47 protein-coding genes (1 of these 47 cut by a window edge) are annotated in these 57,671 nt (G+C 62.3%); 38 read left to right on the top strand and 9 right to left on the bottom strand.

What is annotated here, in order from left to right:
* Window positions 1-55, bottom strand: the start of a protein-coding gene (locus tag HX821_RS15465) for an AraC family transcriptional regulator (RefSeq protein WP_177035994.1). The gene continues 896 nt to the left of window position 1, outside the view; the window shows 55 of its 951 coding nt (coding positions 1-55); the start codon lies at window positions 53-55; its stop codon lies beyond the left edge, outside the window.
* A 214-nt stretch (window positions 56-269) separates the two neighbouring features.
* Here HX821_RS15465 and HX821_RS15460 point away from each other — a divergent pair, with 214 nt between their 5' ends.
* Window positions 270-1,580, top strand: coding sequence for a sugar ABC transporter substrate-binding protein (locus HX821_RS15460; protein WP_177035993.1), 1,311 nt, complete (start codon window positions 270-272; stop codon window positions 1,578-1,580).
* 22 nt (window positions 1,581-1,602) lie between these two features.
* The gene (locus HX821_RS15455) at window positions 1,603-2,376 is read left to right on the top strand and encodes an L-iditol 2-dehydrogenase (RefSeq protein ID WP_177035992.1); all 774 of its coding nucleotides are present in this window, start codon (window positions 1,603-1,605) and stop codon (window positions 2,374-2,376) included.
* Between the two features lie 163 nt (window positions 2,377-2,539).
* On the opposite strand, the gene HX821_RS15450 is transcribed toward HX821_RS15455, so the two are convergent.
* A complete protein-coding gene (locus tag HX821_RS15450; RefSeq protein WP_008437074.1) occupies window positions 2,540-3,247 on the bottom strand; it encodes an NUDIX hydrolase in 708 nt (235 codons plus the stop codon).
* A gap of 147 nt (window positions 3,248-3,394) precedes the next feature.
* Here HX821_RS15450 and HX821_RS15445 point away from each other — a divergent pair, with 147 nt between their 5' ends.
* Genes HX821_RS15445 through nadE form a run of 3 tightly spaced genes read left to right on the top strand, consistent with a single transcriptional unit; the run spans window position 3,395 to window position 6,096 of the window.
* Complete coding sequence (locus HX821_RS15445) at window positions 3,395-4,042, top strand: nicotinamidase (RefSeq protein ID WP_177008239.1); 648 nt, start codon at window positions 3,395-3,397, stop codon at window positions 4,040-4,042.
* Between the two features lie 10 nt (window positions 4,043-4,052).
* Window positions 4,053-5,279, top strand: coding sequence for a nicotinate phosphoribosyltransferase (pncB, locus tag HX821_RS15440; RefSeq protein WP_003208126.1), 1,227 nt, complete (start codon window positions 4,053-4,055; stop codon window positions 5,277-5,279).
* Window position 5,280: 1 nt separating this feature from the next.
* Window positions 5,281-6,096, top strand: a complete 816-nt coding sequence (gene nadE, locus HX821_RS15435; RefSeq protein ID WP_177035991.1) for an ammonia-dependent NAD(+) synthetase — start codon at window positions 5,281-5,283, stop codon at window positions 6,094-6,096.
* Here nadE and HX821_RS15430 read toward each other — a convergent pair.
* Together HX821_RS15430 and HX821_RS15425 are read right to left on the bottom strand one after the other, a co-directional pair.
* A complete protein-coding gene (locus tag HX821_RS15430) occupies window positions 6,076-7,506 on the bottom strand; it encodes a serine hydrolase (RefSeq protein ID WP_177035990.1) in 1,431 nt (476 codons plus the stop codon). The genes nadE and HX821_RS15430 overlap by 21 nt on opposite strands.
* A 25-nt stretch (window positions 7,507-7,531) precedes the next feature.
* Entirely contained in the window at window positions 7,532-8,446 is a 915-nt protein-coding gene (locus tag HX821_RS15425) for a LysR substrate-binding domain-containing protein (protein WP_003208132.1), read from the bottom strand.
* A 389-nt stretch (window positions 8,447-8,835) separates the two neighbouring features.
* Here HX821_RS15425 and HX821_RS15420 point away from each other — a divergent pair, with 389 nt between their 5' ends.
* From HX821_RS15420 to HX821_RS15380, 9 genes are all read left to right on the top strand, one after another.
* Window positions 8,836-10,395 carry an ABC transporter substrate-binding protein gene (locus HX821_RS15420; protein WP_008437103.1) on the top strand — a complete coding sequence of 520 codons (1,560 nt, stop codon included), beginning with the start codon at window positions 8,836-8,838 and terminating at the stop codon, window positions 10,393-10,395.
* Window positions 10,396-10,397: 2 nt separating this feature from the next.
* Window positions 10,398-11,339 (top strand): ABC transporter permease, encoded by a 942-nt coding sequence (locus tag HX821_RS15415; protein WP_003208135.1) that lies wholly within the window; start codon window positions 10,398-10,400, stop codon window positions 11,337-11,339.
* Window positions 11,336-12,214, top strand: coding sequence for an ABC transporter permease (locus HX821_RS15410; protein ID WP_003208137.1), 879 nt, complete (start codon window positions 11,336-11,338; stop codon window positions 12,212-12,214). Before HX821_RS15415 ends, HX821_RS15410 begins: the two co-directional genes overlap by 4 nt.
* Entirely contained in the window at window positions 12,211-13,854 is a 1,644-nt protein-coding gene (locus HX821_RS15405; protein ID WP_177035989.1) for an ABC transporter ATP-binding protein, read from the top strand. The genes HX821_RS15410 and HX821_RS15405 overlap by 4 nt, the downstream gene beginning before the upstream one ends.
* 112 nt (window positions 13,855-13,966) lie before the next feature.
* Entirely contained in the window at window positions 13,967-15,220 is a 1,254-nt protein-coding gene (locus tag HX821_RS15400; RefSeq protein WP_008437109.1) for an OprD family porin, read from the top strand.
* Window positions 15,221-15,427: 207 nt separating this feature from the next.
* A complete protein-coding gene (locus HX821_RS15395) occupies window positions 15,428-16,546 on the top strand; it encodes a succinylglutamate desuccinylase/aspartoacylase family protein (protein ID WP_087694149.1) in 1,119 nt (372 codons plus the stop codon).
* Between the two features lie 166 nt (window positions 16,547-16,712).
* On the top strand, window positions 16,713-17,906 hold the full coding sequence (gene rocD, locus HX821_RS15390) for an ornithine--oxo-acid transaminase (protein ID WP_177035988.1): 1,194 nt from the start codon (window positions 16,713-16,715) through the stop codon (window positions 17,904-17,906).
* Window positions 17,903-20,554: an aconitate hydratase AcnA gene (gene acnA / locus HX821_RS15385; protein WP_177035987.1), complete on the top strand. Its 2,652-nt coding sequence runs from the start codon at window positions 17,903-17,905 to the stop codon at window positions 20,552-20,554. The genes rocD and acnA overlap by 4 nt, the downstream gene beginning before the upstream one ends.
* Window positions 20,547-21,260, top strand: coding sequence for a transporter substrate-binding domain-containing protein (locus HX821_RS15380; RefSeq protein ID WP_177035986.1), 714 nt, complete (start codon window positions 20,547-20,549; stop codon window positions 21,258-21,260). Before acnA ends, HX821_RS15380 begins: the two co-directional genes overlap by 8 nt.
* On the opposite strand, the gene HX821_RS15375 is transcribed toward HX821_RS15380, so the two are convergent.
* Window positions 21,257-21,619, bottom strand: a complete 363-nt coding sequence (locus tag HX821_RS15375) for an NUDIX hydrolase (protein ID WP_177035985.1) — start codon at window positions 21,617-21,619, stop codon at window positions 21,257-21,259. The two genes, HX821_RS15380 and HX821_RS15375, sit on opposite strands and share 4 nt — an antisense overlap.
* Before the next feature lie 141 nt (window positions 21,620-21,760).
* Here HX821_RS15375 and HX821_RS15370 point away from each other — a divergent pair, with 141 nt between their 5' ends.
* Window positions 21,761-22,741: a Gfo/Idh/MocA family protein gene (locus HX821_RS15370; protein ID WP_087694134.1), complete on the top strand. Its 981-nt coding sequence runs from the start codon at window positions 21,761-21,763 to the stop codon at window positions 22,739-22,741.
* 36 nt (window positions 22,742-22,777) lie between these two features.
* A complete protein-coding gene (locus tag HX821_RS15365) occupies window positions 22,778-23,416 on the top strand; it encodes a ribonuclease T2 (RefSeq protein WP_003214647.1) in 639 nt (212 codons plus the stop codon).
* A 6-nt stretch (window positions 23,417-23,422) separates the two neighbouring features.
* On the opposite strand, the gene HX821_RS15360 is transcribed toward HX821_RS15365, so the two are convergent.
* From HX821_RS15360 to HX821_RS15350, 3 genes are read right to left on the bottom strand one after another with little or no spacing between them, the layout of a single operon-like run.
* On the bottom strand, window positions 23,423-24,265 hold the full coding sequence (locus tag HX821_RS15360; RefSeq protein WP_003214649.1) for a metal-dependent hydrolase: 843 nt from the start codon (window positions 24,263-24,265) through the stop codon (window positions 23,423-23,425).
* A 15-nt stretch (window positions 24,266-24,280) separates the two neighbouring features.
* Window positions 24,281-25,180, bottom strand: coding sequence for an SDR family oxidoreductase (locus HX821_RS15355; RefSeq protein ID WP_003214652.1), 900 nt, complete (start codon window positions 25,178-25,180; stop codon window positions 24,281-24,283).
* Complete coding sequence (locus tag HX821_RS15350) at window positions 25,177-26,712, bottom strand: NAD(P)/FAD-dependent oxidoreductase (RefSeq protein ID WP_003214655.1); 1,536 nt, start codon at window positions 26,710-26,712, stop codon at window positions 25,177-25,179. The genes HX821_RS15355 and HX821_RS15350 overlap by 4 nt, the downstream gene beginning before the upstream one ends.
* Window positions 26,713-27,015: 303 nt before the next feature.
* On the opposite strand from HX821_RS15350, the gene HX821_RS15345 reads away from it, so the two are divergent.
* The 10 genes from HX821_RS15345 (at window position 27,016) to HX821_RS15300 (ending at window position 41,025) form a co-directional block, all read left to right on the top strand.
* Window positions 27,016-28,014 carry an alpha/beta fold hydrolase gene (locus HX821_RS15345; protein ID WP_177035984.1) on the top strand — a complete coding sequence of 333 codons (999 nt, stop codon included), beginning with the start codon at window positions 27,016-27,018 and terminating at the stop codon, window positions 28,012-28,014.
* Between the two features lie 318 nt (window positions 28,015-28,332).
* Entirely contained in the window at window positions 28,333-29,613 is a 1,281-nt protein-coding gene (locus HX821_RS15340) for an alkane 1-monooxygenase (protein ID WP_177035983.1), read from the top strand.
* 147 nt (window positions 29,614-29,760) lie between these two features.
* Window positions 29,761-30,255, top strand: coding sequence for an alkane oxidation protein activator PraA (gene praA, locus HX821_RS15335; protein ID WP_177019417.1), 495 nt, complete (start codon window positions 29,761-29,763; stop codon window positions 30,253-30,255).
* A gap of 131 nt (window positions 30,256-30,386) precedes the next feature.
* Window positions 30,387-30,872: an alkane oxidation protein activator PraB gene (gene praB, locus HX821_RS15330; RefSeq protein WP_177022784.1), complete on the top strand. Its 486-nt coding sequence runs from the start codon at window positions 30,387-30,389 to the stop codon at window positions 30,870-30,872.
* A gap of 458 nt (window positions 30,873-31,330) precedes the next feature.
* Complete coding sequence (locus tag HX821_RS15325) at window positions 31,331-32,776, top strand: outer membrane protein transport protein (protein ID WP_177022785.1); 1,446 nt, start codon at window positions 31,331-31,333, stop codon at window positions 32,774-32,776.
* Between the two features lie 284 nt (window positions 32,777-33,060).
* Window positions 33,061-35,598 (top strand): acyl-CoA dehydrogenase, encoded by a 2,538-nt coding sequence (locus HX821_RS15320; protein WP_177035982.1) that lies wholly within the window; start codon window positions 33,061-33,063, stop codon window positions 35,596-35,598.
* Window positions 35,599-35,758: 160 nt separating this feature from the next.
* Window positions 35,759-37,102, top strand: a complete 1,344-nt coding sequence (locus tag HX821_RS15315) for a 3-oxoacyl-ACP reductase (RefSeq protein ID WP_177035981.1) — start codon at window positions 35,759-35,761, stop codon at window positions 37,100-37,102.
* Window positions 37,103-37,104: 2 nt separating this feature from the next.
* Window positions 37,105-37,995 carry a MaoC/PaaZ C-terminal domain-containing protein gene (locus tag HX821_RS15310; protein ID WP_177022787.1) on the top strand — a complete coding sequence of 297 codons (891 nt, stop codon included), beginning with the start codon at window positions 37,105-37,107 and terminating at the stop codon, window positions 37,993-37,995.
* Complete coding sequence (locus HX821_RS15305) at window positions 37,992-39,290, top strand: acetyl-CoA C-acetyltransferase (protein ID WP_102369297.1); 1,299 nt, start codon at window positions 37,992-37,994, stop codon at window positions 39,288-39,290. The genes HX821_RS15310 and HX821_RS15305 overlap by 4 nt, the downstream gene beginning before the upstream one ends.
* A gap of 31 nt (window positions 39,291-39,321) precedes the next feature.
* Window positions 39,322-41,025, top strand: a complete 1,704-nt coding sequence (locus HX821_RS15300; RefSeq protein WP_003214676.1) for an AMP-binding protein — start codon at window positions 39,322-39,324, stop codon at window positions 41,023-41,025.
* Window positions 41,026-41,139: 114 nt separating this feature from the next.
* Here HX821_RS15300 and HX821_RS15295 read toward each other — a convergent pair whose 3' ends face one another.
* Complete coding sequence (locus tag HX821_RS15295; protein ID WP_003214679.1) at window positions 41,140-42,036, bottom strand: MurR/RpiR family transcriptional regulator; 897 nt, start codon at window positions 42,034-42,036, stop codon at window positions 41,140-41,142.
* Between the two features lie 303 nt (window positions 42,037-42,339).
* On the opposite strand from HX821_RS15295, the gene iolC reads away from it, so the two are divergent.
* The 12 genes from iolC to HX821_RS15235 all read left to right on the top strand — a co-directional run bounded on the left by iolC (window position 42,340) and on the right by HX821_RS15235 (window position 57,658).
* Window positions 42,340-44,277, top strand: coding sequence for a 5-dehydro-2-deoxygluconokinase (gene iolC / locus HX821_RS15290; RefSeq protein ID WP_102605499.1), 1,938 nt, complete (start codon window positions 42,340-42,342; stop codon window positions 44,275-44,277).
* Between the two features lie 148 nt (window positions 44,278-44,425).
* Window positions 44,426-45,319: a myo-inosose-2 dehydratase gene (gene iolE, locus HX821_RS15285; protein ID WP_087694126.1), complete on the top strand. Its 894-nt coding sequence runs from the start codon at window positions 44,426-44,428 to the stop codon at window positions 45,317-45,319.
* Complete coding sequence (gene iolB, locus HX821_RS15280) at window positions 45,316-46,110, top strand: 5-deoxy-glucuronate isomerase (protein WP_003214687.1); 795 nt, start codon at window positions 45,316-45,318, stop codon at window positions 46,108-46,110. The genes iolE and iolB overlap by 4 nt, the downstream gene beginning before the upstream one ends.
* A gap of 22 nt (window positions 46,111-46,132) precedes the next feature.
* The gene (locus HX821_RS15275; RefSeq protein WP_003214689.1) at window positions 46,133-47,635 is read left to right on the top strand and encodes a CoA-acylating methylmalonate-semialdehyde dehydrogenase; all 1,503 of its coding nucleotides are present in this window, start codon (window positions 46,133-46,135) and stop codon (window positions 47,633-47,635) included.
* A 27-nt stretch (window positions 47,636-47,662) separates the two neighbouring features.
* Window positions 47,663-48,478, top strand: coding sequence for a TIM barrel protein (locus tag HX821_RS15270; RefSeq protein WP_177035980.1), 816 nt, complete (start codon window positions 47,663-47,665; stop codon window positions 48,476-48,478).
* Between the two features lie 10 nt (window positions 48,479-48,488).
* The gene (iolD, locus tag HX821_RS15265; RefSeq protein ID WP_087694124.1) at window positions 48,489-50,420 is read left to right on the top strand and encodes a 3D-(3,5/4)-trihydroxycyclohexane-1,2-dione acylhydrolase (decyclizing); all 1,932 of its coding nucleotides are present in this window, start codon (window positions 48,489-48,491) and stop codon (window positions 50,418-50,420) included.
* A gap of 19 nt (window positions 50,421-50,439) precedes the next feature.
* On the top strand, window positions 50,440-51,450 hold the full coding sequence (locus HX821_RS15260) for a Gfo/Idh/MocA family protein (protein ID WP_008437157.1): 1,011 nt from the start codon (window positions 50,440-50,442) through the stop codon (window positions 51,448-51,450).
* A gap of 160 nt (window positions 51,451-51,610) precedes the next feature.
* On the top strand, window positions 51,611-52,471 hold the full coding sequence (locus HX821_RS15255) for a sugar phosphate isomerase/epimerase family protein (protein WP_003214697.1): 861 nt from the start codon (window positions 51,611-51,613) through the stop codon (window positions 52,469-52,471).
* 131 nt (window positions 52,472-52,602) lie between these two features.
* Window positions 52,603-53,643: a Gfo/Idh/MocA family oxidoreductase gene (locus HX821_RS15250; RefSeq protein ID WP_177035979.1), complete on the top strand. Its 1,041-nt coding sequence runs from the start codon at window positions 52,603-52,605 to the stop codon at window positions 53,641-53,643.
* A 365-nt stretch (window positions 53,644-54,008) separates the two neighbouring features.
* The gene (locus HX821_RS15245) at window positions 54,009-54,944 is read left to right on the top strand and encodes a sugar ABC transporter substrate-binding protein (protein WP_003214701.1); all 936 of its coding nucleotides are present in this window, start codon (window positions 54,009-54,011) and stop codon (window positions 54,942-54,944) included.
* Between the two features lie 63 nt (window positions 54,945-55,007).
* Window positions 55,008-56,561, top strand: a complete 1,554-nt coding sequence (locus tag HX821_RS15240; protein WP_008437161.1) for a sugar ABC transporter ATP-binding protein — start codon at window positions 55,008-55,010, stop codon at window positions 56,559-56,561.
* 59 nt (window positions 56,562-56,620) lie between these two features.
* Window positions 56,621-57,658: an ABC transporter permease gene (locus HX821_RS15235; protein ID WP_003214704.1), complete on the top strand. Its 1,038-nt coding sequence runs from the start codon at window positions 56,621-56,623 to the stop codon at window positions 57,656-57,658.
* Window positions 57,659-57,671 lie beyond the last annotated feature (13 nt).

Below are 57,671 nucleotides of genomic sequence, written 5' to 3'. Positions count from 1 at the left end.
TCACTTCCAGCTCGGCGGGGCGCTGCTCGAAAAGGGCGGATCGGCTTGCAGGCATGGGCTTGGCCCTTCTGGGCTTTTTGGAATGGCACCAAAATACGCCCTTTGTCCAAGTAGCCGCTACCCCGGGTTTTGCCCGCCACTGATACTTTTTTGATCTTGGCGATGCGGTTAAAAAAGTATCAGCCGGGCATCCGTCAGTCGTTTGTCCGGCCTTGGGCAAGCTGCTGTAATCGGGCCGTCAACAACAAAAACAATAAGTGGAAACCGCCATGCTCAAGATTCCGAAAGCGCTGTTCCTGCTCTCCGGCCTCACGCTCGCGATGGCCGCACATGCTGCCGAAACCGTGACCATCGCCACGGTCAACAACAGTGACATGATCCGCATGCAGCGCCTGTCCAAGGTGTTCGAACAGCAGCACCCCGAGGTGAAACTCAATTGGGTGGTGCTCGAAGAAAACGTCCTGCGCCAACGCCTCACCACCGACATCGCGACCCAGGGCGGCCAATTCGACGTACTGACCATCGGCACCTATGAAACCCCGCTGTGGGGTGCCAAACACTGGCTGGAGCCGATCACGCCGCTGCCCGCCGACTACGACGTGGAAGACATCTTCCCCGCGGTACGCCAGGGCCTGTCGGTGAACAACACCCTCTACGCGTTGCCGTTCTATGGCGAAAGCACCGTCACCTATTACCGCACCGACCTGTTCAAGCAGGCCGGCCTGGCGATGCCCGAGCATCCGACCTGGACCCAGCTGGGGGCGTTCGCCGCCAAGCTCAACCAGCCCGCCAAGGACCAATACGGCATGTGCCTGCGGGGCAAGGCCGGCTGGGGTGAAAACATCGCGTTGCTGAGCACCATGGCCAACGCCTTTGGTGCGCGCTGGTTCGACGAACAATGGAAACCCGAGCTGACCAGTCCCGAGTGGACGGCGGCGGCGAACTTCTACGTCAACACCCTGAAAAACTATGGCCCGCCGGGCGTCTCCAGCAACGGTTTCAACGAAACCCTGGCGCTGTTCAACAGCGGCAAATGCGCGATCTGGGTCGACGCCAGCGTTGCCGGCTCGTTCACCACCGATAAAACCCAAAGCAAAGTCGCCGACAGCGTGGGTTTTGCCGCCGCACCGACCGAGGTCACCGACAAGGGTTCGTCGTGGCTGTACGCCTGGTCCCTGGCGATCCCGGCCACCTCCAAACACAAGGACGCCGCCAAGGCCTTCATCACCTGGGCCACCTCCAAGGAATACATCCAGCTGGTAGCGGATAAGGACGGCATCACCAACGTACCGCCGGGCACGCGCCAGTCCACCTACAACGCGGCGTACCTGGCCGCGGCGCCGTTCGCCAAGGTGACCTTGCAGATGATGCAACACGCCGACCCCGCGCACCCGTCGGCCAAACCCGTGCCGTACGTGGGCATCCAATACGTGACGATCCCCGAGTTCCAGGCCATCGGCACCTCGGTGGGCAAGCTGTTTTCGGCAGCGCTCACCGGCGGCATGACGGTCGACAAGGCACTGGCCGAGGCGCAGTCCACCACCGAGCGTGAAATGAAACGCGCCGGCTACCCGAAATAATCACCTCAGGGACACTGCATTGATGAAACGACTGGAAGGTAAAAGTGCGCTGGTCACCGGCAGCGCGCGGGGCATTGGCCGGTCGTTTGCCCAGGCCTACATCAACGAAGGCGCGACCGTCGCCATCGCCGACATCAACCTGGAGCGGGCGCGGGCCACCGCCACGGAGCTGGGCCCGAAAGCCTACGCGGTGGCGATGGATGTCACCGACCAGGCGTCCATCGATGCCGCGATTGCCGCCGTGGTGGCGCAGGCCGGCAAGCTCGACATCCTGATCAACAACGCCGCCTTGTTCGACCTGGCGCCCATCACCGACATCACCCGCGAGAGCTTCGACCGGCTGTTCTCGATCAACGTCGCCGGTACGTTGTTCACCTTGCAGGCGGCGGCCCGGCAGATGATCAAGCAGGGGCATGGCGGCAAGATCATCAACATGGCCAGCCAGGCCGGGCGCCGGGGTGAGCCTCTGGTGGCGGTGTACTGCGCGACCAAGGCGGCGGTGATCAGCCTCACGCAATCGGCGGGGCTGAATCTGATCAAGCAGGGCATCAACGTGAACGCCATCGCGCCGGGAGTGGTGGACGGCGAGCATTGGGACGGGGTGGACGCGATGTTTGCCAAGCACGAAGGGCTGCCGCTGGGCGAGAAGAAAAAGCGCGTAGGAGCAGAGGTACCGTTTGGGCGGATGGGGACTGCCGAGGATTTGACCGGAATGGCGGTTTTCCTCGCGTCCAAAGAGGCCGACTACGTGGTTGCCCAGACCTACAACGTCGACGGCGGCAACTGGATGAATTGAGCGGGACGCAGCTCCTCGAACCATCGCAGATCAAAAACTGTGGGAGCGGGCTTGCTCGCGAAAGCGTTGTATCAGTCAATCTAGCCGGCGACTGACACTCCGCATTCGCGAGCAAGCCCGCTCCCACAGTTGATCTTCATTGTCCTGGGAAGGGGGCTTGGTCTTATTCGGCAAAGCTGCGATCAAAGAAGTACACCGCCCCAGGCTTCAGATTCTCCACTGTCGCCTGCGGCCGTCCGCCCTCGCCATGCTTCTTGCGCCCCGTCTCCCGCAAAAAACCGGCCTCGGTCAACTTCAGCAACCGCTGGCGAATACTGGTCTTCAGCACCGGCCGCGCCAATACCAGCGAAAAGATCGTAGTCGCCTCCGGCGCACTGAACTCATTGCCCAAAAACATCAATGGCAAGCTGCTGTACAGCGACTTGGAAAACAGCCTTTCCTGTACCGCTGCCACAATCGCGTTGTGATCGAAGGGCAGCTTGACCCCGCCAGTCGCCACGGCATCAACAGAGCACCACTTTTGATGCCCCCCCAGCTCCACCTCATCAGCCACGATCGCCAGGTAATAGGTCGACGACGACCAGCAGCGCGGATCGCGAAACGCATCGCCCACCGTCCCCACTTGCTCATACCAGGCCAGCGGCAACCCAACCTTGTCACTGGCCCGCAACCGCTCCACGGCATCCTGCAGGCTCAGATCTTGCACGCCGCCATTCACCACTACACCGGGCAAGGCCCAGTGCCCGGCGAATGGCTCGGCGTCGCGCTGGTTGAGCAATATCTTCAGTTCCCCGGATGCACGGCAATAGAACAGCACGCACAAGTCCACGGTGTGCAGGTAGGCGCTAAGGGTTGGGGCGTGGTCTGGCATGTCGGGTCCTGTGGGCAGCGGTGGGGCACAGTCTAACGGATCAAACGGGTGTGTCGTGTACTTGATCCAGCATAGATAACAAAATGTTTCTTGCTATGAAAGTACATGACGTGTACTTTTATGTCCAGGCCACAGGAGAACACGACCATGACCGTCTCTAAGAACGCTATCGCCTCATTCGACGTTGACGCCCAGAAGAGCTTCACACCGCTGTGCCCCAACGAATTGCCGGTCGCTGGCGGTGACCAGATCGGCGCCGAGCTCAATTACATGGCCAGCCTCGCCGCGCGCCGTGTCGGCAGCAAGGACGCCCATACCCCGCACGCGCCCTGGGTGGTGCAACAGCACAGCGAGATGCTGCAACCCACCGGGCTGGTACATGCCGATGTCACCTGGGTCGCCCACTGTGTGCCCGGCACCGAAGGTTTCACCCTGTTGGACGAATTGCCCACGCCCTATGACTACGACTACTTCATCTGGAAGGGCGTCGAACCCGACCTGCATCCCTACGGCGCCTGCTATCACGACCTCCACGACAAACTCTCCACCGGCGTCATCGAATACCTCAATGCCCAAGGCATCCAGCGTGTGATTGTCGGCGGCCTGGCCCTGGACTACTGCGTCAAGACCACCGCCTTGCAACTGCTCAAGGCCGGTTTCGAGGTGATCCTGCACCTGCCGGCATGCCGTGGCATCAGCGAGGAGGGCGGTGTGCAGGCGGTCAGCCATCTGCAACAAGCGGGCATTGTAATTACCCGCAATCGGGAAGAACTGGCCGCGATGGCCGCGCGTTAAGGAGTACCTCATGGAAAGTGCATACGACTACGAAAACGCTGTGATCCAGGGCCTGCTGGACACCGACTACTACACCTTCACCATGATGCAGGCCGTGTTGCACCAGCACCCGAATGTCGATGTGGAATACCAGTTCATCGTCCGCTCCAGAGAGAAACTGGGGCACCTGATTCCCGAGCTGCGGGTGGAGCTGGAAAAACTCGCCGGCCTCAGCATGCGCGAAGGCGAGCTGCGCTTTCTGTTCAACCAGCGCCGTGAGTACTTGACCCCGGATTTCGAGCGCTTCCTGGGGCTGTTTCGCTTCAACCTGCGCTATATCCACGTCAGTGAAATCGACGGCCAACTGAACGTCCGCGTGGTCGGCCCGATGCTGCACTGCATCATGTTCGAACAGCCGGTATTGGCCCTGGTCAGCGAGCTGCGCAACCGCGACAAATACCCCGACGTCAGTCTCGAAGACGTCACCCGCAAGCTCTACCAGAAATTCGACTGGCTGGAGAAAAACCTCACCCGCGACGAACTGGCCGACCTGCGTGTCTCGGACTTCTCCACCCGCCGGCGGTTGTCGTTCAAGGCCCAGCGTGAAGTGGTCGACATCATGCGCCGCGACTTTCCCGGCCAGTTCATCGGCACCAGCAATGCGCACCTGGCCTACGAATTCGACCTGCCGCTGATCGGCACCATGGCCCACCAGTGGCTGATGGTGCACCAGCAACTGGGGCGGCTGCGGGAAAGCCAGAATGCGGCGCTGGAAAACTGGGTGCGCGAATACCGTGGGCGCTTGGGTATCGCCCTGACCGACTGCATCAGCACCGACTTTTTCCTCAAGGATTTCGACCTGTACTTTGCCAAGCTGTACGACGGTTTGCGCCAGGACTCCGGTGACCCGATCGTCTGGGCCGACAAGGTGTTGGCCCGCTACAAGGAGCTGGGCATCGACCCGATGACCAAGGACCTGATGTTCTCCGATGGCCTGAATTTCGAGAAATGCCTGCCGATCCTGCGGCACGTGCGGGGCAAGGCCAAGTTCGGCTTTGGCATGGGCACCAGCCTGGCCTGTGATGTCGACGGAGTGGAGCCGCTGAGCATCGTGATGAAACTGGTGCGGGTGCACGGTGAGCCGGTGGTGAAATTCTCCGATGACCCGATCAAGAACGTCTGCGAAGACGCCTCGTTCCTGCAGTATGCGGCGCAGGTGTTCAACGTCGGCAACGTCAATCCGCAACTGGGGGTGTGACATGGACACTCAGGCACGTATCGCACAAGAACTGAAGATCAACCGGCTGCTCGGCAAGGGAGGCGAGGGCGCTGAGCTGCAACGGCGCATCGACTTCATCAAGGGCACCTTGCGCCAGTCCGGCTGCCATGCGCTGGTGCTGGGCATCAGTGGCGGTGTCGACTCACTGACCGCCGGGCGGCTGTGCCAACTGGCAGTGGAACAACTGCGCAACGAAGACTACGAGGCGCGGTTTATTGCCATGCGCCTGCCCTATAAAACCCAGGCGGACGAGCGCGACGCCCAGGCTTCCCTGGACTTTATCGCACCGGACCGGATCGAGACGCTGAACATCGCCGCCTGCGTCGACGGGCTGATGGGCAGCCTGTCTGCCGCGCAAGCCAGAGCCGAACGCATCGACTTTATCAAGGGCAACGTCAAGGCCCGGGCGCGGATGATGGCGCAGTACGCCGTGGCGAACCTGCACAACGGCCTGGTGGTGGGCACCGACCATGGCGCGGAGGCGCTGATGGGGTTTTTCACCAAGTTCGGTGACGGCGCCTGCGACCTGGCGCCGCTCTCAGGGCTGACCAAGACCCAGGTGCGCCTGCTGGCCAGCGCCCTTGGCGGGCCACGGCAGTTGGTGGCCAAGGCACCGACCGCCGACCTGGAAGAGCTGGCACCGGGCAAGCCGGATGAGTTGGCGTATGGCTGCAGCTATGACGAGATCGACCGCTACCTGATGGGCGAGGCAGTGAGTGAGCGGGTGAGGGCGATTGTCGAGAGCGCCTACCTCAAGACCGCCCACAAGCGAGCATTACCGGCTGTTCCCGACTAGGGTTTCCTGCTCCTTCCCGGCACTGTTGACGTTGACCGTACGCGCCACGCTCACGCGGTCACCGTCAAACCCGCATACCACCCGATCGCGAAACGCGGTTTGCGGGTAGATCCAGGTCATCTCCAGCGTCCTGGTATCCAGCCAGCGCGCGCCGGCAACGATCTGCGCATCCTTGAATTCATAACCGTGGTGCAACGCCCGGCCCGGCATGTTGGTGGTGCCGGCGATCCAGTGATCAATCCCCACCTCTAGGGCATGAGTCGCCTTGCTGTCGGTCAGTTGGAAGCGCAGTACATTGCCTTCGACGGCGAACGCCAATTGCTGCACATCCAGGCCGTTGGGCTCTACCTGATACACGCCCGTGAAATCTCTCGGCCCTGCACACGCTGAAAGCAACTCAGGCCGCTGTGCCATGCTCGCCAGACGTTGCTGCAACCGTGCATCCGCTTCGGCTTTGACCGTGCAATCATCGCCAAACGCCGCCGGAAAATGCCGCTCGACAAACGGAATCAGCTCCGCCGAATTCTTCATCCCGCCGATCACCACCAGCGTTGCACCGTACTCGCGGAACACCATCGCCATCTGCACAAACACCCCGACAGCGCTGAAGGCGTGTGCCGGTTTCATCATCCAGTGATAACCGTAGCGGCTGTCCGGCCCGCCTTGTGGTCGGGTGGCCGCTGCAACCCAGGCCGCCGGTAGAACCTGCTTGCCATGCCACACGCCGCCTTGTGCATGCAGCACACCCAGCTTGAGCATGGCCGAGGTCGGCGCCTTCAAGCCATTGCCGCCGGGATTCACGCCATCGGGGCCGATGTCCCAGCTTTCATTATGGATATCCAGCGGTACAAACAGCCGGGGCTTGAGGTACGCGTGCAAGGTTTGCCCGGTGACCTTATTGATCAGCGCCGAGAGCATGTAGCTGGCCGCACTCGTATAGACGTAGGTGGTGCCCGGTGCATAGGCCAGCGGGATTTTGAAGAACTCGGCAATCCAGCTGGTCTCGATCCCCCGCCACACTGAACCCGAGGTATTGGCGGCGTGGCCGGTGCGCATGGTCAGCAGGTGTTCTACGGTCATGTCCGCCAGGCGCGGGTCGGCATCCACCGGCACACACTCCGCAAAGAACGCCACCAGCCGGTCATCCAGTTTCAGCAAGCCTTCATCCACGGCCAGGCCAATGGCGCAGGCGGTGAAGCTCTTGGCCACCGAGTGCAATACCCGCGGCTCGTTGGGGTCCACCGGCCAGCTCCAGCCTTCGGCGACCACGTGGCCGTGGCGGTGCAGCATCAGGCCTTGCAGGTCGAGGCCGGCCGCTTTCACTTCATCGAGAAAGGCAATCAGGTGCTCGGGATCAACGCCGACGCTGCTGGCGCTGGCGCGGGACAAACCATCGTAGGACATGGGCATAAACAGGCTCGTAGGGGGAGGGAAATCAACGGCTGCGGTGCACCAGCCGCGAATAGGAAATCAGCATGCTGGTCAGTTCCTGGCTGACGCTGGTGAGCGGCGACGAACGGCGGCTGATCAGGCATACATCGCGGGTCGCCAGCGGTTCTTCGATGGCGATGGTGGTCAGGGCGCTGGAGAACAGCTTCATCCCCGGCAGCATGCGCGGTTCGATGGTCAGGTAATCGGTTTCCGAAACGATGTGCAGGGTTTCCAGCAACGAATCAGTGGTGATCGCAATCTTTGGCGGCGCCAGGCCCTGGGTACGGAACAGCTCGATCAAGCGGTTCTCCGCGCCGCCCACTACGCCGGCCGGGCGTACGCTGATCCACTGGCAGTCGGTGAGGGCTTGCACGGATTTTGCGTGGGCCTGCGGGTGGCCCTTGCGCGCAATGATGCCGGCGTTTGAGCTGTAGAGGCGGTCGATGGCCAGGTCGATATCGGCCACGTTGGGCGCCAGCGGGCACAAGACGAAATCCAGGCGGCCATCGCGGACTTTTTCCACCAGGCCCTTGGTGGTGCCGCTGGCCACGTGCACCTGCATGCGCGGGAAGCGCTGGGTGAAGTTGCTCAGTACCGGCAGCAGCAATTCGGCCAAGGGTTCGGAGGTGACGCCCAGGGCGATATGGCCTTCGGGCTCGCCCTTCCAGGGTTGCAGGTCGAGCAGGGCACGTTCGCAGTCGAGAGTGATGGAACGGGCACGGGCCAGGAACACCTCGCCGGCCGGGGTCAGGTTGATGCCTTGGTTGGAGCGTTGCAGCAGCACCACCCCGAGTTCCTTTTCGAGGGTCTGGATTGACTGGGTCAATGTGCTTTGGGCCACATCCAACTGGCGTGCGGCCGAGCGGAAGCTGCCTTTTTCAACCACGGAGCAGAACGCGCGAAGATGGGTGAGGGTCATGACGGTGGGCTCGCTCAGTGCTGCATTTAAACCATTGAATGCCAGCCAGCTTATCTGATGACTATAGGTGAGCACAGATCGGTCTGGATGATCGCGATCATTATTTCTGATCAGGAAAACCCCATCTTTTCCAGCTCAAGGCCCTGATTTCTCGGTACGGTAAGGCCAGGGCAACCCACGGACGGTTGATGATCGGATAAACCGAGCCCGATCACTCGGAGCGTTCTTCTCAAGTTGATCGGGTGGCGAATAAGATCGTTCCAGGAACATTCGCAAACCGTAATCAGCGACTAAAACAACAACAACTATTCAGGTGTTCGGCCGTGCCTCTTTTTGGGTCCTGCCAGCGTCCGAACCCAAGCGTAAGGATCATTCAAGGTGCATTTATCATGAACAAGACTTTATTCCTGGCTGGCGCCTTGTCCGCCGCGCTGGTGGGCACTGCCCACGCCGAGAATCTATTGAAAGTCGCGTTGAACGCCGACATTCGCAGCACCGAGCCAGGCGTCAACCGTGACACCAATTCCGACGCCGTCATCTTGCACATTACCGAAGGACTGGTGGCCTTCCGTGAAGATGCCACCGTCGGCCCGCTGCTGGCCAAAGACGTGCAGGTGTCCGACGACGGCCTGCGCTACACCTTCCACCTGCGCAACGGGGTCAAGTTCCAGAACGGTGCGCCACTGACCTCCGCCGAAGTGCTGTGGACCTGGAAACACTACCTCGACCCGAAAACCCAATGGCGCTGCGCCCCTGAATTCGACGGCCATGGCGGCGCGAAAATCGTCGACATGAGCGCCCCGGACCCACTCACCGTGGTGTTTACCCTGGACAAGCCCAACGGCCTGTTCCTCACCAGCACCGCGCTGCCGGAATGCGGTGGCAGCGGCATCCTGCACCCCGACTCGGTGGTCGACGGCCAGTGGAAAGCCCCCATCGGCACCGGCCCGTTCCGCCTGGGCGAGTGGAAGCCCGGCCAATACATCGACCTGCTGCGCAACGCCAACTACACCCCGCGGGACGAGAAAGAGCCGGATGGCTACACCGGCAATAAAAACACAACCCTCGACCGCGTGCGCCTGCTGGTGATCCCGGACCCGGCGGCGGCCAAGGCGGCCTTGCTGTCGAAGAACGTCGACCTGCTGATTGACGTCACGCCGCTGGACGCCACCGAACTGGCTGCCAACCCCGGCATCAAGGTCACCTCCAGCGGCACCATGTCAGTCAACGCGTTGCTGTTCCAGACCCGCGACCCCTTGCTCAAAGATGTGCGCCTGCGCCAGGCCATCGCCCATTCGCTGGACTCCGCACAAATCGTCGCCGCCCTGACCGGTGGCCGTTCCCAGGCCAACAATTCGATGGTCGCCAGTGGCAGCCACTACCACCAGGCAATCGAGAACCAGGGCTTCGATTTCGACCCGGCCAAGACCGCCCAACTGCTGCGGGAAGCTGGCTATAAAGGCCAGCCAATCAAACTGATCGTCAACAAGCGCTACGCCGCGATCTTCGACATGGGCGTGTTCGTGCAAGCCATGGCCAAGGCCAGCGGCATCAACCTGGAACTGGAAACCCTGGAGTGGGGCACCCAGCTGGAGCGCTACCAGACCGGCAACTACCAGATGATGGCGTTCCCGTATTCCGAACGCCTTGACCCGGCCCTGAGTTTCGACTCGATGACCGGCGACAAGGACAAGGAAGCGCGCAAGGTCTGGGACAACCCCCAGGCCCAGGAATGGCTGCGTGAAGCCCAGCGCGAAGGCGATATCAGCAAGCGCCAGGCGCTGTTCGACCAACTGCATCAGCAGATGCTCAAGGACGTGCCGATGATCCCGATGTACAACGGCAACGCCATCGCCGCCAGCCGTGATTACGTCAAAGGCCTGCGCACCTGGCCGGTGTCCAAGCCGCGCCTGTGGACCGTCAGCGTTCCTGCGACCGGGAGTAACTGAGGATGTTGCGTTTCATCTTTCAACGGCTGGCGATGTCGATCCCGACCTTGCTGCTGATCTCGCTGATGGTGTTCGCGATCATCCGCCTGGTGCCCGGTGATCCGGCGCTGCTGATGCTCGGCGACATGGCCGATGCCCACAGCCTGGAGGTCGCCCGTGCGTCCCTGGGCCTGGACCAGCCGCTGCCGCTGCAGTTTGTGATCTGGCTCAAGGCGGTGCTCAGCGGCGACCTCGGGCATTCCATCACCACCAATGAAGCGGTGTTGCCGCTGATCCTTGACCGCTTCCAGGTGAGTGCCGGGATCGTGCTGGTCTCGGTGTTGCTCGCGGCGTTGATTGCGGTACCGGCGGGCTTGCTCTCGGCGTGGAAACAGAACAGTTCCCTGGACTTTGGCGTGGTCTCCACCGCGACCCTGTTGCTGTCGATCCCGAGTTTCTGGCTGGGCCTGCTGTTGCTCTACGCGTTCGGCATCAAGCTCGGCTGGCTGCCGGTGGTGGGTTACGTGTCGTTCGGCCAATCGCCGTGGCAGGCCTTGAGTTTTATCGTGCTGCCGATTGTCACGCTGACGTTGGTGGAACTCGGCGCGATCACCCGCATGGCCCGGGCCAGTGCAATTGAAGTGCTGCGCCTGGAATACATCACCCATGCCCGCGCCAAGGGTTTGTCGGAGCGGGCGGTGTTGTGGCGCCATGCGCTGCGCAACTCGTTTGCACCGACCCTGACCCTGATCGGCCTGATCCTCGGCAACCTGCTCAGCGGCATCGCGGTGCTCGAAACCGTGTTCACCCTGCCAGGTATCGGCCGGCTGATGGTCGACGCCATCTACGCCCGGGACTACCCCGTGCTGCAAGGCTGCCTGCTGCTGGTGACCTTTGTTTATGTGCTGGTCAACCTGTTGGTGGACCTGCTGTACCCGCTCTTCGACCCCAGGGTTAAGTTATGAATAAGCCTCTACCTGCCGCACCCGAGGTGCTGTTGCCGGCACCGGCGCGTGCCCCCAGGGCCTGGCGTGTGCCGCCGCTGAACGCGCTGATCGGTGCGCTGCTGCTGGCCTTGTTGTTGATCATGGCCTTGCTGGGCCTGGTCTGGACGCCCCATGACCCGTTGGCCTTGAACCTGCTGGCGCGCTTGCAGGCGCCCACCGCCGCGCACTGGCTGGGCACTGACGAGTACGGTCGCGACGTGCTGAGCCGCCTGATGATCGGCGCGCACACCAGCCTGTGGGTGAGTGTGTTGACGGTGACGCTGGCGATCACCGCCGGCACGGTACTGGGCCTGCTGGCCGGGTTCCTGCGGGGCTGGGTCGACCGGGGCTTGATGATGGTCAACGATGCGTTGCTGGCGTTTCCCGGGATCCTGCTGGCCCTGGGCTTGATGGCGATCATCGGCCCGAGCCTGTACGGCATCGTGTTCGCCTTGAGCCTGGCCTACACACCGTCGGTGGTGCGGGTGGTGCGCGGCACGGTGTTGTCGTTGCGCGAGAAAGAGTTTGTCGAAGCCTCGCGGGTGATCGGTAACTCCGAGCTGTACACCATGCTGCGGCACATCGCGCCGAACTGCGTGGCGCCGGTGTGCGTGCTGGCCACCAGCATGTTCGGCTGGGCGATCCTGGCGGAAAGCTCCCTGAGCTTCCTCGGCCTGGGCGTCCCGCCGCCGGCCGCCACCTGGGGCAACATGCTCGCCGCCAGCCGGCCGTATATCGCCACGGCCAGCTGGCTGGGGCTGTTTCCCGGTGTCTGCATCGCCATGGCGTTGCTGGCGTTCAACCTGTGCGGCGATGCCTTGCGCGATCGTCTCGACCCGCGGATGAGTAAATGACCATGACTGACATCCTTCTGGCAGTCGACCAGCTGAAAATCCGCGTGGGGGCCAACGGCCCGCTGGCGGTCAACGACCTGAGCTTCACCATCGCCCCCGGCGAAATCGTGGCGCTGGTGGGCGAGTCCGGCAGCGGCAAGACCATGGCCGCCCGCGCCGCCATCGGCCTGTTGCCACCGCCGCTTGCACAATGCAGCGGCCAGGTGCGTTTCCAGGGCCATGACCTGGGCAGCCTTGCGCCGGAGCAATTGCGCCAGTTGCGCGGGGCGAAGATCGGCATGGTGTTCCAGGAACCCATGGTGTCCCTCAACCCGTCCATGAGCATCGGCGAGCAAATGGCCGAGGGCCTGCGCCTGCACACCAGGCTGAGCGATGCGCAGATCCGCGAGCGCAGCCTGGAGATGCTCGGGCATATCGGCATCAAGGACGCCGAGCGTTGCCTGGCGGCGTTTCCCCACGAGTTCTCCGGCGGCATGCGCCAGCGCATCATGCTCGCCTCGGTGATGCTGCTGCGCCCGGCCTTGCTGATTGCCGACGAGCCCACCACGGCCCTGGATTGCCTGGCGCAACTGGACGTGTTGAAACTGATGCTCGACCTTACGCGCGAGCAGGGCACGGCGATCCTGTTTATCAGCCACGACCTGTCGCTGGTGGCGCGCTACGCCGACAAAGTGGTGGTGATGCGCGAAGGCCGCGCGGTGGAGCAGGGCACCATCGAGCAGATCCTGCTGGCGCCCAAGGCCGAGTACACCCGGCAACTGCTCGAGGCCCTGCCGCGGCGCGGCACCCTGGCAGCCTTGCCCAAGGCGGACCGGCCGTTGCTGACGGTCAAGGACGTGTGCATCGAGCACCCGGGGCCGCGCAGCCTGTGGGGCCGCAGCCAGTTCAAGCGGGTGGTGCATTCGGCCAACCTGTCCATCGCCCCGGGGGAAACCCTGGCGCTGGTGGGCGGCAGCGGCTCGGGCAAGACCACCCTCGGCCGGGCGATTGTTGGCCTGAACAGCCCGTGTTCCGGTGCCATCGAGTTTGAGGGCGTGGACATTCTCAAGGCTGGCAACCGTGACCATCGCCTGCAATGCCAGATGATTTTCCAGGACCCGTATTCGTCCCTCGACCCGCGCATGAAGATTGGCGACATCCTCGCCGAACCCCTGCGCCATGTGCCCGGCATGACGCCCGCGCAGCGTCGTGAGCGGGTGGCGAAAACCCTGGTGGACATCGGCCTGGCGGAACAGTTTGTCGAGCGCTTCCCGCACCAGTTGTCCGGTGGCCAGCGTCAACGCGTGGCCATTGGCCGGGCGCTGGTACGGCACCCGCGACTGGTGATTGCCGATGAGCCGATCTCGGCGTTGGACATGACCATCCAGAAGCAGATCCTCGAGCTGTTCGAACGCCTGCAGGCGCAGTACGGCTTTGCCTGCCTGTTCATCTCCCACGACCTGGCAGCGGTGGAACGCATCGCCCACCGGGTGGCGGTGATGAGCGAGGGCAGGGTGGTGGAAATGGGTGCCCGCGACGAGATCTTCGACCGCCCGCAGCACCCCTACACCCGCAAGCTGCTGGCCGCCGCCAGCCCCTTGGAGAAACTTGAAAACGGTGGCTACCGCATCCGCCAGGGCCCCGTACCGCTAGCGCTGTAACCCAGGACTGACGTCACCCGCCGCGCAAATCGCCGATTTGCGCGAACGGCGAAGCCATGCCCGAAGAACAATAAAAACACCAACCCCCACCCCACTGCCAGGAGCTAAAAAAATGAAAAAATCCCTGACTCAACTCATCACCGGCGTCGGCGTTGTCAGCAGCGGGCTGGTCCCGTCACTGGCCCATGCAGACTTCATCAAGGACAGCAGCGGTACGCTGGACTTGAAGAACTACTACTTCAACCGTGACTACCGCGAGGCCGCTTCCCAGTCGATGCGCGCCGAGTGGGCCCAAGGTTTTATCCTCGGTATCAAGTCCGGTTTCACCGAAGGCACCGTGGGCTTCGGCCTGGACCTGACCGGCATGCTGGGGGTGAAACTCGACTCCAGCCCGGGGCTGTCCGGCACCGGTTTGCTGCAGCGTGACAGCGACAAGAATGTCTCCGACGAGTACTCCAAGCTTGGGGTGACCGCCAAGGCCCGCTTCGCCAAAAGCGAGCTGCGTGTGGGCTACCTGGTGCCGGACCTTCCGATCCTGCAACCCAACACCAGCCGTCTGTTTCCGCAGTCCTTCAGCGGCACCCAGCTGGTGTCCAACGATATCAGCAACCTGAAAATCACCCTCGGGCAGATCGACCAGGCCAAGGACCGTGACTCCACCAACTACGAAGACATGAAGCTGACCACGGTGAGCAAGGTCTACAAGAGCACCGCCCTGAGCGACCAGTTCCGCTTTGCTGGTGGCGACTACTCGCTGACCCCAAACACCTTGCTCAGCTACCACTTCGCGGCGCTGGACAGCATCTACCAGCAGCAATACGTGGGCTTCAAGAACAACTTCGGCCTGGGGCCGGGCACGCTGAAAACCGACGTGCGCTACTTCAAGTCGGACAAGGACGGCGCGGGCCTGGCGGGCAAGGTCGACAACAGCGCCTTGAGCAGCCGCCTGACCTACCAGTACGGCGGCCACAGCATCGGCGGCGGCTTCCAGCAGCAATACGGCACCACGCCGTTTACCTACCTGGACGGCTCCATCACCTACCTGTTCACCGAGTACCAGTTCAGCAACTTCACCCAAACCAGGGAGCGAGCCTGGCACGCCCGCTACGACTACAACTTCGCCGATCTCGGCTTGCCCGGCCTGTTGTTTGGGATCAAGTACGCCAAGGGTGATTCGGCTGAAGTGCTCGGCTTCAACCGCGAAGGCCGCGAGTGGGAGCGCGACCTGGACCTGGGCTACGTGGTGCAGAACGGGCCCTTCAAGGGCGTGTCGATGCGCTGGCGCAATGCGCTGAGCAAAGGCAACTACTTCAACGACGTTAACGAGAACCGCGTGATGCTGGGTTACACCCTGGCGCTCTGGTAACCACCCACTATGGGAGCGGGCTTGCCCGCGATGGCGGTGGGTCAGTCACGGAATAGGCTGGCTGACCCACCGCCATCGCAGGCAAGCCAGCTCCCACACTGATCGGATTACCAGATCAAGATAGTGTGGGCCGCCCTTACAGACGATCACGCCGGCTCGTTAATATTTCTTCAGCGTTCATCACTCGAATATCGAGATTTCCGGTTTATGAAACTTAAATCACACCCCTTGCTGCAAGCGACACAAGGCACCCACAGGCACGTGGACAGTGAGCATTACGGTGCAATGGGTGCAAGTCGAAAAATCTATATCCAGGCGGCGCTGCATGCCGACGAAACCCCGGCGCTGCTGGTGGCCGCGCACCTGCGCCGGCAATTGGTAGAACTGGAAAATGCCAACCGGCTGAATGCGCAAATCGTGCTGGTGGCCGTGGCCAACCCCACCGGGCTGAGCCAATACATCATGGGCGCGCCCAGCGGGCGTTTCGAACTGGGCAGCGGGCGTAATTACAACCGGGGCTTTCCGGTGCCGTACCAGGCAATCGCCGACAGGATCGAGCACCTGCTGGGCCAGGACATCGACGCCAACCGCCAACTGATCCGCCAGGCCTGGGGCGAATGTCTGCTGGACGCGGCGCCGCTGGACGAATTCCAGTCGCTGCAACGCACCCTGATGCTGCTGGCCCACGATGCCGACATCGTGCTGGACCTGCACTGCTCCCGCGAAGCGGCGATGCATGTGTACACCGGCGAGGCAGTGTGGGCGACCGTGGAGCCGCTGGCGCGCTACATCGGCTCTGAAGCCTCGTTGCTGGCCACCGATTCCCAGGCCAACTCGTTCGATGAGGCGCTGTACCTGCTGTGGGTCAACCTGCGTGAGCGGTTTGGCGATCGGTTTCCGATTCCGGACAGCAGCGTGGCGGTGACCGTCGAGCATCGTGGCCAGCGGGATGTGTCCTATGAACTGGCAGAACATGACGCCACGGCGATCATTGATTACCTGACCCACCTGGGCGCGGTTGAAGGCGCGCCACGGCCTTTGCCAGCCCTGCGTAACCCGGCGACGCCGTTGGCCGGCAGCGAACAGTTTTATGCGCCGTGCGCCGGGGTGCTGGTACACCGGGCGGCGGTGGGCAGTCGCATCGAGGCCGGGCAGGCGTTGTTCGATATCGTTGATCCCCACAGTGGGCAGGCCACCACGGTTTGCAGCCACAACACCGGCGTGTTGTACATGCGCCGTGACGTGCGCTTTGTGAAGCCGGGCGACCCGCTGGGCCGGGTGTCCGGTGCCACGCCGATTCGCAGCGGCAAGCTACTCAGCGCCTGATTTGCCAGCTATGGAATACGGTCAAAATGTGGGAGCGGGCTTGCTCGCGAATGCGGAGGGTCAGCCAACATCTCCGGCGACTGACCCTCCGCATTCGCGAGCAAGCCCGCTCCCACATTGGGTCTTTGTTGTTCATTCATTATTTATTCGGCAGGACATCCCCACCATGCACCCCAACCCGGCAATCACCCTCGAAAACCAATTCTGCGCCCACAACTATTCCCCCTTGCCGGTGGTGATCGTCAAGGGCGAGGGCGTCTGGGCCATTGGTGATGATGACAAGCGCTACCTGGACATGATGTCGGCCTATTCCGCCGTCAGCCACGGCCATGTCCACCCGCGCATCCGCGCCGCCGCCGTGGCGCAGATCGACAAGATCAGCGTGGTGTCCCGGGCGTTCTACAGCGAACCCTTGGGCAACTTCCTCAAGACCTTGTGCCGCATCACGGGCTTCGACTCGGCCCTGCCGATGAACAGTGGCGCCGAAGCTGTGGAAACCGCGATCAAGGCGGCGCGACGCTGGGGCTACCGGATCAAGGGCATCCCGGCCAATCAGGCCAACATCGTGGTGGCCGACAACAATTTCCACGGCCGCACCTCGACCATCGTCGGCTTCTCGTCGGAGGCGGACTACAAGGCCGACTTCGGCCCATTCTGCAACGGTTTCACCGAGGCGCGCTTCGGTGACATCGAGAGTTTCCGCCAGGCCATTACCGCCGACACCTGCGCGGTGCTGATCGAGCCGATCCAGGGCGAGGCCGGCATTCGCGTGCCGGCCGCAGGTTTCCTGCGGGAACTGCGCCAGCTGTGCGACCAGACCAACACCTTGCTGATCCTCGATGAGATCCAGTCCGGCCTGGGCCGTACCGGCAAGTGGTTTGCCTTCCAGCACGAAGGCATTCGCCCCGATGCATTGATCCTCGGCAAAGCCCTGGGCGGCGGGATCATGCCGGTGTCGGCGTTCGTCGCTGATCATTCGATCATGGACCTGTTCGACGCCGGCAGCCACGGCTCGACCTTCGGCGGCAACCCGTTGGCGGCGGCCATTGGCCTGGAAGCGTTGAAGGTGCTGGAAGAGGAGGGCTTGATCGATAACAGCGCGCAACTGGGCCACTACCTGGTGGAGCGCCTGAAGGCCATGCACTCGCCGGCCATCCGCGAGATTCGCGGGCGTGGCTTGTGGGTCGGCATGGAACTGGACCGCGATGCGCGGCCCATCTGCGAAGCGCTGCTGGCCGAAGGGCTGCTGACCAAGGAAACCCACGAAAACGTACTGCGCATCGCACCGCCGTTGTCCATTACCCGCGAAGAACTGGACTGGGGCCTTGAGCGTATCGAGCGGGTATTCAAACAGCTATGAGTGAGTATCTCAGTCACCTCGACATCGACGGCCAGCGCTTTGCCTGGATCGATCTGCACCAGTTGCTGACCCCGGCGCAACTGCAGCGCCTGCCGTATTCCGTGCGCATTCTCCTGGAAAACATTGCCCGCTGCGCCCCGGCTTCGTTGCCACAGGTAGTGGCGCGGGCCATCGGCGAAGGGCCGGATTGCGAGGTGCCGTTCCAGCCCAACCGGCTGATGTTCCACGACACCACGTGCCTGCCGGCCCTGGCGGATTTCGCCGGCATGCGCGATGTGGTGGCCGAACTGGGCGGTGATCCCCGGGCGGTGAACCCCTCGATCCCGGCGGTGCTGACCATCGACCATTCGGTGATCGTCGAGCACTACGCCGAGGCGGGCGCGGTGGATGCCAACCTGGACATCGATTTTCGCCGCAACAGCGAGCGCTACCGTTTTATCAAGTGGGCCCAGGCCAGCCTGGATAACTTCAAGGTGATCCCGCCGGGCACCGGGATCATCCACCAGATGAACATGGAGTCCATCGCCCAGGTGGTGTGGGAAAGCGCGCCGCGCAACGGCCACGTGCTGTTGCACCCCGACTGCATGGTCGCCACCGACAGCCACACGCCGATGATCAATGCCATCGGCGTGCTGGGCTGGGGCGTTGGCGGGCTGGAAGGGCAGGCGGCGATGCTCGGCGAACCGGTGCCGATTCCTTATCCGCAGGTGGTGGGCATTCGCGTCACCAATGCGTTGCGCGACGGCGTGACGGCCACTGACCTGGCACTGACGGTGACTGAACTGCTGCGCCGGCGCAGCATGGTCGGCAAGTTTGTCGAGTTCACCGGACCGGGCCTGGCGTCCCTGAGTTGGGCGGCGCGGGGCACCGTGGCGAACATGGCGCCGGAATACGGTGCGACCGTGGTGTTTTTCCCGTTTGATGACGAGACGCTGGCGTACCTGACCCTGAGTGCGCGCCCGCAGGCCTTGATCAACAAGGTCTCGGCCTACATGTCGGCGCAATCTCTGTGGCGCCGGGACGACGATCCCGAGCCGGTGTTCGATGAGTTGATCGAGCTGGATCTGGCGCAGGTTGAACCGAGTGTCGCCGGCCCGCATCAGCCCCATCAGCGCCAGTCCCTGGCCCAGGCCGGGGCGTCGTTTCATCAGCATGTATGCGCGCAAAAGCAGGATTTCTTCGAGCCGTCATTCCAGGTGCCGATCACCCATGGCGCGGTGGTGATGTCGGCCATCACCAGTTGCACCAACACCGCCAACCCGGCGCAGATGATCCAGGCCGGGCTCTTCGCCCGCAACGCCCGCGCCCGTGGGCTGACGCGCAAACCGTGGGTCAAGACGTCGCTGTCGCCAGGCTCACGGGTGGTGGCCGATTACCTGGAAGCCGCCGGCTTGCTGGAGGATTTCGCCGCGCTGGGTTTCGACCTGGCGGGCTTTGGCTGCATGACCTGCATCGGTAATTCCGGCAGCCTCGAACGCCATGTCGAGACCTTCGCCGAGCAGGGCTTGAAAGGCGTGGTGGTGCTTTCGGGCAACCGCAATTTCGAAGGCCGGGTCAACCCGAAAGTCCCTGCCGGCTACCTTGCTTCGCCCGCGTTGTGCGTGGCCTATGCGATTGCCGGCAGCATCGACACCGACCTGTCGGCCCAGCCGCTGGCGATGGATGCCCACGGCCAGCCGGTGTTCCTGCATGAGTTGATGCCCAGCGAAGCCGAGGTGGCCGCGCAAGTGGCGGCGGTGGTGCGCCCGGCGCTGTTTCACCAGCGCCAGGCACTGCTGTGGCAAGGCACTCACCATTGGCAGGCGCTGGAAGCCGACGCCAGCGTGCAGTTTGCCTGGCACCCGGCCTCCACTTACCTGCGCCGCCCGCAGTACCTTGCCGGGGTAACGCCGGTGCCGGCCGCGTCCTTGGCCATCAGCAACGCCCGGGCTTTGGTGGTGCTGGGGGATAACGTCACCACCGACCATATCTCCCCGGCGGGCACGATTCCGGCCGACAGCCTGGCCGGGCACTGGCTGCGGGAGCGCGGTGAAGCGCTGGCGGACCTCAACCAGTATTCGACCCGGCGCAGCAACCACGAAGTGATGGTGCGCGGCGCGTTTACCAACCCGCGCCTGAACAATCTGCTGTCCTGCGACCAGCCCCCGCGCCAGGGCGTCTGGGCCTGGAATGCCGACCGCAGCGACTACCTGCCGCTGTACCTCGCCGCGCAAAGCTACGCCGGTACACCCACCGTGTTGTTCGCCGGGATCAACTACGGTGCCGGCTCCAGCCGCGACTGGGCAGCGAAGGTCCTGACCCTGCTGGGGATCAAGGTGGTGGTGGCCCGCAGTATCGAGCGAATCCATCGCAGTAACCTGATCGGCATGGGTGTGTTGCCGCTGGTGTTCGATGAAGGCGCATCGGTGCAGGACTTGAACCTCGACGGCAGTGAGTCCCTGAGTTTCCTCGGCCTGGACGCGTTGCAGGTCGGCGACAACCCGATCACCTTGCAGATTGACCGCGCCACCGGTGAGACCACGCGTACCCCCCTGACCTTGCGCCTCGACTCGTTGCAGGAGGTTGGTTACCTTGAACACGGCGGCGTCTTGCCCTTCGTCATTCGCAAGACCGTGCAAAGAACCGTTCAAGGAGCGCGTAATGATTGACCCGCAGGTACTGCAACAACTGGCCCCCGAGGGTGTGCTCAGAGCTGCCATCAACTTTGGCAACCCGGTGCTGGCCCAGCGCGGCGAGGACGGCCAGCCCCAGGGCGTGTCGGTGGCGCTGGCCAGGGCCCTGGCCGATGAATTGGCGGTCGACCTTGAGTTGATCACTTTTGATGCGGCGGGCAAGGTCTTCGCCGCGCTGGGCGATGACCGCTGGCGCGTGGCATTCCTGGCCATCGAACCGGTGCGCGAGCAGGAAATCGCCTTCAGCGCGCCCTACGTGATCATCAAGGGTACGTACCTGGTGGCGGTGGATTCACCCCTGGGCAGCGTGACCCAACTCGATGCTCCGGGCCAACGCATCGCCGTCGGCCAGGGTGCCGCGTATGACCTGTACCTGAGCCGCACGGTGCAGCATGCCGAACTGGTACGCGCGCCGACCTCGGCGGGTGCCGTAGACCTGTTTATCGAGCAAGGCCTGAACGCCGCGGCCGGGGTTCGGGATTACCTGCGAACCCGGCTGGATGAGCGCTGGCGCCTGCTGGAGGATGACTTCATGAGCATCAGCCAGGCGGTCGCGGTACCGGCAGCGCACGCAGCCGCTGCCGCGTTCGTCAAATCCTTTGTCGAACGGCAGAAAGCCAATGGTCTGGTAAGACAGGCGTTGTTGTGCAGCGGGCAAAGCCCGGAACTGGCGGCGCCTTAGAGACGGCGCAGGAAGGATTTGACGATTTTCTGGGTGGCCTGGGTGGTGTCCAGGTCATCCAGGCGACTGTAGGGATGCCACTGGCATTCCTTGATTTCACTCAGGGGCCGGGCATCTTCGATATTCACCACCGACGCCTCGAACACATGGTGCAGGGTGTCGCTGGCCTTCAGCTCCTGCAATAACAGCAAACCGTCCACGTTCAGCCCGGTTTCCTCTTCCAGTTCTCGTGCGGCAGCACCTGCCGGGCGCTCATGGCGCTCGACCTTGCCGCCGGGCAATGCCCATTTCGATCGGGCTTTACGCACGAACAGGATGTGCCCGTCGTGCTCGCAAATCACCGTGGCCCTTATTTTCATCGTCTGTGCCCCCGCAGCTGGATGATTGTCATAAAAGTGTAATGCAATTGTCATGCTCAGTCTTTATCCGGCAGGGTGGAGAGGGGGCCGGAAAACACCGATACTGCCCCATCGAAAAAAACTCACCTGAAGGAGATGCAGATGAACACCGTACGCTGGGGCATGATCGGCTGTGGCGATGTCACTGAACTCAAGAGTGGACCCGCCTTCTACAAAGCGCCAGGTTCTGCGCTGGTGGCCGTGATGGGGCGGCGCGAGGAGGCCGTGCGCGATTATGCGGCACGCCACGGCATTGCCCGTTTCTACACTGACGCCCAGGCGCTGATCGACGACCCGGAAGTAGACGCGGTCTACATCGCCACACCGCCCGACAGCCACCTCGAATACAGCCTGATGGTGGCCGCTGCCGGCAAGCATTGCTGCGTCGAGAAGCCCATGTCCCTGAATGCCGAGCAAAGCGCGCTGATGCAGCGCACCTTCGAACAGGCCGGGCTGCACCTGTTTGTCTCCTATTACCGGCGTTCCCTGCCACGCTTCCAGCAGGTGCGGGACTGGCTGCAGGACGGGCGCATCGGCGAATTGCGTCATCTGACCTGGACCCTGTGCAAGCCGCCTTCGGAAGACGATGCCAGCAGTGCCAACTGGCGCACCGACCCGGCGATTGCCGGCGGCGGGTATTTTGCCGACCTGGCCAGCCACGGTTTTGACCTGTTCCAGTACCTGGTCGGGGATATCGTCGAGGTGGCCGGGTTTACCGCGCGCCAGGCGGGGCGCTATGCCGCCGAAGATGCCGTCACCGCCTGCTGGACGTTCGCCTCGGGCGCGCTGGGCATGGGCTGCTGGAACTTTGTCGCCGACCGGCGCGAAGACCGGGTGGAGATGATCGGCAGCAAGGGCCGCATCACGTTTTCGGTGTTCGATGAGGCGCCGTTGCGGCTTGAGGGCGAGACCAGCGAGGTGCTGGAGGTGCCCAACCATGCACATATCCAGTGGCATCACGTGCTGGGGATGAATGCGCATATTCGTGGCGAGAGCAAACACCCGGCACTGGCGATCGAGGCGTTGAAGACCGACCGGGTCATGGACCGGGTGCTACAACGTAACCCCAACCTGGCGGTCTAGCGGTGCTTTGATTTTGTCTTTTTAAGGAATGAACGGATGAAAATGAAAGCAGCCTGGATTGTGCTTTGCCTGGCGTTGGCCGGGGCCGCGACAGCAGCACCACGGGCCCAGGGGCAGGCCGGGGAGTTTGACTTTTATGTGTTGTCGCTGTCCTGGTCGCCGACCTTCTGCCTGACGCACCCGGACGACCAGCAGTGTTCGGGCAAGGGCTACGGTTTTGTCCTGCATGGGCTGTGGCCGCAGTACGCGAAGGGCGGCTGGCCGGCTTCGTGTGAGCCGCAGTCGCGCTTGTCGGATGCAGACTTCGCCCGGGGCAGGACACTGTTCCCGTCGCCCAAACTGCTCAGGCATGAATGGGCCAAGCACGGCACCTGCAGCGGCCTTGAGGCTTCGGCTTACCTGGACAAGACCGATGCAGCGCTCAGCGTGGTCAAGATCCCGCAGCAGCTTGAGCCCTTCAATGTCCGAAGCGGCCTGGGCGCGCGGGACATCGAAGCGCTGTTTCGCGAGAGCAACCCGGCCATGGGCAACCATGGCCTTGCGGTGATCTGCAAGGGTGCCGTGCTGACCGAGGTGCGGGTGTGCCTGACCAAGGACCTGGCGTTTGCCGGCTGCCCGCGCAGCGTCAAGAGCCAGTGCCGGGATGGCGATATTCGGATCCCGACCCAGCGCTAAGCGGACTCAGGCGGGCCCATAACCTTTATGGGCCTGCTCGATCTCCTCCACCAGGCGGTCAATGCCCGCCAGGCGTGCCCGGTTGTCGTGGTCCCAGGGATGGAACCCGGGCTTGAAGTAATGCAACCAGGGCAGCGCCATGCGCGGGAACACGCCCTTGGGCCCGTACAGAAACTTGAGCATCCGCCAGAAGCCCTTCAAATGCCCGCCCGAACGCCGGTCGGCAAACAACAGGCGCAGGTGAAAGTCCAGGATCGTCAGCCAGAACAGCCCCGTGGTGATGAGCATGGTGGAAGTGCGCAGCAGATAACGCTTGGGCCCGGGCTTGATCACGCTGTTCCACACATCAAACGCCACCGCCTTGTGCTCGGTTTCTTCCAGGGCATGCCAGTACCACATCTGCTGGTAACCCTTGACCGAATCCCCGAACCGCGACGGGTCGCTGAGGAGGATTTCCGCGAGCATCGCGGTGTAGTGCTCCAGGGCAATGGTCACCGCCAGGTTGAAGGAGGCGGGCAGGTATTTCTTTTGCGCGTCGAGGATCATCTTCAGCCGACGGTCGAGGGTATTCGCCGGCAGCCCTGCGGCCTGCAGCAGATCGTTGTAGGCCACGTGCTCGCGGCTGTGCATGGCTTCCTGGCCGATAAAGCCCTGGATTTCTTTCTTCAGCTCCGGGTCTTCGATGCGCTGGCGATAGTGACGCACGCTGTCCATGAAGAACAGCTCGCCCTGGGGAAACAGCAACGACAGTGCGTTGAAAAAGTGGGTAATGAACGGGCCTTGTTCATGCCAGTCCTTGATGCGTTCGGCCGGCAGGGCAAAACGGAGGTCGCGGCGAATCGGCAGCATGGTCGGTACTCCAGTTCAGAGACGGTGTTCTTCGTTGGTTTCAAGGACGGGCGAGGGCGCATTGCGTTGCTTGGGCGCCATGCGTTTGCTGGCCAACACCACCAGCGCTTGATAGGCGGCAGGCAGGCAGCGGGCGAGCAGGTCCAGAAAATAGGCGTCGCGGCCAATCAGCACGCGGCGTTTGTTTTTGCGTACGCCTTGCAGGATCACTTTGGCGGCCTGGTCGGCGTCGGTGATGAACAGCTTTTCGAAGTCGGCCCGGGCCTGCTGTTCGCTGTGAATCAGGAAGCCGGTCATGTTGGCGTCGATCCGGCTGCTGCGACAGATGTCGGTGCGGATCCCGCCAGGGTGCACGCAGGTGGCCGAGACCCCGCTTTTCTGCAGGTCGAGTTCCTGGCGCAAGGACTCGGTAAAACCACGCACGGCGAACTTGGTGGCGTTGTAGCCGCTCATGCCCGGCTGGGCGAACAGGCCGAACACGCTGGAAGTGTTGACCACATGCCCATCGCCGCTGGCCTTGAGGTACGGCAAAAAGGCCTTGGTGCCGTACACCACGCCCCAGAAGTTGATCCCGACGATCCATTCCAGGTCGGTGTAGTCCACGCCTTCGACGGTGCTCGACAGCGCGACGCCGGCGTTGTTGAAGATCAGGTTGATCTGGCCATGTTCGGCGGCGCATCGGGCGGCCCAGTCTTCCACGGCCTGGCGCTCGGAAACGTCCAGCACCTGCGAGGTGACCAGCACCGGTGCAAGCACCTGGGCCTTGATCAGTGCGACGGTCTGCTCCAGGCCCTGGCTGTTTTTATCCGCCAGCGCCAGGTGGCAGCCTTCACGCGCCAACGCCAGGGCCAACGCGCGGCCCATGCCGGAAGCGGCGCCGGTAATGGCCGCCACGCGGCCGTTGAATGACTTCATGACAGGCTCCCTTCTGCGGTGGTGTGGGGCGTTGCGGCCGGGCGCGCGGTGGACGGTATCGGCACCAGGCTGGCGACGTAGTCCTTGAGGGCAAAATGCCGGGTGACCTGCTTGAAACGCCAGGTGGAGCCGGGCCACAGCGTGGTGTTCTTGCCGGTGCGTGGGTCCAGGTACCAGCTCTTGCAGCCGCCGGTGGACCAGATGGTGCCGTTGAGTTTTTCCTGCAGCCTGGCGTTGTAGGCCAGTTCCACCGCCGGCTTGACGTCCACCGTGGCGATGCGATGACGCTGCATTTGCTGCAGGGCATCGAGGATGTAGGTGACCTGGGCCTCGATCATCAGAATCATCGAGTTATGCCCCAGCCCGGTGTTGGGGCCGACGATCAGGAACAGGTTCGGATAGCCCGGCACCGTGGTGCCCAGGTAGGCGTGGGCGCCGTCTTGCCAGGTGTCCATCAGGTCGATGCCGTGGCGCCCGATGATGCAGTTGCGGGGCAGCGGATCGGTGGCCTGGAAGCCGGTGCCGAAGATGAGGCAGTCGGCCGGGTGCTTGATGCCGTCGGCGGTGATCACCCCGTCGGCCTCGATGCGCAGCACGTTGTCGGTTACCACCTGCACATTGCTGCGGGACAGGGCCGGGTAGTAGTCGTTGGAGATCAGCACGCGCTTGCAGCCGATGGTGTAGTCCGGCGTCAGGGTCTTGCGCAGGGAAGGGCGGGCCACTTGTTTGTGCAGGTGGCGCACGGCGATTTTCTGCACCATTTTCATCAGGCGCGGGTGCAGGGCAAAGCCCACCACGCGACCTTCCAGTGCCCAATAGAACGCGCCGCGTACCAGGCGCTGGGTGAACGGCAGGTGCTTGAAGGCCCAGCGCTCGAAGCGTGAAATCGGCCGGTCGGGCTTGGGCATGATCCACGGCGGGGTGCGCTGGAACAGGTCCAGGTGGGCCACCTGCGGCGCAATCTGCGGCACGAACTGAATGGCACTGGCGCCGGTGCCGATCACCGCCACGCGCTTGCCCTTCAATGAATACTCGTGGTCCCACTGCTGGGAGTGGAAGCGCTTGCCCTTGAAGCTGTCCAGGCCCGGAATATCCGGCAGTGCCGGGCGCGACAGGCCGCCCATTCCCGACACCAGCACCCGCGCACTCACCTGGCGGCCATTGCTGAAGCTCAGGCTCCAGCGCTGTTGCGCCTCATCAAATACCGCCTTCTCCAGGCCCATGCCAAAGCGCAGGAACGGCGCCAGTTCGAAGCGCCGGGCGCACTGCTCCAGGTAGGCGCGAATCTCCGCCTGTGGCGCAAATTGCCGGGTCCAGTCCGGGTTGGGCGCAAAGGAAAACGAATAGACATGGGATTGCACGTCGCAGGCGCAACCGGGGTAGTGGTTGTCCCGCCAGGTGCCGCCGAGAGCATCGGCCTGTTCGGCAATAAAGAAGTCGTGGAACCCGGCTTCCTTGAGTTTGATCGCCATGCACAGCCCGGCAAATCCGGAACCGATGATGGCGATGTCGATGGTGTCATGGGCATTCATAGGCTGTCCCTCGTGGGCCGGTGGCGCCTTACGGGTGTCGACATCGGATGTGCTCCTTGTTTTTGTTTTGGCTTTTTAGATAGAACACCATTGCAAAGGAAAATTGAATTATTTATTTTAAAAAAGATTTTAAATAATCTACCTGAAAATATCGTCTAGGCTACGACCCAGTTCCTCATGTGCGACTTATCCGACGGACGAGAGCTTGTACGCACACAGTTAAGGTCCAGGGTGGACGATGGCTGAGGCCTTGACCAATACCGGTCGGGCCGCCAGCAACGCAGGGATGCAGAGGACCGAGCTATGGCTGTCGAGTGGGTTGTCGCTGCGGGTGTGTGTGTAGGGTTAAGCGTAGTGTTGTGGGCCTTCAGTGCCCGGATGACACGGCGTATAGAGGCTGCTGTTCCGATCAACGGGCGCTTTCTGGAGATCAACGGCGAGCGCTTTCATTATGTAGACGAGGGCAAGGGCCCACCGCTGGTGATGATCCACGGGCTGATGGGCAGCAGTCGCAACTTGACGTACGCCTTGTCTGCCCGATTGCGTGAGCACTTTCGAGTGATCACCGTGGATCGTCCGGGGTCGGGTTATTCCACCCGGCATGCCGGCACGGCCGCGGACCTGCCTGGCCAGGCCCGGCAAGTCGCCAGCTTTATCCAGACGCTGGACCTGGATAAGCCGCTGGTGCTGGGGCATTCCCTCGGCGGGGCGATTGCCCTGGCACTGGCCCTGGACCATCCCCACGCGGTGTCCGGATTGATCCTGGTGGCGCCCCTGACCCATCCCCAGCGCCTGCTGCCGCTGGTGTTTATGTCGTTGGCGATACGCCCGGGATGGCTGCGACGCTTTATGTCGCACACCCTGACCATGCCAATCGGATTGCTGACCAAAGGCTCGGTGGTCAAGGGCGTGTTTGCCCCCGACCCGGCCCCGGAAGACTTCGCCACCCGCGGCGGCGGCTTGTTGGGCATGCGGCCCGAGAACTTCTATGCCGCCTCCACCGAGATCAACCTGGTCAACGATTTCCTGCCGGACATGGTCAAGCGCTACCCGCAGCTGACGTTGCCGATCGGGCTGATCTATGGCGCGCAGGACAAGGTGCTGGATTTCCGCAAACATGGGCAGGCCCTGGCCAGCCTGGTGCCGGGCCTGAAGCCGCAGCTGGTGGAAGGGCGCGGGCATATGTTGCCGATCACGGCCACCGAGCGTGTCGCGGCGGTGGTCGAGCAGATAGCCAAGCGCGTCCGGCCGCCGGAAAGCGCCACGGTGTTGCACCCGCCGTTTGCGTTGGCGAGTAAATAATTGTGCGACTGAACTCGCGGTTCGAACTCGTCAATGCTTGCCCTAGACACCTGACCAAACGGCTGAAAAAGAGACTGCCCGGTCACGTTCAAAAGGGTTCAAGAAACTAGTTGACGACCTAACGATTCCGCGCTATTTATTTAAAAAAATTATTTCAATGTCTAATTTGAAACAATTTTTGAAATGCCTAAGAGCGAATAAAATAATGAAAAAAACGCCTTTTATCGCATGGTTGAATTCTCGGGGCAGTCACCGCTCCGTGTACCTGTCCAGTGTTGATTTTTGCTCCCTGCCTACCTGCGTCGTGCGGAGGCTGCCATGAATCAGACCCTGGCTGCCCCGAACGTCTGGACCGACGGCAAGCGCCACCTGTGGTGGCTCGGCATCATGCCCCTGGCAACCCCAATGCTCTCTGGCGCCCTGGCCATCACTACCGGCGTGCAACAACTGTGGTGGGTCGGTGTGCTGGTGATCTTCGGCCTGATCCCGCTGATCGACGGCCTGCTGGGTGAAGACGTCAGCAACCCGCCCGAGTCCGCCGTCAGCAACCTCGAATCCCAAAGCTACTACCGCTGGATCGTCTACACCGGCGTGCTGTTTGTCATCTCATCCCTGGTGGTCACCGGGTGGCTGGCCGCAGGCGGTATCGACTGGATTATCAATGGTGGCCTGTTGCATGCCACCGCCACCCTGGACCCGTCGAGCTGGCTGGCGAAAACCGCCGCGTTCATCACCGCGCGCACCGAGCTGCATGGCGAGGTGAGCTGGTTCACCTACCTGGGCATGGCAATGTCCACTGGCGCTGCCACCGGCATCGCCATCAACACCGCCCATGAGCTGGGGCACAAGCCGCGCCTGCTGGAAGTCGTGCTGGCCAAGATCACCCTGGCGCCGACCTTCTACGGGCACTTCTACACCGAACACAACCGTGGCCACCACGTGCGCGTCGCCACCCCGGAAGACCCGGCCAGTTCGCGGTTGGGGGAGAGCTTCTGGGCCTTCCTGCCGCGCTCGGTATGGTTCAGCGCCCGCTCGGCGTGGAACCTGGAGCGTGAACGCCTGCGCAAACTCGGCCTGCCGGCCTGGCACTGGAAGAACGCCGTACTCAGCGCCTGGATGTACAGCGTGGTGTTGTGGGGCGCGATGATTGCCTGGCTGGGCGCGGCAGTGATTCCATTCCTGATCATCCAGGGCATCTACGGTTTCTCGCTGCTGGAAGTGGTGAACTATGTCGAGCACTACGGCCTGAAACGCCAGAAGTTGCCCAACGGTCGTTATGAGCGTTGCTCGCCACGCCATTCCTGGAACAGTAATCGGATTGTCACCAATATCTTTCTGTTCCAACTGCAGCGGCACTCCGACCATCACGCCAACCCAACCAGAAGTTATCAGTCACTGCGTCATTTTGATGAATCGCCGCAACTCCCATACGGTTATGCCAGCATGATTGTCTGGGCGTATGTACCGTACTTGTGGCGACGACGCATGGATCACCGGGTACTTAATCATTACGCCGGGGATATTACCCTGACCAATCTTCAACCTTCACAGCGTTTGAAGTACCTGGAGAAGTACAGCAACACCACCAGACCCTTCTAACGAAAGCAGTCAGTTGTAGGGCGTACTCGGGATCTGTGTATCGCGCAGGTTTTCATCGCCCAGGCTTTACCGGTTTCGAGTACGGCTTAGTTGCAAGACAGTTGTTTGACCCGAACAAAAAATAAAATGAAGGGAAGGACGTACACCATGCAAAACCCTGCCAAGTTCACCACGCACATTGTATTGGCCGCGCTGGGCCTGATCGTTTACCACCAGGCCCAGGCCGCCCGTATCGAACCTGCCGGCAGCGCGTTTACTGCCCAGGGCCCCATCAGCTTTTCCAAAGGCGCGCTGATCAGCGCGGATTGCACCATCAAGGTCGCCGGCAAAGTGGCGGCGGATGGGTCGTCGGTGAATGTCGACAAAGTTGAATTCGACGGCGGGCTCAAGTGCAGCCGGGTGGAAGCGATCAACTTGCCGTGGGTATTGGTGGCTAAAGATACCAGGAGCGGCTCGATGTCGAAGATCGCCGTGGATGTGCATGCCTTTGGTTTGGGCGGCAAGTGCGGGCCTTCTACTGCCGATGGAACCTGGGATAACGCCACCGGCAAGCTGGAAGCGTCGAATGTGCCTATCGGCGAAGACTGCAAGATCAAGACGGTGTCGATCAAGATGCCGCCGAGTTTCAAAGTTGTTGAGTAACAGTGGGATGTTGTAGCGGTAATTGAATTGAAATTTGGCTGGAAAGGGAAGTTCTGCAGATTCACCGTGACCTCTCGATCATGGCCATTACCCCTGGCGAAATGACTCGCCATAACATGTGAGGAAAAATAATGAAAAGCTTGAAAACCCTCGTTTGTGCAACTTCTTTCGCAGTGTGCTTCGGCGCAGCTTCCATGGCCAGCGCGGCTTCCATCTCCCCGGATGGTCCGTTCTCGACCAACGCTGGCACCATCGTCGTGAAGTCGCCTTCGTCCTTCGGTGCAGCCGTGACCTGCGGCATCACCTTTACCGGCAACGTTAGCGGTGGCGTGGCCTCGATCAATGGCGCATCCCTGACCGGTGGCGGTCTGTGTGGCCTGCCAACGCTGACCAACCTGCCTTGGGTACTGACGGCTGCAACGGGTACCACCGGTAGCGTAACCAACGTCGGCTACAAGATCACCTCGATCCCGGCCACCAACTGCGGGCCAACCACCATCGCTGTTACCTGGACTCCAGGCACCAAAACGCTTTCGGCAGCCAATCAGGCGCTGACCGGCAACTGCACCGTGGTTTCGCTGAGTGTTGTTGCCCCAACGCTGACCGTTAACCCGTAAGCGCGACTCCGTAAAGGGCTGATCACCCCGTTGAAAGACCGGTGCCTCGTGTGAGGCACCGGTTGGATACGGTATTTATTGTCTGGGGAACATGACAATGCAAAGCCTTGTGAAAACAGCACGCCTGGGTTCGATGTCAGCGGCTCTGGGCGTTGCCTCATTCATTGCGGTTGCGGCGGGGTTCAGCCCGCCGGGTCCGTTCAGCGTAACCAAAGGCAGTGTTGTGTTGAAGCTGCCGTCGACGTTTCTACCCACGTGTTGAGCGCAACCAATCAAGCCATGAGTGGCTACTGCACTTTGGTGTCGTTGAACGCCACGCTGACCGGCTCGCTCACCACCCATTCCTGAATACCGATACACCGTTACACCGTTCCAGGACAGGCGTTCTTTGAAAGACGTTCTGTGGTTACACGACCCACCGGCAGGGGCCGGGTGTAAATAATAATAAGGAGTACCGCATGAACAATAAGAAACAACACGCTCACACGTTACTGGGACTGGCCCTGCTGGGGGGGCTGATGACCACGGGGCAAGTGCAGGCGGGTGGGTTCTCCACACCGACCTTCGGCGCGCCAGGATGGGGTCGTGCGTTTGGTGGTGGTTCACTGTTCAAAAATGACCCCAGTGCCGCGTACAACAACCCGGCAGCCATGGCCTTTATCGATTCAACCATCGCGCAGCAGACCGTTGACTATGCTCGGATCAAGATCAAATACACCGGCCAGGCCTATGACTACGCGGGCAACCCGGTGACCAATACGCCCGTACTGGATGACCTGGGCAATACGGGCGACCCGGTCCTCAACACTAACAATGGTGGGCAAGGCGGTTTCACCGCTTGGCTGCCGACGGGCTTTCTGGTGATTCCCATGGGCGACCGTTTCGCCTTTGGTCTGAGCCAAGTCGTGCCACAGGGTATGAAAACCACTTGGAACGAAGACTCCAAACTGCGGGATTTCGCGGTTGATACCAAAATCGAGACCATCGGTCTGACCGGTTCCCTGTCGTTCAAGGTCAATGATCAGTTCTCGGTCGGTGGTGGTGCCATCGTCCAGCGCAGTCAAGGGTTCGTCAGCCAGAACGTTGATTTGCTGGCCGCTGCGGATGTGTCTCCAGGACTTGGCGGCGCGGGTCTCCCCACGGGGCTGGGGCATTCCTTGATGCGCGTGAAAGTCGATAACATCTCTGTGGGCTGGTTTGGTGGCGTGGTTTGGAAGCCGACGCTGCAAGACACACTTGGCTTGAACTATCACGCCAAGATCAAAAACAAGATGACCGGCAAATACAACATCTATACAGATGCCGTCGGCCGTAACGCGATGACCAATCCGATCGGTCCGAACGGCGAAACTCTGGTTGAAATCGCCTACCCAGGTCTCAAGCTGTTCCCGGACGGTGCCCACGCCAGTACCCAACTGGATATCCCGGCTACCGCTTCGGTTGACTGGGTTCACCAGTTCAACGACCGCTGGACGTTGGGGGTGAGTGCTACCTGGACTGAATGGTCTTCCTTCCAGGACCTGACGCTCAAATCCCAGGGCACCACCATTGTTGCCATTCCCTACAACTACAAAAACGCCTGGATGACCTCGATTGGCGGCGACTACAAAGCCACCGACGAACTCACCCTGCGCGCCGGTGTGGCTTACGACCAGACACCTACCCGCAACTCTACCCGGGACCCGCGAATCCCGGACGGTGACCGTTACTTCCTGGCATTTGGTGCCGGTTATGACATCAAGGCTATTCCTGGCCTGTCGGTGGATGCCGCGTACTCGCACCAGTTCGTGCAGAAGGTCAACCTGAAGACCAAGAACGTTGATCGTCTCGGTGCGGCGCAGTTGGACGGCGAGGCTGAATCCTCGGGGGATGTGGTCAGCTTGTCGGCAACCTATAAGTTCTAAGGTTGTCGAGGGCAGTCGTGGAGAAGGGCAGCCAGCGCATCTTGCTGCCCGGCTCCACGCTGTCGTCTATTGATGGGTAGCCCTGGCGCCCGATGTCGAATCCTTGCGCTTAACCTGCAAGGCTGACCCCGTTCAGCCGCTATTTTTTTCGCCCAAGCATTAAATAAAAATTTCAAAACAAAATTTGAATTTATCTTTTCAAGTTTGTAGTGTGGCTTTACGTCACAGGTCATTCCGATCTGCCCGGGCGTTTGCCGTACCCTGAATTGAGTAGAGGTATCCCCATGGTTATCTGGTTATTGGCGGGACTCGCAGCAGCGATTGCCCTGGCGTATCGACAAGCCGCTGCCACCCTCTGGCTGGGTGCCGGCCTGGTCTGGCTGGCGGTCGGTTACCTGTTCAACGCAGTCGCCGGTTTCGGCGCCGGCGTGGTGGCGGTGCTGGTGGTGTTGCCCGCGTTGCTGCTGACAATCAAGCCCCTGCGCCGCGCGCTGTTGACCAGCAAGGCCCTGGGCCTTTTTCGCGGCATCATGCCGGCGATGTCCGACACCGAGCGTGCTGCCATCGAGTCCGGCACCGTGTGGTGGGACGCCGAGCTGTTCAGCGGCAAACCCCGCTGGGAACGCCTGCTGCAAGCCGCACCGGCCAGCCTCAGCGCTGAAGAACAGGCCTTCCTCGACAACGAAGTCGAGACCCTGTGCGACATGTCCAACGACTGGGAAACCACCCAGGTCTGGCAAGACATGTCCCCGCAAGGCTGGCAGTACACCAAGGATGCCGGCTTTCTCGGCATGATCATTCCCAAGCAATACGGCGGCAAAGGCTTCTCCCACTATGCGCATTCGCAAGTGGTGATGAAGCTCTCGACCCGCTGCTCGGCGGCGGCGATTTCGGTGATGGTGCCCAACTCCCTGGGCCCGGCCGAACTGCTGCTGCACTACGGCACCGACGCCCAGCGCAACTACTACCTGCCACGCCTGGCCCGTGGCGAAGACATTCCGTGCTTCGCCCTGACCAGCCCGTATGCCGGCTCCGATGCCGGCGCGATTCCAGACCTGGGCATCGTCTGCAAGGGCATGCACGAAGGCGAGGAAGTGCTGGGTTTCCGTGTGACCTGGGACAAGCGCTACATCACCCTCGGCCCAATCGCCACCGTGCTCGGCCTGGCCTTCCGCGCCGAAGACCCGGACGGTCTGCTCGGCCAGCCGGGTTCCCTGGGCATCACCTGCGCGTTGATCCCCACCACCCATCCGGGGGTGAACAGCGGCCGGCGTCACTGGCCACTCAACGCGGTATTCCAGAACGGCCCGACCACCGGCAAGGATGTGTTTATCCCGCTGGAATGGGTGATCGGCGGCCGCGAACAAGTCGGCAACGGCTGGCGCATGTTGATGGAATGCCTGGCCGCCGGGCGGGCGATTTCCCTGCCGTCGGCCAACGTCGGCCTGGGCAAGGTGGCCGTGCGCGGCACCACCGCTTATGCGGCGATGCGCAAGCAATTCGGCCTGCCCATCGGCAAGTTCGAAGGCGTGCAGGCGCCCCTGGCGCGCATGGCCGGGCATCTGTATGCCTGCGACGCGGTGCGCAAGGTCTCGGTGGCGTCACTGGATGCCGGTGAAAAACCCTCGGTGATCTCGGCCATCGCCAAGTATCACGTTACCGAGCGGGCGCGGATCATCGTCAACGACGGCATGGACATCGTGGCCGGCAAGGGCATCTGCATGGGCCCCAACAACTTCCTCGCCCGGGCCTACCAGCAAAGCCCCATCGCCATCACGGTGGAAGGCGCGAATATCATGACGCGCTGCCTGATCATCTACGGCCAGGGCCTGATCCGCTGCCATCCGTATGTGTTCCGCGAGATGGAAGCGGCGCGCAATACGGACCGGCGCAAGGCCCTGGTGGATTTTGACAGCGCAATGTTCGGTCACCTGAGCTTCGTGCTGGCCAATACCGTGCGTGCCGCAGTGTATTCGCTGACGGGCGGACGGCTGATTTCCGTGCCGGGCAAGACCGATCCGGCGCTGGCGTCCTACTACCGCCAGGCCAATCGGCTGTCGGTGGTGTTGGCGTTGATCTCGGACATTTCCATGGGCGTGCTGGGCGGTGCCCTCAAGCGCAAGGAAAGCATCACCGGGCGGCTGGGGGACATTCTGTCCCAGCTGTACATCCTGTCCTGCGTGCTCAAGCGTTTTGAGGATGATGGCCGGCCACAGGCCGATTTGCCGCTGGTGCATTGGGCGGCCCAGGACGCGTTGCTGCGCGCCCATGAGGCCCTGGCCGAAGTGCTCGACAACTACCCGTCGAAAGCCGCGGCGGCGGTGGTGCGTGGCTTGACGTTCCCGTTCGGTATTCCACAGCGCAAACCGTCGGATCGCCTGTTGGCGCAAGTGGCGGAGCTGGTGCAGGTGCCGGGGGAAACCCGCGACCGCTTGCTGGGCAATTCCTACATTCCTCGGCCGGAAATCGACAAGCTGGCTTACGGCGAGCTGGCCTTGCGCCTGTTGCCGCAAGTGGAGCTGATCGAGGCGCGGCTCAAGGGGGCGATCAAGCAAGGCCTGATCGAGCCAATGCCGATTTCCAGTGCGGCGTTTACTCCGTGGCGAGTCAAGGCGCGGGCGCTGGACCTGATCAGCGAGGAAGACGACAGCTTGCTCGCGCGCTATGTGGAATATGGCGATCACGCGATCCAGGTGGACGACTTCCCGCAGGACTTCGGTTTGCTGGAAGCCTTGCAACAGCGCCAGCAGGCGCTGGAACTGGCCGCCAAACCGAGCGCAAGACGCCGCGCCAACCAAGGCGAAAACGCGCCGGTCAACTGACTGGAACTGGAGGAACACGACCCCTGTAGGAGCTGGCTTGCCTGCGATAGCGTTGGTTCAGTGCCAGATGTGTTGGCTGACACACCGCAATCGCAGGCAAGCCAGCTCCTACAAGGATCGGGTTTCCATGGCAACACCGTGTTTGTGAGTGAATTTATCCATGAGTGACAGCTACCTCTCTTTCGTCAATTCCCCCTGGGGAGCCTGGTTGGCCCGCACTGCCGGGCTGCCCCAACCCCTGGCATTGCAACGTCACCGCAGCGGCCAGCAAGGCCTGGCCAACCCGGTAATCGTCGCGGGGGTAGGGCGCCTGGGGGCGCAAATCCAGCGCATCTTCACCGCCACCGATACAGTGACCGCCACCGCTGCGACTCTCAACGCACCCTCCACGGTCAAGGTCCAGGGCGCGGTGTTCGACGCCAGCGACATTGCCGACCTCAAGCAGTTGGACGAGCTCTACGAATTCTTCCACGCCAACGCCAGGCGCCTTGGGCAGCACGCCCGGGTGGTGGTGCTCGGCACCGCGCCGGAGTTGTGCAAGGACCTGCCCCAGGCCATTGCCCAGCGTGCCCTTGAGGGCCTGGTGCGTTCGTTGGCCAAGGAGTTGCGCCGGGCGATCACCGTGCAGTTGATCTACGTCGCACCGGGTGCCGAGGACGGGCTGGAAAGCAGCCTGCGGTTCTTCCTGTCGCGGCGCTCGGCCTATGTCTCGGGGCAGGTGGTGCGCCTCGAAAAAACCGTCGATAGCCCAACCGAAATCAACTGGGACAAACCCCTCGGCGGCCGCCGTGCCCTGGTCACCGGCGCCTCCCGTGGCATCGGCCTGGCAATCGCCCAGGTGCTGGCCCGCGATGGAGCCCATGTGGTCTGCGTGGATGTGCCCCAGGCCCAGGATTCGCTGCAACAGGCGGCCGGCAGTGTCGCAGGCACCGCACTGGCGCTGGACATCACCGCCACCGATGCCGCGCAGCAGTTGCACGCCCATGTCAGCCAACACGGTGCATTCGACGTGGTGGTGCACAACGCCGGGATTACCCGCGACAAGACCATCGCCAAGATGACTGAGACCGCGTGGCGCAGCGTACTGGCGGTCAACCTGGAAGCACCGTTGCACCTGAGCACGGCGCTGCTGGAAAGCCAGGGCCTGAATCCGGGCGGGCGGATCGTGTGTGTCTCATCGATTTCCGGTATCGCCGGCAACCTCGGGCAAAGCAACTACGCCACCTCCAAGGCCGGGGTGATCGGCCTGGTACAAGGCCTGGCCCCGCAGGCGGCGGCGCAGCAAGTGACGGTGAATGCCGTGGCACCGGGCTTTATCGAAACCCAGATGACCGCGAAGATCCCGCTGATGATTCGCGAAGCGGGGCGGCGGATGAACTCGATGTCCCAGGGCGGGCAACCCATCGACGTGGCAGAAACCATCGCCTGGCTGGCGCATCCGGCATCCGGCGGGGTCAATGGCCAGGTGGTGCGGGTCTGCGGCCAAAGCCTGTTGGGAGCCTGAGCATGGACTATGTGACGCAGATTATTGACCCGCCGCCCTCGCGCTCGCGGCTGTTGCTGGACGGGGTATTGGGGCTGCGCAAACCGAAGCTGGAAGGCGAGCCGACGTTGCCGAAAGAACGCCTGGTGCGTTCGGCCGTCGAGCTGTCTGCCCAAGGGATCGCGGCTTACGGTCGGGCCTGTGGTTTCCGCCATGAGCAAGGCGTGCCGCTGTCCTATCCCCATGTGCTGGCGTTCCCCTTGCACCTGATGCTGCTGACCCGCCCGAGTTTCCCGTACCCGGCCAGCGGCATGGTGCATTTGGCCAATCGCATCCGCCAGCATCGACGGCTGGAGGCGGGCCAGGCCTTGCGCCTGGAGGTGTATTGCGAACGCTGGGTCGCCCATCCGAAAGGCCAGGCGCTGAGCATCGCCACCCGTGGCTACAGCGCGGGCGCCCTGATATGGGAGAGCGACAGCCTGTACCTGCGCCGTGACGTAAACGCGCCGGTTGGCGAGCCGTGGGACGACGCGTTGCCCTTGCAGGAAGAAGGTTTGCTGCGCACTCAACGCTGGGTGCTGCCGGCGGATCTGGGGCGGCGTTTCGCCAGGGTCTCGGGGGATTTCAACCCTATTCATACCTCGGTGATCGGCGCCCGATTGTTCGGTTTTCGCCGGGCCATCGCCCACGGCATGTGGACCCTTGGCCGCGCCCTGGCCGCCCAGCAACCCCCCGGCGGACTGGACCAGGCCGAGGCCCATTGCGACTTCAAGCTGCCGATCTTCCTGCCCGGCCAGGTGGCGCTGTGGAACGTTCCGCCAACCGGCCCGCGCCGTGAGTTTGAAGTGCGTAATTTCGCCGGTGACAAACCCCATATGCGTGGGCTGTTTATCTGGAATGAGACCGATCGATGAGTGACTACAGTTTCAACCCGGCCCCGACGCGCCGCGTGGCGATTATCGGCGGCAACCGTATCCCGTTCGCCCGCTCCAACACCGTGTACGCCCATGACAGCAACCAGGATCTGCTGGTCGCCGCCCTGCAAGGCCTAGTGGACCGCTACAACCTTCACGGCCTGCGCCTGGGCGAGTTTGCCGCGGGTGCGGTGATCAAGCATTCCCGGGATTTCAACCTGGCCCGGGAAAGCCTGCTGTCTACCACACTGTCTCCCGAAACCCCGGCCTACGACCTGCAACAAGCCTGCGGCACCGGCCTGGAAGCGGCGTTGCTGGTGGCGAACAAGATCGCCCTTGGGCAGATCGAAGTGGGCGTTGCCGGTGGTTCCGACACCACCTCCGACGCGCCCATCGGCATCAACGAGTCCCTGCGTCGCACCTTGCTTTCAGCCAACCGCGCCAAGGGCACCGGCGCCAGGTTGAAGGCCTTGATGGGTGTGCGCCCGTCGATGTTCTTCAAGCCGCTGCTGCCGCGCAATGGCGAGCCGCGCACCGGCTTGTCCATGGGTGAACACTGCGAGGAAATGGCCAAGCGCTGGCAGATCAAGCGCCTGGCCCAGGACGAGTTGACCCTCACCAGCCACCAGCGGCTGGATGCGGCGTACAAGCAGGGTTTCTTCGATGATTTGATCAGCCCGTATCGCGGCCTGGCCCGGGACAACAACCTGCGGGCCGACGCCAGCCTGGAGAAACTTGCCGGCTTGTCCCCGGCCTACGACCGCCAGAACGGCACGCTCACCGCCGGCAACTCCACGCCCCTGACTGACGGCGCGTCGGTGGTGCTGCTGGCCAGCGAGGAATGGGCCGCCGAGCGCGGCTTGCCCGTATTGGCGTACCTGCGAACCGGTGAAACCGCTGCGGTGAATTTCGTCGACGGCACCGAAGGCCTGCTGATGGCGCCGGCCTACGCCGTGCCACGCATGCTCAAGCGCGAAGGCCTGACGTTCGCCGACTTCGATCTGTTCGAGATTCACGAAGCCTTCGCCGCTCAGGTGCTGTGCACCCTCAAGGCCTGGGAAGACCCGGATTACTGCCGCGACCGCCTGGGCCTCGACGCGCCGCTGGGCAGCATCGACCGCAGCAAGATGAACGTCAACGGCGGCTCCCTCGGCTGCGGCCACCCCTTCGCCGCCACCGGTGGCCGGCAACTCGCGGCACTGGCCAAGGCGATCCACCAGCGTGGCGGCGGCCGCGGCCTGATTTCGATCTGCGCGGCGGGTGGGTTGGGCATTACCGCTATCGTCGAAAAGTAGTTCCCACCATAAAAACAACAAGGAGACTGCCATGAACGCTGTAAGCCTGGAACAGACCGAACGCCTCTGGTTGAACGCTTACCTGCCCGGCGTACCGGCAGACATCGACGCCGGCATCGAGGACTACCCGTCGTTGCGCGAGGTATTCCTGGAGCACCTGCACAAATTCCGCGACCGCGTGGCCTACGTCAGCATCGGCACCGAAATGACCTACGCCGACTGGGAGGTGCAGGGCATCGCCTTTGCTGCGTGGCTGCAAGCCCAGGGTGTGAAGAAGGGCGACCGGGTGGCGTTGATGATGCCCAACTGCTTGCAGTACCCGATCTGCCTGCTGGGCACGATCCTCGCGGGTGCGGTGGTGGTCAACGTCAACCCGCTGTACACCGCCCGGGAGCTGCAGCATTTGCTCAAGGACAGTGGCGCAGAGACCCTGGTGATCTTCGAAAACTTCGCCCACACCCTGGAGAAGGTGGTGGCCGCCAGTACCGTCAAACGTGTGGTGATCGCGGCCATCGGTGACCTGCTCGGCACCTTCAAGGGCGCGGCGATGAACTTTATCCTGCGCAGCGTGCAGAAGCAGGTGCCGCGTTTCAACCTGCCGGGGGCCGTGCGTTTCAACCAGGTGTTGAAACAGGGACGCGGGCAAACCCATCTCGCCGTGCCGATGAACCGCGAAGACCTGGCCTTCCTGCAATACACCGGCGGCACTACCGGCGATGCCAAGGGCGTCATGCTCAGCCACCGCAACATCATCGCCAACCTGTTGCAGGCCAAGGCGTGGGTCGGTGATCAGCTCGATCAGAACCAGCAGGAAACCAACGTCACCCTGCTGCCGCTGTACCACATCTTTTCCCTGACGGTGAACTGCCTGATGTTCATGTGCCTGGGCGGGCGCAACATCCTGATCGCCAACCCACGGGATGTGAAGCGGGTGCAGATGATCCTGCGCAAGGAGCGTTTCAACGGGATTGCCGGGGTGAATACGCTGTTCAACGGCCTGCTGGAAAACAAGGAGTTCTGCGCCCGGGATTTTTCCGATTTGCGCATGGTGATCGCCGGCGGCATGGCCACCCATACCGCTGTGGCCAAGCGCTGGAAGGAAGTCACCGGCTTGCCGATCATCGAAGGCTACGGCCTCACTGAATGTTCGCCGGTGGTGAGCATCAGCCCCATCGACATCTCACGCATGCGCGAGATGGAATTCACCGGCAGTATCGGCGTGCCGTTGCCGTCGACCTGGGTGCGGTTCATTCGTGAGGACGGTGAGTTGGCGGAACTGGGCGAGCAGGGCGAACTGCAAGTACGCGGCCCGCAGGTGATGCAGGGTTACTGGAAACGCCCGGCGGAAACCGCCGAGGTTCTGGATGCCGAAGGGTGGCTGTCTACCGGGGACATCGGGGTGATGAATGAGCAGGGCTTCATCCGCCTGGTGGACCGCAAGAAAGACATGATCCTGGTGTCCGGGTTCAACGTGTACCCCAACGAGATCGAAGACGTGGTGGCGTTGCATCCGGGCGTGGCGGAAGTGGCGGCGATCGGGGTTGAGGATGGGGTGACCGGCGAGCGGGTCAAAATCATCGTGGTGCGCAAGGACCCAAGCTTGACCCAGGAGCAGATTCTGGCGCATTGCCGGGAATATTTGACGGGGTACAAGGTGCCGCGGTTTGTCGAGTTTCGTACTGAAGAGTTGCCCAAGACGACGGTGGGCAAGGTGTTGCGCCGGGCACTGCGCTAAGCCTTACGATCGTTCCCACGCTCTGCGTGGGAACGCCTCTTGTGACGCTCTGCGTCACGCTTTGGACGCGGAGCGTCCGGGGCTGCATTCCCACGCGGAGCGTGGGAACGATCGTCAGTCGTCGAATCCCACCTGCTCATGAATCTCATCGACCTTCAATTCCAGCCGATACGCCACGGCAATAAACAAAGCCTGGCACAGGCACAGCGTCGCACTCAGTGACCTGAACGCAAACGACGAGCCTTCATTCACCAGCAGCACCGTGCTCGCCCGCTTGGCCAGGGGCGACAGGTTGCTGTCGGTAATGATCAGGGTCTTGGCCTGATGGTGCTGGGCAATCCGCAGGCAGTGCTGGGTTTCCTTGCCGTAGGGCGTAAAGCTGATGGCAATCACCAGGTCGTTGGCCCGCACACTGCGCATCTGCTCGCGATAGCTGCCGCCCAATCCCGAGACCAGATGGATGCGCTTGTTGGTGTGCTGCAGGTTGTACACCAGGTAGTCCGCCACGGCGAACGAGCGGCGCACGCCCACCACGTAGATATTGTCGGCATTCACCACCAGGTCCACGGCCTTGTCGAAGGCTGCGTCATCCAGTTCCAGCCCCAGGCGCTCGATCCCGGAGAGGGTGGCATTCACGCACTCACGCGCCAGGTCGCCGCCGCTGGCTTTCTGCGACTTGTTGGCGATCATGCTGCGGATGCGTTGCTGGTAGTTCTGCACCGGCGTGGTCTTGTGGGTGTAGGCCTCGCGGAACAGCGCCTGCATTTCACTGAAACCACTGAACCCGAAACGCTGGGAAAACCGCACGATGGCCGACGGGTGCACTTCGCATTCACGGGCGATGTCGCTGATGCGGTCGACCATGATCCGGTCGCTCTGCTGGCTCATGTAGCTGGCGATGCGCTTGAGCTGGCGCGGCAGGCTCTCGTATTCATCGGTGATCAGCTGCAACAACCGCTCGGCGTTCAGCGGCGGGCTGGCGAGTGCGTCTTCCGGGGCGCTCTGGGACATAGGGAATCCTTCTGGCTTGTTCTTATAGGGCGCGTCGAGGCGCCCCTGACAATAAGTCGATGTGCGCAAGTCTACAGCGTAGGCGCAAAAAAATACCTCGGCATCCCGCCCCACGGTGCAGCTGAAACGATGCACTGCGGCTGGAACATACCGATGATGGCGTATTGGAAAATATATTCCACAAAAAATATTTATAGAATAAATATTGATTGGCGTCGCCAGACGTTCTAGTCTGCTTGCACCAAGAGCGTATGCCGCCACCGCGACGGCACACGCAGGCTGATAAAAATAACAGGAGCCAGCATGGGCCAGACTCGTTTTGCCAGTGGGCGTCAATTGGATCTGATTTGCCTGGGACGCCTGGGCGTCGACCTTTACGCACAACAAGTGGGTGCACGGCTGGAGGATGTCTCGAGCTTCGCCAAGTACCTCGGCGGTTCCTCCGCCAACATCGCGTTCGGCACTGCGCGGCTGGGGCTCAAGTCGGCGATGTTGAGCCGGGTAGGGGACGACCACATGGGGCGTTTCCTGCTGGAGTCCCTGGCCCGCGAAGGCTGTGACGTCAGCGGCATCAAGGTCGACCCGGAACGCCTCACCGCCCTGGTGCTGCTGGGCCTCAAGGACCGCGAAACCTTCCCGCTGGTGTTCTACCGCGAGAACTGCGCCGACATGGCCCTGCGCGCCGAAGACATCAGTGAAGCGTTCATTGCTTCCAGCAAGGCGTTGCTGATCACCGGTACCCACTTCTCCACCGACGGCGTGTACAAGGCCAGCATCCAGGCCCTGGACTACGCCGAGAAGCACAACGTCAAACGCGTGCTCGACATCGACTACCGCCCGGTGCTCTGGGGCCTGGCCGGCAAGGCCGATGGCGAAACCCGGTTTGTGGCCGACCAGAATGTCAGCCAGCACGTGCAGAAAATCCTCCCGCGTTTTGACCTGATCGTCGGCACCGAAGAAGAATTCCTGATTGCCGGTGGCAGTGAAGATTTGCTCACGGCATTGCGCACGGTGCGTGGCCTGACCTCGGCCACCCTGGTGGTCAAGCTTGGCCCCCAGGGCTGCACGGTGATCCACGGCGACATCCCGGCCCGCCTTGAAGACGGCGCGATCTACCCCGGGGTACGGGTGGAAGTACTCAACGTGCTGGGCGCCGGCGATGCCTTCATGTCCGGCTTCCTCAGCGGCTGGCTTGAAGACGCCAGCGACGAGCGCTGCAGCCAGTTGGCGAATGCCTGCGGCGGCCTGGTGGTGTCGCGCCATGCCTGCGCGCCGGCCATGCCGACCCGCGCCGAACTTGATTACCTGTTCAACAGCCCGGTGCCGATTACCCGCCCGGACCAGGACGCGGTGCTGCAACGCCTGCACCAGGTCAGCGTGCCGCGCAAGGTCTGGAAGCAGCTGTTTGTATTTGCCTTCGACCACCGCTGGCAGTTGGTGGAACTGGCACAAAAGGGCGGCCAGGACCCGGCGCGCATCAGCGCCCTGAAGCAACTGTTCATCCAGGCCGTGGAACGGGTTGAAAGCAAACTGGCGGAGCAGGGCGTCGAGGCTGACGTCGGGATTCTGGCCGACCAACGCTTCGGCCAGGACGCGCTGAACGCCGCCAGCGGTCGCGGCTGGTGGATCGCCCGCCCGGTGGAAGTCCAGAACTCACGGCCGCTGGCCTTTGAACACGGGCGCTCGGTGGGCAGCAACCTGATTGCCTGGCCCCGGGAGCAGATCATCAAGTGCCTGGTGCAATTTCACCCCGATGACGAGCCATTGCTGCGCCTGGAACAGGAAGCGCAACTCAAGGCCCTGTATCAGGCGTCCCTGGTCAGCGGCCATGAGCTGCTGCTGGAAGTCGTGCCCCCCAAGGATCACCCGTCCACCTATCCCGACGTGCTCTATCGCAGCCTCAAGCGCCTGTACAACCTGGGCATCTACCCGGCGTGGTGGAAGATCGAGGCGCAGTCGGCCGCAGACTGGAAAAAGCTCGACGAGCTTATCCAGGAGCGCGATCCCTACTGCCGGGGCGTGGTGCTGCTGGGCCTGAACGCTTCCGCCGAATGCCTGGCCGATGGCTTCCAGCAAGCCAGCCAAAGCCAGACCTGCCGCGGGTTCGCCGTGGGTCGCACGATCTTCCAGGAACCGAGCAGAGCCTGGCTGGCGGGGGAGATTGACGATCAAGCCTTGATTGAGCAGGTGCAGTGCATCTTTGAGCAATTGATTAAGGCTTGGCGCAGTTCTCGAAGTTAATCACGGTCAAATGTGGGAGCGGGCTTGCTCGCGAAAGCGGAGTGTCAGTCGACTGATACACCAACTGAACCACCGCCTTCGCGAGCAAGCCCGCTCCCACATAAAGCAGATCTCAGGCAACTCTGAAAAAACAATAATAGGTGCAGCCATGCCCGCTATCCGAATTGGCATCAACCCGATCTCCTGGAGCAACGACGACCTGCCGGCCCTGGGCGGTGAAACGCCGTTGAGCACGGCCCTCAGCGAAGGCAAGGACATCGGCTACGAAGGCTTTGAACTCAACGGCAAATTCCCCAAGGACGCCAAAGGTGTCGGCGATGTATTGCGCCCTTACGACCTGGCACTGGTCTCCGGCTGGTACTCCAGTCGCCTGGCCCGGCGCTCGGTGGCGGAAGAAATCGAAGCCATCGCCAGCCATGTCGAACTGCTGCGCGAAAACGGCGCCAGCGTGTTGGTGTACGGCGAAGTCGCCGACTCGATCCAGGGTTCGCCGGTGCGCCTGATCGAACGCCCGCGTTTTCACAGCGAACAGGCCTGGCAGGAATACGCCGACAAACTCACCGAACTGGCGCGTTTCACCCTGTCCCAGGGCGTGCGCCTGGCGTACCACCACCATATGGGCGCCTACGTCGAATCCCCGGAAGACATTGACCAACTGATGCGCCGCACCGGCCCGGAAGTCGGCCTGCTGTTTGATTCGGGCCACTGCTACATGGGTGGCGGCGAGCCTATCGAGGTGCTGCGCAAACACATCGCCCGCATCTGCCACGTGCACTTCAAGGATGTGCGCAAGCCGGTGGTGCAACTGGCGCGCAACCAGATGTGGAGCTTCCCGGACTGCATCGTCAACGGCACCTTCACCGTGCCCGGCGACGGCGATATCGACTTCGCCGCGCTGCTGGACGTGCTGCTGGCTGCCAATTACCAGGGTTGGCTGGTAGTGGAGGCCGAGCAGGATCCTGCCGTGGCGCCGAGCTACATCTATGCGAAGAAGGGTTACGACACCCTGCGCGCACTGTTGAGCGAGAGGACTGGACAATGAGCCTGTTGGTCAAAAGCAGCAAGCGCGGGCAAACCATGGTGGCGCTGGAAGAAGGGCGCCTGGAATACGTGGGCTTCGCCGCCTACCGCCTGAGCCTGGGTGAAACCTTGCCAGTCACCGCCGGCGACAAGGAACTGTGCCTGGTGCTGCTCAGCGGCCGGGTGACGATTCAGGGCGAAGGCTTCAACTGGGAAAACCTCGGTGATCGCCACTCGGTGTTCGAAGACAAGTCGCCCTTTGCCGCTTATTTGCCGCCAGGCACCGACGCTCAGGTCACTGCGCTGAGCGACGTGCAAATTGCCGTCTGCGCCGCTCCCGGCTCGACTGACGCAGGTCTGGCACCCCGTCTGATTCGCCCCGAGCAATGCAAGCGCAGCGTACGCGGCAAGGGCGCCAATACCCGCTATGTGTGCGACATCCTGCCCGACAGCGAGCCTGCCCATTCGCTGCTGGTGGTGGAAGTGCGCACGCCGTCCGGTCACTCGTCGAGCTACCCGCCCCACAAGCACGACACCGACGATCTGCCGCACCAGAGCTTTCTCGAAGAAACCTACTACCACCAGATCAACCCGCCCCAGGGCTTTGTGTTCCAGCGGGTCTACACCGACGACCGCAGCATCGACCAGGCCATGGCCGTGGAAAACAGCGACCTGGTGGTGGTGCCCAAGGGGTATCACCCGGTCAGCGTGCCGTATGGCTACGAGTCCTACTACCTGAACGTGATGGCCGGCCCCAAGCGCGCCTGGCATTTCCATAACGACCCGCAGCACAGCTGGCTGCTGGATCTTTAAGCACTTTCGACGGAGAACAATAATGAGCAACGCCCCGGTAATCGGCCATTACATCAACGGCCAGGTGCACGACAGCGCCAGTGAGCGTTTCAGCAATGTGTTCAACCCGGCCACCGGCGAAGTCCAGGCCCGCGTCGGGCTGGCCAGCCAGAAGACCGTCGATGAGGCCGTGGCGTCGGCGCTGAAAGCCTTCCCGGCGTGGTCCGAGCAATCATCCCTGCGCCGTTCGCGGGTGCTGTTCAAATTCAAGGAATTGCTCGACCGGCACCACGATGAGCTGGCTGAAATCATCAGCCGCGAACACGGCAAAGTGTTCTCCGACGCCAAGGGCGAAGTCACCCGTGGTATCGAGATCGTCGAGTTCGCCTGCGGCGCGCCAAACCTGTTGAAAACCGATTTCAGCGACAACATCGGCGGCGGCATCGACAACTGGAACCTGCGTCAGCCACTGGGCGTGTGCGCCGGCATCACCCCGTTCAACTTCCCGGTGATGGTGCCGCTGTGGATGATCCCGCTGGCGCTGGCCACCGGTAACTGCTTCATCCTCAAGCCGTCGGAGCGCGACCCGTCCGCCAGTTTGCTGATGGCCCGCCTGCTGACCGAAGCCGGGCTGCCCGACGGTGTGTTCAACGTGGTGCAGGGTGACAAGAGCGCGGTAGATGGCCTGTTGCAGCACCCGGATATCGAGGCGATTTCGTTCGTCGGTTCCACCCCGATTGCCGAGTACATCCACCAGCAGGCCACCCAGCGCGGCAAGCGTGTGCAGGCATTGGGCGGGGCGAAGAACCATATGATCGTGATGCCCGACGCCGACCTGGATCAGGCGGCTGACGCCTTGATCGGCGCGGCTTACGGCTCGGCCGGCGAGCGCTGCATGGCGATCTCGATTGCGGTGGTGGTGGGCGATGTCGGCGACAGGCTGATCGAAAAACTGCTGCCGCGTATCGACCAGTTGAAGGTCGGCAACGGTATGCAAAAAGACAGCGAGATGGGCCCGCTGGTTACCGCCGAACACAAGGCCAAGGTCGAAGGGTTTATCGACCAGGGCGTGGCCCAGGGCGCGAAGCTGATCGTCGACGGTCGTGGCTTCAAGGTGCCGGGCGCGGAGGGTGGTTTCTTCGTCGGTGCGACCTTGTTCGATAACGTCACCACCGAAATGAGCATCTACCAGCAAGAGATTTTCGGGCCGGTGCTGGGCATCGTGCGGGTGGCGGATTTTGCCAGTGCCGTGGCCTTGATCAACGCCCATGAGTTCGGCAACGGCGTGTCGTGCTTTACCAGCGACGGCGGCATTGCCCGTGCCTTTGCCCGCACCATCAAGGTCGGGATGGTCGGCATCAACGTGCCGATTCCGGTGCCGATGGCCTGGCATTCGTTCGGTGGCTGGAAGCGCTCGCTGTTCGGCGACCACCACGCCTATGGCGAAGAAGGCATTCGTTTCTACAGCCGCTACAAGAGCGTCATGCAACGCTGGCCCGACAGCATCGCCAAGGGCCCTGAATTCAGCATGCCAACCGCCAAGTAACGTTTTCGAGTGTGGAGCACAACAATAATGAAGTCGCCTCTACGTTTTGCCCTGAACCGCATGGTCGCCCCCAGCCTTTCCCTGCCGGACTTTATCCAGCTGGCGGTGACCCTGAAATGCGACGCCATCGAGATCCGTAACGACCTCAAGGGCATCGAGATTGAAGACGGCACTCCCGCCAGCCGCGTGCGCGAACTGTGCGCGGTGCACGGCATCACGGTGCTGTCGATCAACGCGCTGTACCCCTTCGATGTGTGGAATGACGAACGCCGCGCCCAGGCCATCAAGCTGGCGGCCTATGCCCGCGAATGCGGCGCGCAGGCGTTGGTGATGTGCCCGTTGAACGACCGCGCCGACTCGCGCAACGAAGCCCATCGCTCGGCCGGTTTGCGCACCGCCTTGAGTGAACTGGCGCCGATCCTGCGGGAATACGGGATTCTCGGTTTTGTCGAACCCCTGGGGTTTGAAGAATGCTCGCTGCGCCGCAAACGCGTGGCCGTGGATGCGATCAAGTCTGTCGGCGGCCTGGATGTGTTCCGCGTGGTGCATGACACCTTCCACCACCATTTGGCCAGTGAACATGAGTTCTTCCCCGAGCTGACCGGGCTGGTGCATATCTCCGGCGTGGAAGATGCCGACGCACCGCTGAGCTCGATCCGCGACGGCCACCGCGTGCTGGTGGGCGAGGCTGACATCCTCGGCAATGCCGCGCAGATCGACACGCTGCTCAGCACCGGCTACAGCGGCCACCTGTCATTCGAACCGTTCGCCGAAAGCGTGCACGGCCTGGCAGATATCAAGCAGGCGTTGGGGGCGAGTATCGCCCACCTGCAGAAACGATAAGGGGCACCTCATGACCACAACCCGATTGACCATGGCCCAGGCCCTGGTGAAGTTTCTGGATAACCAGTACATCGAAGTCGACGGTGTGCAGAGCAAGTTTGTCGCCGGCATCTTCACGATTTTCGGCCACGGCAATGTGCTGGGCCTGGGCCAGGCCCTGGAGCAGGACAGCGGCGACCTGGTGGTGCATCAGGGCCGCAACGAACAGGGCATGGCCCACGCGGCGATTGGTTTTGCCAAGCAGCATTTGCGCCGCAAGATCTACGCGTGCTCCTCCTCGGTGGGGCCGGGTGCGGCGAATATGTTGACCGCCGCGGCGACCGCGACCGCCAACCGGATTCCGTTGCTGCTGTTGCCCGGTGATGTCTACGCCAGTCGCCAGCCCGATCCGGTACTGCAACAAATCGAACAGTTCCACGACTTGAGCATCAGCACCAACGACGCGTTTCGTGCGGTCAGTAAATACTGGGACCGCATCAACCGCCCGGAACAGCTGATGACGGCGGCGATTCACGCTATGCGCGTGCTCACCGACCCGGCGGAAACCGGCGCCGTGACCCTGGCCCTGCCGCAGGATGTACAGGGCGAAGCCTGGGATTACCCGGATTACTTCCTGCAAAAACGCGTGCACCGTATCGACCGTCGCCCGGCGACCGAAGCGATGCTGGGGGATGCCGTGGCGGCGTTCAAGGGCAAGCGCAAACCGCTGATCGTGTGTGGCGGCGGGGTCAAATACTCCGGGGCGAATGCCGCGCTGCAAGCCTTTGCCGAACGCTTCGACATTCCTTTCGCGGAAACCCAGGCGGGCAAAAGTGCGGTGGTTTCAAGCCATCCACTGAACCTCGGCGGTCTTGGTGAAACCGGCTGCCTGGCGGCGAACCTGCTGGCACCCGAGGCAGATCTGATCATTGGCATCGGCACGCGCTATACCGATTTCACCACGTCGTCGAAGTCACTGTTCAAGCATCCTGAGGTGCAGTTTCTCAACCTGAATATCAGCCCGTGCGACGCACTGAAACTCGATGGCGTGCAGTTGCTGGCGGATGCCAAGGTTGGCCTGGAAGCACTGGCTGAAGCCTTGGGCGACTACCGTTCCAGCTGGGGGGATCAGCCACGGGATGCCAAGGCGCAATTGGACGTCGAAGTCGACCGCATCTACCAGGCGGAATACCAGACTGAAAACTTCGTCCCTGAAATCAACGACCACATGGACCCGGCGGTGCTGCGTGAGTTTATCGAGCTGACCGGTTCCTGCCTGACCCAAAGCCGCGTACTCGGTGTGCTCAACGAAGCCCTGGCCGACGACGCAATCATCGTCGCCGCTGCCGGCAGCCTGCCGGGTGACTTGCAGCGCAGCTGGCGCAGCAAGGGCGTCAACACCTACCACGTCGAATACGGTTATTCGTGCATGGGCTACGAGGTCAACGCCGCATTGGGCGTGAAGCTGGCCGAGCCCGAGCGCGAGGTGTACGCACTGGTGGGCGACGGCTCGTACATGATGCTGCACTCGGAGCTGGCCACCTCGATCCAGGAGCGGCGCAAGATCAACGTGGTGCTGCTGGACAACATGACCTTCGGCTGCATCAACAATTTGCAGATGGAACACGGCATGGACAGCTTCGGCACCGAGTTCCGCTTCCGCAACCCCGAGACCGGCAAGCTCGACGGCGGTTTTGTGCCGGTGGACTTCGCCATGAGTGCGGCGGCCTATGGTTGCAAGACCTACAAGGTCAACACCGTGGAGCAGTTGCAGGCGGCGCTGGCCGATGCGCGCACGCAAACCGTGTCGACGCTGATTGATATCAAGGTCCTGCCGAAAACCATGATCCACAAATACCTGTCGTGGTGGCGCGTCGGTGTGGCGCAGGTGTCCACCAGCGCGCGCACCGATGCGGTGGCCAAACAACTCAATGAACGCCTGGCCAAGGCCCGGCAGTACTAATAACAAGAGGAGTGTTTTCATGTCTTTGAAGTTGGGTGTTATCGGTACTGGCGCCATCGGCCAGGATCACATTCGTCGCTGCAGCCAGACCTTGCTCAACAGCCAGGTGGTGGCCGTGACCGACATCAACCTTGAGCAGGCGGCCAAGGTCGTCGCTGACCTGAAACTCACCGCCGAGGTGTACCCGGACGGCCACGCGCTGATCAATTCGCCGCAGGTCGAGGCGATCCTGGTGACCTCATGGGGCCCGAGCCACGAAGAATTTGTGTTGGCGGCGATTGCGGCCGGCAAACCCGTGTTCTGCGAGAAGCCGCTGGCGGTGACTGCCGAAGGCTGCCGCAAGATCGTCGAGGCCGAAGTGGCCCACGGCAAGCGCCTGGTGCAGGTGGGTTTCATGCGTCCGTATGACCAAGGCTATCGCGCCTTGAAAGCCGTGATCGACAGCGGCCAGATCGGCGAGCCGCTGATGCTGCACTGTGCCCACCGCAACCCGAGGGTGGGTGAGAACTACAAGACCGACATGGCGATCACCGACACCCTGATCCACGAGCTGGATGTGTTGCGCTGGTTGCTGGCCGATGACTACGTGTCGGTGCAGGTGGTGTTCCCGCGTAAATCGAGCAAGGCGCTGGCCCATCTGCGTGACCCGCAGATCGTGCTGCTGGAAACCGCCAAGGGCACGCGCATCGATGTGGAAGTGTTTGTGAACTGCCAGTACGGCTACGACATCCAGTGCGAAGTGGTGGGGGAGACCGGTATTGCGAAATTGCCGGAGCCGTCCCAGGTGCAGATGCGCAGCGGGGCCAAGTTGTCGAATGCGATCCTGATGGATTGGAAAGACCGGTTCATCGCGGCGTATGACGTTGAGCTGCAGGCGTTTATCGACGGTGTAAGGGCAGGGCAAGTGGGGGGGCCGTCGGCGTGGGATGGTTTTGCAGCGGCGGTGGCGGCGGATGCGTGTATTGAGGCGCAGAACAGTGGGCAGATTGTGAAAGTGGGCCTGCCACCGCGTCCGCATTTCTACGGCTAACCACAATCCTCACTGATGTAACGCAGTCAGTGTGGGAGCGGGCTTGCTCGCGAATGCGGCCTTTCAGTCAACATTTGCATCGACTGACCCACCGCATTCGCGAGCAAGCCCGCTCCCACATTTGACCGAGTTCCTACCTCAGATTCGGGAGATCTCAAGCATGCGCATCGCATTAGACCCCTACATGTACCGCCACCTGCCCCTCGGCCAAATGGTCGACAAGGCCGCCGAGCTCGGCTACCAGCACATCGAACTCTCGCCCCGGGAAGACTTCCTGCCGTTCTACAAGGCCCCCCGGGTCGACCGCGCGCGCATCAAGGAATTTCGCAAGGCCCTGAGCGACGCCGGCGTGCAACTCTCATCCCTGCTGCCCATGTACCACTGGGCCGCCGCCGACGAAGGCCTGCGGGTTGCCGCCGTGCGCAACTGGAAGCGCGCGATCCAGATCGCCGTGGAAATGGACTGCGAGCTGGTCAACACCGAATTCACCGGCCAGTCCGACAATCCGTTGGTGTGCGAAAACCAGTTCATGCGCTCCATGGACGAGCTGATGCCGGAGTTCGAGCGCGAAGGCATCAAGCTGGATATCCAGGCGCATCCGTACGACTTCTGCGAGCGCAACAACGAGTCGGTGGACATCATTCGCGGCCTCGACCGCGACTGGATCAACTACCTCTACGCCGCGCCGCACACCTTCTTCTATGACGACGGCAAGGGCGATATCGCCTCGATGCTCAAGTACGCAGGCTCCAAGCTCAGCCACTTGATCATTGCCGACACTTACAACCACCGGGCGTCGTCCAACCTGCGCTACATCGTCAACCCGCCGGGCGTCACCGCCACCGTGCACCAGCACCTGGACATCGGCCAGGGCGAGGTGAACTGGGAGGCGTTTTTCGGCACTCTGCGGGAAATCAAGTTCGACGGCATTGCCACGGTGTCGGTGTTTGCCTGGGAAGACCGGCCGGATGAGTCCAACCGGATGATGCTGGAGCGGGTGACCCGCGAGTTGTGCTGTTAGACCGTTGTGGCTTGCCCTGTGGCGAGGGAGCTTGCTCCCGCTGGGGTGCGAAGCGCCCCCAAAAGCTTGCGACTGCTACGCAGTCGAGCGGGAGCAAGCTCCCTCGCCACAATTAACCAAGGAGTATTTGTATGCGAATCGGACTGGTTGGATACGGCAAAGGCGGCCGTGTATTTCATGCACCCCTGATAGCCAGCCTGCCGGGGGCGACCTTTGTCGGCGTGGTGACACGGTCACCCGAACGTCGCCAGCAACTGGCGACGGATCACCCCGGTGTGAAGGCCTTCGACAGTATCGGGCAGATCACCGAGGCCGGTGTCGACGTGCTGGTGATCTCCACCACCCTCAAGGGCCGTCCGGCCCTGGTGCTGGAGGCCATCGAACACGGTGTGGCGGTGGTCAGCGACAAACCCTTTGCCAGCAATGCCGAACAGGCCCAGGCCTTGATCACCGCCGCCGAGCGCCAGGGCGTGCTGCTCAGCGTCTACCAGAACCGGCGCTGGGATTCGGACTTCCTCACCGTGCGCAAGCTGATCGACGCCGGAGCCCTGGGCACCGTCACCCGCTTTGAATCCCGGGTGGAGCGCTACAACCCGGGCTCGGTGGGCAATGCCAGCGGCGGCGGCTTCCTGCGGGACCTGGGCAGCCATCTGGTGGACCAGGCCATGCAACTGTTCGGCCCGGTGGACCGGGTGTTCGCGCAGTTGCACTACACCGCCGATGAGCGGAGCGTGGACCACGGCTTCTTTGTATCGCTGACCCACGCCAACGGGGTGATTTCACACCTGTGGGGCAGCGCCCTGCAAAACAGCCAGGCCCCGCGGTTTCGGGTGAATGGTACGGCCGGTTGCTACACCATCGAAGGGCTGGATGGCCAGGAAGAGGCGCTGCTGGCCGGCAAGACCCCGAAAACCGAAGGCGAGCACTGGGGCGCTGAAGAACATCGACGCTGGGGCTGGTTCGAGCAGGGGCCGGATCGTGAGCGGGTGCCGTCGGAAAAGGGCCGTTGGAATCAGTTCTACAGTCAGCTGCAAAGCGCGGTGGAAGGCCACGGCGAGTTGCCGGTGAACGTCCTGGATGCGCTGGCAACCACCCGCGTACTGGACGCCGCGCGCCTGAGTTCAGAGCGCCAGCAGGTAGTGGAAATGGCGGCTATGGAGCCTCATGGATGAAAAATAGAATAAAATTCTAAAACAGGTTGATATGGAAATTATTTTCCAATAAAGTCATTCCAGGTTGCATAAAGTACGTTCGGACTCGATTCGGGCGACTCGACAAAAACAAGATCAAAACAACCAGGTACCGTCAGATGAAAATCTTCAACGCTGTACTGCGAGTTTTACGTCCTGCCCTCCAGCCACGCGGTCTGCCCCGCGCCCGGCCGTTTTACTTTTCCCTCCTGAATGTCCTGTGCGTCGAAAGCAAGGGTTCCCTGGTGTGCTGCATTCCGGGGGCGCCGATCGTTCGACTGCCGACCGCTTCGCTCTGAAAAACGCAACGTCCACAAAACCAACAAGAAATTGGAGACAGACCGTTCATGAAGACCCCGATCCGTTTTACCGCGCTGGCCCTGTCCATGATGCTCGCCAGTGGTTTCGCCACGGCGGCCGATATCAAGGTGGGCGTGAGCATGTCGGCGTTCGATGACACCTTCCTGACTTACCTGCGCGAGGACATGGACAAGCAAGCCAAGTCCTACCCCAAGGGTGACGGCGTGCAGCTGCAGTTCGAAGACGCCCGCGCCGATGTGGTCAAGCAACTGAGCCAGGTCGAGAACTTTATCAGCCAGAAAGTCGACGCCATCATCGTCAACCCGGTCGACACGGCGTCTACCGCCAATATCAGTAAAGCGGCCCTCGCAGCGGGCATTCCGCTGGTGTACGTCAACCGTCGTCCCGACCAGACGGATCTGCCCAAAGGCATCGTGGCCGTGACCTCCAATGATGTCGAGGCGGGCCGCCTGCAAATGCAGTACATCGCCGAAAAGCTCGGCGGCAAGGGCAAGATCGTGATCCTGCTGGGTGACCTGGCGAACAACTCCACCACCAACCGCACCAAGGGGGTGAAGGAAGTCCTGGCCAAATACCCAGGCATCACCATCGAGCAGGAACAGACCGGCATCTGGCTGCGTGACAAGGGCATGACCCTGGTCAACGACTGGCTGACCCAAGGCCGTGAATTCAACGCGGTGCTGGCCAACAACGACGAGATGGCCATTGGTGCGTCCATGGCGTTGAAGTCGGCGGGCACCAAGCCGGGCACCGTGTTGATCGCCGGGGTGGATGGCACACCGGACGGTTTGAACGCGATTACCAAGGGCGACATGGCCGCGTCGGCGTTCCAGGACGCCAATGGCCAGGCCGTGGGTTCGGTGGAAGCGGCGCGCAAGATGGCCAGGCACGAGCCGGTCGAGCAGAACGTGGTGATCCCGTTCAAGCTCATCACCCCGGACAACGTCAAAGACTTCAAGTAGCCCTTAATAACAACAATAAACCGGCAGGGCAGCCACGGCGGCCCTGCTGACGGAGTACCCGATATGTTTGCTCAAGCGACTGCTTCCCAGCCTCCCGGTATCCAGCCCTTGGTACTGGAAGAACCCTATCTGCTGGAGATCTCCAACATCAGCAAAGGCTTTCCCGGCGTCGTGGCCCTGGCCGATGTGCAGCTGCGGGTGCGCCCCGGCTCGGTGCTGGCGCTGATGGGCGAGAACGGCGCGGGCAAGTCGACACTGATGAAGATCATCGCCGGCATCTATCAGCCCGACGCCGGTGAAATCCGCTTGCGTGGCAAGCCGATCAAATTCGAAACACCGCTGGCAGCGCAGAAGGCCGGGATCGCGATGATCCACCAGGAACTCAACCTGATGCCGCACATGAGCATCGCCGAGAACATCTGGATCGGTCGCGAACAGCTCAACGGCCTGCACATGGTCAACCATCGGGAAATGCACCGCTGCACCGCCGAACTGCTGGCGCGGCTGCGGATCAACCTCGACCCGGAGGAACACGTCGGCAACCTGAGCATTGCCGAGCGGCAGATGGTCGAGATTGCCAAGGCGGTGTCCTATGACTCCGACATCCTGATCATGGATGAACCGACCTCCGCCATTACCGACAAGGAAGTGGCCCACCTGTTCTCGATCATTGCCGACCTCAAGTCCCAGGGCAAAGGCATCATCTACATCACCCATAAAATGAACGAAGTATTCGCCATCGCCGATGAAGTGGCGGTGTTCCGCGATGGCGCCTATATCGGCCTGCAACGGGCCGACAGCATGGACAGCGACAGCCTGATCTCGATGATGGTGGGGCGTGAGCTGAGCCAGCTGTTCCCGGTGCGTGACAAGCCCATCGGCAATCTGCTGCTGTCGGTGCGCGACCTGCGCCTGGATGGGGTATTCCAGGGCGTGTCGTTCGACCTGCATGCCGGGGAAATTCTCGGTATCGCCGGGCTGATGGGCTCCGGGCGGACCAATGTGGCCGAAACCATTTTCGGCATCACCCCAAGCTCCGGCGGCGAGATCCAGTTGGACGGCAAGACCGTGCGCATCACCGACCCGCACATGGCCATCGAGAAGGGCTTCGCGCTGCTGACCGAAGACCGCAAGCTCAGCGGCCTGTTCCCCTGCCTGTCGGTACTGGAAAACATGGAGATGGCTGTGCTGCCGCATTACTCCGGCAATGGCTTTATCCAGCAAAAAGCCCTGCGTGCCCTGTGCGAAGACATGTGCACCAAGCTGCGGGTGAAAACCCCGTCGCTGGAGCAATGCATCGACACCTTGTCCGGTGGCAACCAGCAAAAAGCCCTGTTGGCCCGCTGGCTGATGACCAACCCACGGCTGCTGATCCTCGACGAACCCACTCGCGGTATCGACGTGGGCGCCAAGGCCGAGATCTACCGGCTGATTTCCTACCTGGCCAGCGAAGGCATGGCGGTGATCATGATTTCCTCGGAGCTGCCCGAGGTGCTGGGCATGAGCGACCGGGTGATGGTGATGCACGAAGGCGACCTGATGGGCACCCTGGACCGCGCGGATGCGACCCAGGAAAAAGTCATGCAACTGGCTTCCGGTATGACGGCGGTCCACTAACGAACAGACGGCGCCGGCCCGTTGTGGCCGGCGCAACGCGATAAAAAAGGTGAGTGGTTATGAACGCGATACTGGAAAGCAAACCCGAGGAAAAGAAGCCCGCTGCGGCGCCGGTCAAGCACCGTCGACGCATGCCCACCGAGCTGAGCATCCTGCTGGTGCTGATTGGCATCGGCCTGGTGTTTGAGTTGTTCGGCTGGATCGTGCGCGACCAGAGCTTCCTGATGAACTCCCAGCGCCTTGTATTGATGATCCTGCAAGTGTCGATCATCGGCCTGCTGGCGATTGGCGTGACCCAGGTGATCATCACCACCGGTATCGATTTGTCCTCGGGCTCGGTGCTGGCGTTGTCGGCGATGATCGCCGCCAGCCTGGCGCAGACTTCCGACTTTTCCCGTGCGGTGTTTCCGTCATTGACTGACCTGCCGGTGTGGATACCGGTGGCGATGGGCCTGGGCGTGGGGCTGCTGGCGGGGGCGATCAACGGCAGTATCATTGCGGTCACCGGGATTCCACCGTTTATTGCGACCCTCGGCATGATGGTCTCGGCCCGTGGCCTGGCGCGTTACTACACCGAAGGCCAGCCGGTGAGCATGCTCTCGGACTCCTACACGGCCATCGGCCACGGCGCGATGCCGGTGGTGATCTTCCTGGTGGTGGCGGTGATCTTCCATATCGCCCTGCGCTACACCAAGTACGGCAAGTACACCTACGCCATCGGCGGCAACATGCAGGCGGCGCGCACCTCGGGCATCAACGTCAAGCGCCACCTGATCATCGTCTACAGCATCGCCGGCCTGCTGGCAGGCCTGGCCGGTGTAGTGGCGTCGGCACGGGCAGCCACCGGGCAGGCGGGCATGGGCATGTCCTATGAGCTGGACGCGATTGCCGCCGCGGTGATCGGCGGCACCAGCCTGGCGGGCGGGGTAGGGCGCATCACCGGCACCGTGATCGGCGCGCTGATCCTCGGCGTGATGGCCAGCGGGTTTACCTTCGTCGGCGTGGATGCCTACATCCAGGACATCATCAAGGGCCTGATCATCGTGGTGGCGGTGGTGATCGACCAGTATCGCAACAAGCGCAAACTCAAGCGCTGACACGGTCCTCAAG

Source organism: Pseudomonas sp. B6001, from assembly GCF_013386015.1.
Classification (GTDB): domain Bacteria; phylum Pseudomonadota; class Gammaproteobacteria; order Pseudomonadales; family Pseudomonadaceae; genus Aquipseudomonas.
Note: the sequence above shows the minus strand (reverse complement) of the source record. Positions and strands in the feature narration are given on the sequence as shown.

Bases quoted from the DNA above. Each gene is read 5' to 3' on its own strand.
- HX821_RS15430 (WP_177035990.1), bottom strand. From the start codon at position 7,506: ATGCCCATGTCCTACGATGGTTTGTCCCGCGCCAGCGCCAGCAGCGTC.
- HX821_RS15415 (WP_003208135.1), top strand. From the start codon at position 10,398: ATGTTGCGTTTCATCTTTCAACGGCTGGCGATGTCGATCCCGACCTTG.
- HX821_RS15325 (WP_177022785.1), top strand. From the start codon at position 31,331: ATGAACAATAAGAAACAACACGCTCACACGTTACTGGGACTGGCCCTG.
- HX821_RS15450 (WP_008437074.1), bottom strand. From the start codon at position 3,247: ATGCCAGACCACGCCCCAACCCTTAGCGCCTACCTGCACACCGTGGAC.
- HX821_RS15455 (WP_177035992.1), top strand. From the start codon at position 1,603: ATGAAACGACTGGAAGGTAAAAGTGCGCTGGTCACCGGCAGCGCGCGG.
- HX821_RS15255 (WP_003214697.1), top strand. From the start codon at position 51,611: ATGCGCATCGCATTAGACCCCTACATGTACCGCCACCTGCCCCTCGGC.
- HX821_RS15305 (WP_102369297.1), top strand. From the start codon at position 37,992: ATGAGTGACTACAGTTTCAACCCGGCCCCGACGCGCCGCGTGGCGATT.
- HX821_RS15425 (WP_003208132.1), bottom strand. From the start codon at position 8,446: ATGACCCTCACCCATCTTCGCGCGTTCTGCTCCGTGGTTGAAAAAGGC.
- HX821_RS15345 (WP_177035984.1), top strand. From the start codon at position 27,016: ATGGCTGTCGAGTGGGTTGTCGCTGCGGGTGTGTGTGTAGGGTTAAGC.
- HX821_RS15410 (WP_003208137.1), top strand. From the start codon at position 11,336: ATGAATAAGCCTCTACCTGCCGCACCCGAGGTGCTGTTGCCGGCACCG.
- HX821_RS15355 (WP_003214652.1), bottom strand. From the start codon at position 25,180: ATGAAGTCATTCAACGGCCGCGTGGCGGCCATTACCGGCGCCGCTTCC.
- HX821_RS15250 (WP_177035979.1), top strand. From the start codon at position 52,603: ATGCGAATCGGACTGGTTGGATACGGCAAAGGCGGCCGTGTATTTCAT.
- HX821_RS15405 (WP_177035989.1), top strand. From the start codon at position 12,211: ATGACCATGACTGACATCCTTCTGGCAGTCGACCAGCTGAAAATCCGC.
- HX821_RS15300 (WP_003214676.1), top strand. From the start codon at position 39,322: ATGAACGCTGTAAGCCTGGAACAGACCGAACGCCTCTGGTTGAACGCT.
- iolD (WP_087694124.1), top strand. From the start codon at position 48,489: ATGACCACAACCCGATTGACCATGGCCCAGGCCCTGGTGAAGTTTCTG.
- HX821_RS15370 (WP_087694134.1), top strand. From the start codon at position 21,761: ATGAACACCGTACGCTGGGGCATGATCGGCTGTGGCGATGTCACTGAA.
- HX821_RS15245 (WP_003214701.1), top strand. From the start codon at position 54,009: ATGAAGACCCCGATCCGTTTTACCGCGCTGGCCCTGTCCATGATGCTC.
- HX821_RS15275 (WP_003214689.1), top strand. From the start codon at position 46,133: ATGAGCAACGCCCCGGTAATCGGCCATTACATCAACGGCCAGGTGCAC.
- HX821_RS15315 (WP_177035981.1), top strand. From the start codon at position 35,759: ATGAGTGACAGCTACCTCTCTTTCGTCAATTCCCCCTGGGGAGCCTGG.
- HX821_RS15295 (WP_003214679.1), bottom strand. From the start codon at position 42,036: ATGTCCCAGAGCGCCCCGGAAGACGCACTCGCCAGCCCGCCGCTGAAC.
- HX821_RS15310 (WP_177022787.1), top strand. From the start codon at position 37,105: ATGGACTATGTGACGCAGATTATTGACCCGCCGCCCTCGCGCTCGCGG.
- HX821_RS15360 (WP_003214649.1), bottom strand. From the start codon at position 24,265: ATGCTGCCGATTCGCCGCGACCTCCGTTTTGCCCTGCCGGCCGAACGC.
- nadE (WP_177035991.1), top strand. From the start codon at position 5,281: ATGGACACTCAGGCACGTATCGCACAAGAACTGAAGATCAACCGGCTG.
- HX821_RS15365 (WP_003214647.1), top strand. From the start codon at position 22,778: ATGAAAATGAAAGCAGCCTGGATTGTGCTTTGCCTGGCGTTGGCCGGG.
- HX821_RS15260 (WP_008437157.1), top strand. From the start codon at position 50,440: ATGTCTTTGAAGTTGGGTGTTATCGGTACTGGCGCCATCGGCCAGGAT.
- HX821_RS15460 (WP_177035993.1), top strand. From the start codon at position 270: ATGCTCAAGATTCCGAAAGCGCTGTTCCTGCTCTCCGGCCTCACGCTC.
- praB (WP_177022784.1), top strand. From the start codon at position 30,387: ATGAAAAGCTTGAAAACCCTCGTTTGTGCAACTTCTTTCGCAGTGTGC.
- pncB (WP_003208126.1), top strand. From the start codon at position 4,053: ATGGAAAGTGCATACGACTACGAAAACGCTGTGATCCAGGGCCTGCTG.
- HX821_RS15235 (WP_003214704.1), top strand. From the start codon at position 56,621: ATGAACGCGATACTGGAAAGCAAACCCGAGGAAAAGAAGCCCGCTGCG.
- acnA (WP_177035987.1), top strand. From the start codon at position 17,903: ATGAGTGAGTATCTCAGTCACCTCGACATCGACGGCCAGCGCTTTGCC.
- praA (WP_177019417.1), top strand. From the start codon at position 29,761: ATGCAAAACCCTGCCAAGTTCACCACGCACATTGTATTGGCCGCGCTG.
- HX821_RS15270 (WP_177035980.1), top strand. From the start codon at position 47,663: ATGAAGTCGCCTCTACGTTTTGCCCTGAACCGCATGGTCGCCCCCAGC.
- iolC (WP_102605499.1), top strand. From the start codon at position 42,340: ATGGGCCAGACTCGTTTTGCCAGTGGGCGTCAATTGGATCTGATTTGC.
- HX821_RS15375 (WP_177035985.1), bottom strand. From the start codon at position 21,619: ATGAAAATAAGGGCCACGGTGATTTGCGAGCACGACGGGCACATCCTG.
- HX821_RS15340 (WP_177035983.1), top strand. From the start codon at position 28,333: ATGAATCAGACCCTGGCTGCCCCGAACGTCTGGACCGACGGCAAGCGC.
- rocD (WP_177035988.1), top strand. From the start codon at position 16,713: ATGCACCCCAACCCGGCAATCACCCTCGAAAACCAATTCTGCGCCCAC.
- HX821_RS15420 (WP_008437103.1), top strand. From the start codon at position 8,836: ATGAACAAGACTTTATTCCTGGCTGGCGCCTTGTCCGCCGCGCTGGTG.
- HX821_RS15350 (WP_003214655.1), bottom strand. From the start codon at position 26,712: ATGAATGCCCATGACACCATCGACATCGCCATCATCGGTTCCGGATTT.
- iolE (WP_087694126.1), top strand. From the start codon at position 44,426: ATGCCCGCTATCCGAATTGGCATCAACCCGATCTCCTGGAGCAACGAC.
- HX821_RS15445 (WP_177008239.1), top strand. From the start codon at position 3,395: ATGACCGTCTCTAAGAACGCTATCGCCTCATTCGACGTTGACGCCCAG.
- HX821_RS15240 (WP_008437161.1), top strand. From the start codon at position 55,008: ATGTTTGCTCAAGCGACTGCTTCCCAGCCTCCCGGTATCCAGCCCTTG.
- HX821_RS15380 (WP_177035986.1), top strand. From the start codon at position 20,547: ATGATTGACCCGCAGGTACTGCAACAACTGGCCCCCGAGGGTGTGCTC.
- HX821_RS15400 (WP_008437109.1), top strand. From the start codon at position 13,967: ATGAAAAAATCCCTGACTCAACTCATCACCGGCGTCGGCGTTGTCAGC.
- HX821_RS15320 (WP_177035982.1), top strand. From the start codon at position 33,061: ATGGTTATCTGGTTATTGGCGGGACTCGCAGCAGCGATTGCCCTGGCG.
- iolB (WP_003214687.1), top strand. From the start codon at position 45,316: ATGAGCCTGTTGGTCAAAAGCAGCAAGCGCGGGCAAACCATGGTGGCG.
- HX821_RS15395 (WP_087694149.1), top strand. From the start codon at position 15,428: ATGAAACTTAAATCACACCCCTTGCTGCAAGCGACACAAGGCACCCAC.